This is a genomic window from Streptococcus sp. SN3 (genome assembly GCF_030439905.1).
In genome coordinates, this window is the sequence record NZ_JAQFJF010000010.1 from 57,672 (window position 1) to 104,429 (window position 46,758).

Annotated in this window: 46 protein-coding genes and 1 other RNA gene; 38 read left to right on the top strand and 9 right to left on the bottom strand. The window is 44.3% G+C overall.

The genetic code is table 11. The features are described 5' to 3' along the window. The first annotated feature begins 29 nt into the window (after positions 1-29). The 4 genes from PCY71_RS13695 (at position 30) to PCY71_RS13710 (ending at position 4,223) form a co-directional block, all read left to right on the top strand. A complete protein-coding gene (locus PCY71_RS13695) occupies positions 30-791 on the top strand; it encodes an elongation factor Tu (protein WP_227963926.1) in 762 nt (253 codons plus the stop codon). A 194-nt stretch (positions 792-985) separates the two neighbouring features. Beyond that, positions 986-1,903, top strand: a complete 918-nt coding sequence (gene glyQ, locus PCY71_RS13700) for a glycine--tRNA ligase subunit alpha (protein ID WP_227963927.1) — start codon at positions 986-988, stop codon at positions 1,901-1,903. Positions 1,904-1,905: 2 nt separating this feature from the next. After that, complete coding sequence (gene glyS / locus PCY71_RS13705) at positions 1,906-3,945, top strand: glycine--tRNA ligase subunit beta (RefSeq protein WP_301412773.1); 2,040 nt, start codon at positions 1,906-1,908, stop codon at positions 3,943-3,945. Positions 3,946-3,965: 20 nt separating this feature from the next. Further along, positions 3,966-4,223 (top strand): DUF896 family protein, encoded by a 258-nt coding sequence (locus tag PCY71_RS13710; protein WP_002914290.1) that lies wholly within the window; start codon positions 3,966-3,968, stop codon positions 4,221-4,223. Between the two features lie 57 nt (positions 4,224-4,280). Here the strand turns inward: PCY71_RS13710 and PCY71_RS13715 are convergent, their stop codons facing one another. The 4 genes from PCY71_RS13715 to PCY71_RS13730 are packed head-to-tail and all read right to left on the bottom strand — an operon-like array spanning position 4,281 to position 5,821. Then, the gene (locus PCY71_RS13715; protein WP_002914288.1) at positions 4,281-4,457 is read right to left on the bottom strand and encodes a hypothetical protein; all 177 of its coding nucleotides are present in this window, start codon (positions 4,455-4,457) and stop codon (positions 4,281-4,283) included. Beyond that, positions 4,454-4,996 (bottom strand): DUF3278 domain-containing protein, encoded by a 543-nt coding sequence (locus PCY71_RS13720; RefSeq protein ID WP_002914286.1) that lies wholly within the window; start codon positions 4,994-4,996, stop codon positions 4,454-4,456. Before PCY71_RS13720 ends, PCY71_RS13715 begins: the two co-directional genes overlap by 4 nt. A gap of 31 nt (positions 4,997-5,027) precedes the next feature. Continuing rightward, positions 5,028-5,558: a DUF3278 domain-containing protein gene (locus tag PCY71_RS13725; protein WP_048773544.1), complete on the bottom strand. Its 531-nt coding sequence runs from the start codon at positions 5,556-5,558 to the stop codon at positions 5,028-5,030. 47 nt (positions 5,559-5,605) lie between these two features. Next, entirely contained in the window at positions 5,606-5,821 is a 216-nt protein-coding gene (locus PCY71_RS13730; RefSeq protein WP_002896937.1) for a helix-turn-helix transcriptional regulator, read from the bottom strand. A 200-nt stretch (positions 5,822-6,021) separates the two neighbouring features. Here PCY71_RS13730 and rsmH point away from each other — a divergent pair, with 200 nt between their 5' ends. The 13 genes from rsmH (at position 6,022) to pepC (ending at position 19,599) form a co-directional block, all read left to right on the top strand. Continuing rightward, positions 6,022-6,972, top strand: coding sequence for a 16S rRNA (cytosine(1402)-N(4))-methyltransferase RsmH (rsmH, locus tag PCY71_RS13735; RefSeq protein ID WP_268689622.1), 951 nt, complete (start codon positions 6,022-6,024; stop codon positions 6,970-6,972). A 7-nt stretch (positions 6,973-6,979) separates the two neighbouring features. After that, positions 6,980-7,303, top strand: coding sequence for a cell division protein FtsL (ftsL, locus tag PCY71_RS13740; RefSeq protein ID WP_002893529.1), 324 nt, complete (start codon positions 6,980-6,982; stop codon positions 7,301-7,303). Continuing rightward, positions 7,293-9,581: a penicillin-binding protein PBP2X gene (pbp2X, locus tag PCY71_RS13745; protein ID WP_301412774.1), complete on the top strand. Its 2,289-nt coding sequence runs from the start codon at positions 7,293-7,295 to the stop codon at positions 9,579-9,581. Before ftsL ends, pbp2X begins: the two co-directional genes overlap by 11 nt. Before the next feature lies 1 nt (position 9,582). Further along, complete coding sequence (gene mraY / locus PCY71_RS13750) at positions 9,583-10,566, top strand: phospho-N-acetylmuramoyl-pentapeptide-transferase (protein ID WP_002911286.1); 984 nt, start codon at positions 9,583-9,585, stop codon at positions 10,564-10,566. Between the two features lie 104 nt (positions 10,567-10,670). Beyond that, entirely contained in the window at positions 10,671-12,014 is a 1,344-nt protein-coding gene (locus PCY71_RS13755) for a DEAD/DEAH box helicase (RefSeq protein WP_023917295.1), read from the top strand. Positions 12,015-12,260: 246 nt separating this feature from the next. Next, positions 12,261-13,070: an amino acid ABC transporter permease gene (locus tag PCY71_RS13760; protein ID WP_301412782.1), complete on the top strand. Its 810-nt coding sequence runs from the start codon at positions 12,261-12,263 to the stop codon at positions 13,068-13,070. Next, positions 13,070-13,813, top strand: a complete 744-nt coding sequence (locus PCY71_RS13765) for an amino acid ABC transporter ATP-binding protein (RefSeq protein ID WP_002896944.1) — start codon at positions 13,070-13,072, stop codon at positions 13,811-13,813. The genes PCY71_RS13760 and PCY71_RS13765 overlap by 1 nt, the downstream gene beginning before the upstream one ends. Positions 13,814-13,984: 171 nt before the next feature. Then, the gene (locus PCY71_RS13770) at positions 13,985-14,209 is read left to right on the top strand and encodes a DUF4059 family protein (RefSeq protein ID WP_002893522.1); all 225 of its coding nucleotides are present in this window, start codon (positions 13,985-13,987) and stop codon (positions 14,207-14,209) included. Between the two features lie 65 nt (positions 14,210-14,274). Beyond that, complete coding sequence (trxB, locus tag PCY71_RS13775) at positions 14,275-15,189, top strand: thioredoxin-disulfide reductase (RefSeq protein ID WP_301412775.1); 915 nt, start codon at positions 14,275-14,277, stop codon at positions 15,187-15,189. Positions 15,190-15,296: 107 nt separating this feature from the next. Beyond that, the gene (locus tag PCY71_RS13780) at positions 15,297-16,757 is read left to right on the top strand and encodes a nicotinate phosphoribosyltransferase (RefSeq protein WP_301412776.1); all 1,461 of its coding nucleotides are present in this window, start codon (positions 15,297-15,299) and stop codon (positions 16,755-16,757) included. Further along, positions 16,754-17,578, top strand: coding sequence for an ammonia-dependent NAD(+) synthetase (gene nadE, locus PCY71_RS13785; RefSeq protein WP_125338097.1), 825 nt, complete (start codon positions 16,754-16,756; stop codon positions 17,576-17,578). Before PCY71_RS13780 ends, nadE begins: the two co-directional genes overlap by 4 nt. 47 nt (positions 17,579-17,625) lie before the next feature. Beyond that, positions 17,626-18,186 (top strand): GNAT family protein, encoded by a 561-nt coding sequence (locus PCY71_RS13790; RefSeq protein WP_125338096.1) that lies wholly within the window; start codon positions 17,626-17,628, stop codon positions 18,184-18,186. A 78-nt stretch (positions 18,187-18,264) separates the two neighbouring features. Further along, the gene (pepC, locus tag PCY71_RS13795) at positions 18,265-19,599 is read left to right on the top strand and encodes an aminopeptidase C (RefSeq protein WP_301412777.1); all 1,335 of its coding nucleotides are present in this window, start codon (positions 18,265-18,267) and stop codon (positions 19,597-19,599) included. Between the two features lie 77 nt (positions 19,600-19,676). Here the strand turns inward: pepC and pbp1a are convergent, their stop codons facing one another. Both pbp1a and recU read right to left on the bottom strand, forming a co-directional pair. Continuing rightward, a complete protein-coding gene (gene pbp1a, locus PCY71_RS13800) occupies positions 19,677-21,815 on the bottom strand; it encodes a penicillin-binding protein PBP1A (protein WP_301412778.1) in 2,139 nt (712 codons plus the stop codon). Continuing rightward, the gene (gene recU, locus PCY71_RS13805; protein WP_125342647.1) at positions 21,808-22,410 is read right to left on the bottom strand and encodes a Holliday junction resolvase RecU; all 603 of its coding nucleotides are present in this window, start codon (positions 22,408-22,410) and stop codon (positions 21,808-21,810) included. The genes pbp1a and recU overlap by 8 nt, the downstream gene beginning before the upstream one ends. Positions 22,411-22,477: 67 nt before the next feature. Here recU and PCY71_RS13810 point away from each other — a divergent pair, with 67 nt between their 5' ends. The 5 genes from PCY71_RS13810 to PCY71_RS13830 all read left to right on the top strand — a co-directional run bounded on the left by PCY71_RS13810 (position 22,478) and on the right by PCY71_RS13830 (position 26,739). After that, positions 22,478-23,005: a DUF1273 domain-containing protein gene (locus tag PCY71_RS13810; protein ID WP_004185623.1), complete on the top strand. Its 528-nt coding sequence runs from the start codon at positions 22,478-22,480 to the stop codon at positions 23,003-23,005. A gap of 71 nt (positions 23,006-23,076) precedes the next feature. Further along, positions 23,077-23,439, top strand: a complete 363-nt coding sequence (gene gpsB, locus PCY71_RS13815) for a cell division regulator GpsB (protein WP_050540601.1) — start codon at positions 23,077-23,079, stop codon at positions 23,437-23,439. Positions 23,440-23,461: 22 nt separating this feature from the next. Beyond that, positions 23,462-23,829, top strand: an RNA gene (gene rnpB, locus PCY71_RS13820) — RNase P RNA component class B. Between the two features lie 285 nt (positions 23,830-24,114). Beyond that, positions 24,115-25,269, top strand: a complete 1,155-nt coding sequence (locus PCY71_RS13825) for a class I SAM-dependent RNA methyltransferase (RefSeq protein WP_125342648.1) — start codon at positions 24,115-24,117, stop codon at positions 25,267-25,269. A 12-nt stretch (positions 25,270-25,281) separates the two neighbouring features. Beyond that, positions 25,282-26,739 (top strand): cell division site-positioning protein MapZ family protein, encoded by a 1,458-nt coding sequence (locus PCY71_RS13830; RefSeq protein WP_125342649.1) that lies wholly within the window; start codon positions 25,282-25,284, stop codon positions 26,737-26,739. Between the two features lie 65 nt (positions 26,740-26,804). Here PCY71_RS13830 and PCY71_RS13835 read toward each other — a convergent pair whose 3' ends face one another. Beyond that, positions 26,805-27,287: an S-ribosylhomocysteine lyase gene (locus PCY71_RS13835; RefSeq protein ID WP_125341613.1), complete on the bottom strand. Its 483-nt coding sequence runs from the start codon at positions 27,285-27,287 to the stop codon at positions 26,805-26,807. A gap of 365 nt (positions 27,288-27,652) precedes the next feature. On the opposite strand from PCY71_RS13835, the gene PCY71_RS13840 reads away from it, so the two are divergent. From PCY71_RS13840 to PCY71_RS13900, 13 genes are all read left to right on the top strand, one after another. Next, complete coding sequence (locus tag PCY71_RS13840; protein WP_002911302.1) at positions 27,653-29,266, top strand: ribonuclease Y; 1,614 nt, start codon at positions 27,653-27,655, stop codon at positions 29,264-29,266. 187 nt (positions 29,267-29,453) lie between these two features. Then, a complete protein-coding gene (gmk, locus tag PCY71_RS13845) occupies positions 29,454-30,086 on the top strand; it encodes a guanylate kinase (protein ID WP_002893505.1) in 633 nt (210 codons plus the stop codon). A gap of 25 nt (positions 30,087-30,111) precedes the next feature. Further along, entirely contained in the window at positions 30,112-30,426 is a 315-nt protein-coding gene (gene rpoZ / locus PCY71_RS13850) for a DNA-directed RNA polymerase subunit omega (protein ID WP_002893503.1), read from the top strand. Between the two features lie 60 nt (positions 30,427-30,486). Beyond that, complete coding sequence (locus PCY71_RS13855; protein ID WP_301412779.1) at positions 30,487-32,874, top strand: primosomal protein N'; 2,388 nt, start codon at positions 30,487-30,489, stop codon at positions 32,872-32,874. Positions 32,875-32,957: 83 nt separating this feature from the next. Beyond that, on the top strand, positions 32,958-33,893 hold the full coding sequence (gene fmt / locus PCY71_RS13860) for a methionyl-tRNA formyltransferase (RefSeq protein ID WP_301412780.1): 936 nt from the start codon (positions 32,958-32,960) through the stop codon (positions 33,891-33,893). Beyond that, positions 33,883-35,199, top strand: a complete 1,317-nt coding sequence (rsmB, locus tag PCY71_RS13865) for a 16S rRNA (cytosine(967)-C(5))-methyltransferase RsmB (RefSeq protein WP_002905186.1) — start codon at positions 33,883-33,885, stop codon at positions 35,197-35,199. Before fmt ends, rsmB begins: the two co-directional genes overlap by 11 nt. Positions 35,200-35,217: 18 nt before the next feature. Continuing rightward, complete coding sequence (locus tag PCY71_RS13870; protein WP_002905185.1) at positions 35,218-35,958, top strand: Stp1/IreP family PP2C-type Ser/Thr phosphatase; 741 nt, start codon at positions 35,218-35,220, stop codon at positions 35,956-35,958. Beyond that, a complete protein-coding gene (gene pknB / locus PCY71_RS13875; RefSeq protein WP_002896966.1) occupies positions 35,955-37,805 on the top strand; it encodes a Stk1 family PASTA domain-containing Ser/Thr kinase in 1,851 nt (616 codons plus the stop codon). Before PCY71_RS13870 ends, pknB begins: the two co-directional genes overlap by 4 nt. Before the next feature lie 143 nt (positions 37,806-37,948). Beyond that, entirely contained in the window at positions 37,949-38,644 is a 696-nt protein-coding gene (gene liaF / locus PCY71_RS13880) for a cell wall-active antibiotics response protein LiaF (RefSeq protein WP_002893496.1), read from the top strand. Continuing rightward, positions 38,641-39,660, top strand: a complete 1,020-nt coding sequence (locus PCY71_RS13885; protein ID WP_048773584.1) for a sensor histidine kinase — start codon at positions 38,641-38,643, stop codon at positions 39,658-39,660. The genes liaF and PCY71_RS13885 overlap by 4 nt, the downstream gene beginning before the upstream one ends. Further along, a complete protein-coding gene (locus PCY71_RS13890; RefSeq protein ID WP_002893493.1) occupies positions 39,638-40,270 on the top strand; it encodes a response regulator transcription factor in 633 nt (210 codons plus the stop codon). The genes PCY71_RS13885 and PCY71_RS13890 overlap by 23 nt, the downstream gene beginning before the upstream one ends. A 39-nt stretch (positions 40,271-40,309) precedes the next feature. Beyond that, positions 40,310-41,710, top strand: coding sequence for a bifunctional Cof-type HAD-IIB family hydrolase/peptidylprolyl isomerase (locus PCY71_RS13895; RefSeq protein ID WP_048773586.1), 1,401 nt, complete (start codon positions 40,310-40,312; stop codon positions 41,708-41,710). Beyond that, positions 41,710-42,072, top strand: coding sequence for a S1 RNA-binding domain-containing protein (locus PCY71_RS13900; protein WP_048773588.1), 363 nt, complete (start codon positions 41,710-41,712; stop codon positions 42,070-42,072). Before PCY71_RS13895 ends, PCY71_RS13900 begins: the two co-directional genes overlap by 1 nt. Positions 42,073-42,176: 104 nt before the next feature. On the opposite strand, the gene cysK is transcribed toward PCY71_RS13900, so the two are convergent. Continuing rightward, on the bottom strand, positions 42,177-43,106 hold the full coding sequence (cysK, locus tag PCY71_RS13905; RefSeq protein WP_002893488.1) for a cysteine synthase A: 930 nt from the start codon (positions 43,104-43,106) through the stop codon (positions 42,177-42,179). A gap of 100 nt (positions 43,107-43,206) precedes the next feature. Then, positions 43,207-43,839 carry a YigZ family protein gene (locus tag PCY71_RS13910; RefSeq protein ID WP_048773590.1) on the bottom strand — a complete coding sequence of 211 codons (633 nt, stop codon included), beginning with the start codon at positions 43,837-43,839 and terminating at the stop codon, positions 43,207-43,209. A 65-nt stretch (positions 43,840-43,904) separates the two neighbouring features. Here PCY71_RS13910 and PCY71_RS13915 point away from each other — a divergent pair, with 65 nt between their 5' ends. The 3 genes from PCY71_RS13915 to raiA all read left to right on the top strand — a co-directional run bounded on the left by PCY71_RS13915 (position 43,905) and on the right by raiA (position 46,489). Then, positions 43,905-45,203 carry a DEAD/DEAH box helicase gene (locus tag PCY71_RS13915; RefSeq protein ID WP_048773591.1) on the top strand — a complete coding sequence of 433 codons (1,299 nt, stop codon included), beginning with the start codon at positions 43,905-43,907 and terminating at the stop codon, positions 45,201-45,203. Then, a complete protein-coding gene (locus PCY71_RS13920; RefSeq protein WP_048773594.1) occupies positions 45,200-45,865 on the top strand; it encodes a ComF family protein in 666 nt (221 codons plus the stop codon). Before PCY71_RS13915 ends, PCY71_RS13920 begins: the two co-directional genes overlap by 4 nt. An 81-nt stretch (positions 45,866-45,946) precedes the next feature. Beyond that, the gene (gene raiA, locus PCY71_RS13925) at positions 45,947-46,489 is read left to right on the top strand and encodes a ribosome-associated translation inhibitor RaiA (RefSeq protein WP_002903257.1); all 543 of its coding nucleotides are present in this window, start codon (positions 45,947-45,949) and stop codon (positions 46,487-46,489) included. The last annotated feature ends 269 nt before the right edge of the window (positions 46,490-46,758 follow it).

The following is a 46,758-nucleotide window of genomic DNA, read 5'->3' on the forward strand; positions in this document are numbered from 1 at the left end:
GAGTCTATTGTTCGAAAGAAAGGAGATTCGTGGAGAACCTTTATCTTGTAAAAGACGAGAACCAATTAGCAGCTTTTCGAGATTTCGTCGCAAAGAATTCCGCAAAGTTGCAGGCTTATCTAACATTTTTAAAAGACGAGTTTGCGGTTTATGACTTGCCGCAAGCCATCATTTGGTCCGATTTTGATTCTGCTACGCAGATCATTCGGGAAATTCCTGTACCAGCCTATACAAATGATAGGCGGATGGTTATGACTCCCGAATTGACGGTTTGGAAAGATTTATATCTTCTTCAGTTGGAGAATTACGAGACCTCTCACCAAACTCAAGCAATAGCCAACCACTATCAGTCTTTGTCTGAAAAATCCCTCTTGCAGATTGTGGGCCATGAGTTGGCTCATTGGTCGGAGCATTTTTTAGATGACTTTGATGGATACGGTGCCTATATCTGGTTTGAAGAAGGGATGGTTGAGTATATTAGTCGCAAGTATTTCTTTACAGATGAGGAATTTCGAGTGGAAAAAGCTTGTAATCAGTCTCTTGTTGAGCTCTTTCAGAAAAAGCACGGTTGGCACTCATTGAATGATTTCGGTACTTCGACTTATCAAGGGAATTATGCTAGTATTTTTTACGAATACTGGCGCAGTTTTTTGACCGTCGACAAGCTAGTAGAAAATCTAGGCAGTGTGCAAGCGGTCTTTGATTCTTATCATCGGTGGGCAAACACAGATAAAACACTTCCCTTGTTGGATTGGTTCATACAGCAGAAAATAATAGACAAAGAGATATAAACAAAAGGAGTTAAAAATGTCTAAGAAGTTAACATTTCACCTCGCCAAAGTCAATTGCGAACCTAAGGGTTCGATTGACTAACGACAAACGCTACGGGCGGTTTGTCTAGGCGATATACTAGCTTTTCAAAAGGGAAATAATCGTTCCCTTTTGAACGCTTCGCAAGAATCTCAAGAAACTAAAGGAGTAACTAATGTCTAAGAAACTTACCTTTCAAGAAATTATTTTGACTTTACAGCAGTTCTGGAATGACCAGGGTTGTATGCTCATGCAGGCTTATGATAATGAGAAGGGGGCGGGAACGATGAGTCCCTATACTTTCCTGCGGGCAATTGGGCCAGAGCCGTGGAATGCGGCCTATGTAGAGCCGTCTCGCCGACCGGCAGATGGTCGTTATGGGGAAAATCCTAACCGCCTTTATCAGCACCATCAATTTCAGGTGGTTATGAAGCCATCACCAAGTAATATCCAAGAACTTTACTTGCAGTCTTTGGAGCTCTTGGGGATCAATCCGCTGGAGCACGACATCCGCTTTGTTGAGGATAATTGGGAAAATCCGTCAACTGGCTCGGCTGGTCTAGGCTGGGAAGTCTGGCTGGATGGTATGGAAATCACTCAATTCACTTACTTCCAGCAGGTCGGAGGTCTACCAACTAAGCCGGTGACTGCTGAGGTGACTTATGGCCTGGAGCGTTTGGCTTCTTATATCCAAGAAGTGGACTCTGTCTATGATATTGAGTGGGCTGATGGCGTTAAGTACGGCGAAATTTTCACGCATCCTGAGTATGAACATTCCAAGTACAGCTTTGAGGTCAGCGACCAAGACTTGCTCCTGGGGAATTTTGAAAAGTTTGAAGCAGAAGCCAAGCGCTGTCTGGACGAGCATCTGGTGCACCCGGCCTATGACTATGTTCTCAAATGCTCGCATACCTTTAACCTCTTGGATGCGCGTGGAGCCGTATCTGTGACAGAACGGGCTGGTTATATCGCCCGTATTCGTAACCTGGCTCGTGTTGTGGCTAAGACCTTTGTGGCTGAGCGCAAGCGTCTGGGCTACCCACTTTTGGATGCTGAGACTCGCGAGAAACTCTTGGCAGAGGAGGGAGAATAATCATGGTAAAAAATTTATTAGTTGAATTAGGCTTGGAGGAAATGCCAGCCTATGTCGTAACTCCGAGCATGAAGCAGCTGCGCGACAAGATGGGAGCCTTTCTGACAGACCATCGTCTGACCTTTGAGAAAATTGAAATGTTCTCCACGCCTCGTCGTCTGGCGGTGCGCGTGGTTGGCTTGGCGGACAAGCAGTCTGATCTGACAGAAGATTTCAAAGGTCCTTCTAAGAAAATTGCTCTGGACGCAGATGGCAACTTTACCAAGGCTGCCGAAGGCTTTGTCCGTGGCAAGGGCTTGACGGTTGAGGACATTACTTTCCGTGAAATCAAGGGTGAGGAATACGTCTATGTGACCAAGGAAGAAATCGGCCGCCCAGTAGAGGAAATCATCCCAGCAGTAACGGAAGTTCTGCAAGCTTTGACCTTCCCTGTCAGCATGCACTGGGCCAACAACACCTTTGAATACATCCGCCCAGTTCACACCTTGACTGTGCTCCTAGATGAGCAGGCCTTTGATTTGGATTTCTTGGATATCAAGAGCGGCCGTACTAGCCGAGGACACCGTTTCTTGGGGCAAGAAACGGAGATTGCTTCAGCGGATTCCTATGAAGATGACTTGCGGGCTCAGTTTGTCATTACCAGTCCTCTTGAACGGGGTGATATGATTGTCGAGCAGATTCGAGCACTGGAAGAGGAGCACGGAGTTTCTATCGAAATTGACGAAGACTTGCTCAATGAAGTGTTGAATCTGGTAGAATATCCAACTGCTTTCTTAGGTAATTTTGATTCTAAATACTTAGAGGTTCCAGAAGAAGTCTTAGTAACTTCCATGAAAGAGCACCAGCGTTACTTTGTTGTGCGTGATAGTGAAGGTAAGCTTTTGCCACACTTTATCTCTGTCCGTAACGGAAATGCAGAGCATCTAGAAAATGTCATCAAGGGAAATGAGAAAGTCTTGGTGGCTCGTCTGGAAGATGGGGAATTCTTCTGGAGAGAAGACCAGAAGCTGGCTATTGCCGACTTGGTTGAAAAGCTGAGCAATGTGACCTTTCACGAAAAGATTGGCTCTCTGGCAGAGCACATGGAGCGGACTGGCAAGATTGCTGCTCTCTTGGCGCAAGAAGCAGGATTGGATGCTGATGAGACGGCTGACTTGACCCGTGCAGCGGCTATTTATAAGTTTGACCTGCTGACTGGCATGGTTGGTGAGTTTGATGAGCTGCAAGGTATCATGGGTGAGAAGTATGCTCTTCTGGCTGGTGAGAATGCTGCGGTGGCAGCTGCTATTCGGGAGCACTATATGCCGACTTCAGCCGATGGTGAATTGCCTGATACTAAGGTCGGTGCGGTCTTGGCTCTGGCTGATAAGCTGGATACCATTCTGTCCTTCTTCTCAGTTGGACTGATTCCAAGCGGTTCCAATGACCCTTATGCACTGCGCCGTGCGACTCAGGGTGTTGTGCGTATCTTGGACAAGTTTGGCTGGAACATTGACTTGGCTCAGCTTCTTGGTCGACTTTACGGACTCAAGTTTGATAGCTTAAGCTATGACAATCAAGAGGCCGTGTTAGACTTCTTCCGTGCCCGTGTTGAGAAGATGATGGATCGAAGCATTCCAAAAGACATCGTGACAGCTGTTCTTCAAAGCACTCATTTCGTTGTACGCAATTTGGTAGAAACAGCTGCGCTCCTAGCAGAAAAAGCTCAGGAAGACAACTTTAAGTCAGCAGTCGAAAGCCTGTCGCGGGTCTTTAATCTAGCTGAGAAAGCTCAAGGGCAGACAGCTGTCAATCCAGCACTCTTTGAAAATCAAGAGGAAAAAGATTTGGCAGCTGCTATTGAAGCAGTGGAGCTGACGGCAGACTTAGCTGCCAATCTGGATCAACTCTTTGCTCTCAGTCCAGTTATTGATGCTTTCTTTGACCATACCATGGTTATGGCAGAAGATGAAGCTGTGCGTAACAATCGCCTGGCTCTCCTGGCGTCTTTGACGGCTAAAGTAGGGCAGTTGGCGAAATTTAATCAGATTAATACCAAATAAAAGGTAAGGGAGGTGGAATCATGGATCCTAAAAAAATTGCCCGTATTAATGAACTGGCTAAAAAGAAAAAAACGGAAGGTTTAACTGCTGAGGAAAAAGTGGAACAAGCCAAGCTTCGTGAAGAGTATATCGAAGGCTACCGTCGCTCTGTTCGTCACCACATCGAAGGTATCAAGATTGTTGACGAGGCTGGCAATGATATCACTCCTGAAAAATTGCGTCAAGTTCAGCGCGAGAAAGGTCTTCATGGTCGTAGTCTAGATGACCCAGAGTCTTAAGTAAATATAAAAAAATCCCTCGCTAGGAAGCTAGAAAGTTCCTGTCGAGGGGTTCTTTTATTCTTGTTTACGTTTTTTCAAAATACGGAGAGCTACATAGATGCAGCTAGCGATGATTGCTACATCCAGCCAGAAAATCCAAGGCTCTGTGATACGGAAAAAGAAATAAGCAGCGATGGCAATAATGAGGGATAGAATCCCTAAATCCATTTTTTCTTTGAGATTAAGTCTCATAGGTCTTCTTCCTCCTTTTTTTGTGCTTGACGAATCTTTCCTTTGGCAATGAAATGCATAATCAGTCCAAATCCAAGGCCTGCAGCTAATCCTGTTATAATGAGTTTAGGTTGAAGTAAAATTTGTAGGATATCTTTCTTTTCCATGACAGCTATCATGATGCCAAAGAGAGGGTAAAAGAGCAGCCAATAAGAGAAGCCTGCTTTGAGACCAGCATGTTTCATAGCTTTTTCTTCTTTTTCATCCTGAAGTCCTAGCTCTAGGTCATCAATTCCTTTGCGTCGTGCTTGGATGACTATATAGACACAGAAGCCGAGGATAAGGATTTCCAGCAGGATAGGATAGGCAAGAGCGATAATTTTGGGCCAGCGAAAGGCTAGGGGAAAGGCGATGGCATTGCCAAAAATCAGAATAAAGAAAAGCCAAATGAAGCCTATATTTCCTAGATGCTCAGCCTGTTGGCGCTTTTGCTCGTCCAAAGGTCCGGTAATGCCGTAAAATCGTTTAATCATCTTGTCTGAGAATGTTTCTTTTTTCATGTTTGTGTCCTTTCTAGCTTAAGTCAAGGGGTTATTCGCTCTGTTCAGTATGGTGTTTGCGTGATTTGAAGTAAAAACCGATAAAAACACCTAAAATGCTAGCGACCAAGGCTGTTTTCAGGATTCGATCAGCTTGTAAAAAGAGAGTGAAAAAGTCTTGCTTGAGAGTGACTGCTTCTATAAGGCTAAAGATAGGATGGAAAGTCAATCCAACGAAGAGTGCAATCTTAAGACCAGGATATTGAAGCTTGCGCCTTTCTTTTTCACTCATGAGTTCCAAATCCAAATCTGCCAGGTGCTTTTTCTCAGACCTGAAGTAAATGACACCAGCTATTATAAAGGTAAGAAGTTCTATAATAATGGGGTAAATTCGAGCATCTAAGCCTGGATAGATATCGGCTAGCATGAAAGCTAGGAAATTACCAACTTGCAAAATCAAGAAAAGCCAGATAAAGCCTATATTTCCCAGATGCTCAGCCTGTTGACGTTTTTGCTCGTCCAAAGGTCCAGTAATGCCGTAAAATCGTTTGATCATCTTGTCTGAGAATGTTTCTTTTTTCATTTTTTAGTCCTTTCTTTAGGTATGAAATTTGCTACAGGGAAAAACTCTTAGTCCTCTGAATCTTCATCTGTCAGCTGGGGTTCCCAAAAGAGGGCGTTGAGGTCAGTATCCAGCGCTCTAGCCAGATTGATACAGAGCTCGAGGGTGGGGTTGTATTTGTTGTTTTCAATCATATTGATAGTTTGCCGCGATACCCCGATAGACTTGGCCAACTCTAGCTGGGACATCTTTTTTTCTTTTCGAAATTCTTTGACACGATTCATTACACCCTTCCTTTCTAATTCTATAACTAATAACTTTCAGTAAGTTTGTCAGTTATATTTGACTTTTATTTTATGCTAGTATAATACTTTTCAAAAAAAGTGTCAAGTATATCTGACAAAAAATTTAAAAAAGGATTTCATCCGCTTACTTTTTCTTTTAAATTTTTTTTTGCTTTTGAATGTGATATAATAAGTAAGATATGACAAACGAATTTCATCACATTACTGTTCTTCTTCATGAAACGGTTGACCAGCTGGCGGTTAAGCCTGACGGCATCTATGTCGATGCGACCCTTGGCGGTGCTGGTCACAGCGAATATCTTTTGAGCCAGCTCGGAGACGAAGGGCATCTCTATGCCTTTGATCAGGACCAGACGGCTATTGACAATGCTAAAAAGCGCTTGGCTCCTTATATAGAGCGGGGGATGGTGACCTTTATCAAGGATAATTTCCGCCACCTCAAGAGCCGTTTGCAAGAAGCCGGTGTAGAAGAAATTGATGGGATTTGTTATGATTTAGGCGTTTCCAGCCCTCAGCTGGATCAGCGTGAGCGTGGTTTTTCCTATAAACAGGATGCGCCTTTGGATATGCGCATGAACCGCGATGCAGCCTTGACAGCTTTTGAGGTTGTCAATCATTATAGCTATCAGGATTTAGTACGAATCTTTTTTAAATACGGCGAAGATAAGTTTTCTAAGCAGATTGCTCGCAAGATTGAGCAGGCTAGAAGTGTCAAGCCTATTGAAACAACGACAGAACTGGCTGAAATTATCAAGTCAGCCAAGCCAGCTAAGGAGCTGAAGAAGAAAGGCCACCCGGCCAAGCAGATTTTTCAAGCTATCCGGATTGAGGTCAATGATGAACTGGGCGCAGCGGATGAGTCTATTCAGCAGGCCATTGATCTGCTGGCGGTGGACGGCCGGATTGCGGTCATTACTTTTCATTCGCTGGAAGACCGTCTGACCAAGCAGCTTTTCAAAGAGGCGTCAACAGTGGATGTTCCCAAGGGCTTACCCTTTATCCCTGATGAACTGCAGCCTAAGCTGGAGCTGGTCAGTCGCAAACCAATTTTACCAAGCCAAGAAGAATTAGAAAGCAATAACCGGGCTCATTCCGCCAAGCTGCGCGTGGCCCGTAAGATACATAAGTGAGGAAGAAATGTCAGAAAAAAGACCAAACCCGCTTCAAGATCAGATGAGAAAATTTTCCCGAGTTGAGAAGGCCTTTTACGGCTCTATCGTTTTGACTGCCATTATTTTAGCGGTCAGCATCGTCTTTATGCAGACCAAGCTATTGCAGGTGGATCGGGATTTGACGGAAGTCAATACACAGATTGAAGCGGAGCAGACAGAGTTGGCCGACATCAAGCAGGAAGTCAATGAACTAACCCGCTATGAAAGGTTGTCTCAGTTAGCCAGCTCTCAGGATATGAAACTCCAGAAGGGAAATCGTAAAACAGTGAGTTCAACGGATGAAGAATAGAATTTTTGAAAAAATTAAAAAATACGCCCTGAAAAATAGGCAAACCCCTGAATACAATCGGCGGCAAGTGGGAAAGAGCATGAGTATCTTAGCTATCTTTCTCTTTTTCGTTTTCTTGATTAATTTTGCCATTATTATTGGAACAGACCAGAAGTTCGGTGTTAATTTATCAAAGGGTGCAGAAGTGGTCCATCAAAAGACAGTTACAGTCGCTGCCCGGCGGGGAACAATCTATGACCGAAATGGAGTTCCCATTGCAGAGGATGCCACGACTTATAATGTCTATGCCATTATTGACAAGAGCTACAAGTCAGCTACCGGCAAGATTCTCTATGTAGAAGAATCCCAGTACGATAAGGTGGCAGAAATTTTCAATCAGTACCTAGAATTGGATAAGGACTACGTCAAAACCCAGCTGTCTCAGAAAAATCTTAAGCAAGTTTCCTTCGGGGCCCAAGGCAATGGCATTACCTACAGTAATATGAATGCCATGCGGGAAGCCTTTGAAGCTGCTGGTATTGAAGGAATTGACTTTACTACTAGTCCTAACCGCAGTTATAGTAACGGTGTCTTTGCCTCCCAGTTTATCGGTCTTGCCCAGCTGCAGGAGGATAAGGAAGGCAATAAGACGCTGAAAGGAACCTCTGGCATGGAGCAGGCTCTGGATAGGATTCTTGCTGGTCAGAATGGGATTGTGACCTATGAAAAAGACCGAAATGGTAATGTTGTACCTGGATCAGAAAAGGTCTCTGTACAAGCAGAGGACGGCAAGGACGTCTATACAACGCTGTCGGCTGATTTGCAAACCTACCTAGAAACGCGGATGAACGCCTTTCAGGAAAAAGTAAAAGGTAAGTTTGTCAATGCAACCTTGGTCAGTGCCAAGACCGGCGAAATCCTAGCCACTTCTCAAAGGCCGACCTATAATGCAGATACCAAGGAAGGCTTGAATGAGAAAAATCTGGGCAACTGGAACACCATGCTCTATCAAGGCCAATACGAGCCTGGATCTACTATGAAGGTTATGACTTTGGCTTCAGCTATTGATAATGGCAGCTTTAATCCTAATGATACCTTTGACAGTAGAGAATACAAGGTTATGGATGCGACCATTCGGGACTGGAACGTCAACATGGGGATTTCGGAAGGGGAAACTCTGACCTTTGCCCAAGGATTTACCTATTCCAGTAACGTCGGTATGACCATTCTGGAGCAGAAGATGGGCAATGACAAGTGGCTGGACTACTTGAGTAAGTTTAAGTTTGGTCTGCCGACCCGCTTTGGTATGGGGAATGAAACCTATGGCTCCCTACCAGGTGATAACTATGTTACGATTGCCATGAGTTCTTTCGGTCAAGGGATTGGTGTGACTCAGGTGCAGATGCTGCGTGCCTTCTCATCCGTAGCCAATGACGGTGTCATGGTGGAGCCTAAGTTTATCAATGCTATCCATGATCCTAAAACCAATACAGCTCGTAAGACTGCGACAGAAATTATCGGAAATCCTGTCTCAGAAAAAGCAGCTCAAACCACTCGGGATTATATGGTTCAGGTCGGAACAGACCCCTACCACGGAACCCTGAATGTCGGTGGAGAACCCGTCATTCAAGTGGCTGGTCAGAATGTCGCTGTTAAGTCAGGGACCGCTCAGATCGCTTCTGAAAATGGTTATCTAGAGGGCGAGAATGACAATATCTATTCAGTTGTTGTCATGACGCCGGCAGAAAATCCTGAATTTATCATGTATGTGACCGTTCAGCAGCCTGAGGAAAAATTCCAGCCTATATTCTGGCAGGAAGTGGTCAATCCGGTCTTGGAAGAAGCTGTCGCTCTCAAAGACAGCCTTAATCTGACAACGGAGGCGACTCCAGCTCTTGAAACGGTCACTGAAGAAACCAGTTATAAAATGCCATCGGTAGAAAAACTGACCAAGCAACTAGGTCTGAAACATCAAGTCAGTCCTGGCGGTCTGGCAGATGAATTAAGCCGCAACCTAGTCCAGCCAATTGTTCTGGGAACAGGTGCCAAGATTAAAAAAGTATCTGTCAAAGAAGGTAAAAATCTCAAGGCCAATCAGCAGGTTTTGATCTTGTCAGATGATTTAGAAAGTCTGCCTGATATGTATGGCTGGACCAAGGCCAATGTCGAACGTTTTGCGAAGTGGCAGGACATTGAAGTCACTTTCAAAGGTGAGGGTTCCAAGGTCGTCAAGCAGAGCGAGAAGACCAATACTTCGCTGAAAAATCTCAAGAAAATAACAATTACAATGGGAGACTAATATGCTTATTGCTCTTATTGCAGGAATCGTAACTTTTATCCTAACTATCATCGGCATTCCTGCCTTTATTCGTTTTTACCATAAGGCTCGTATCACAGGCCAACAGATGCACGAAGATGTCAAGCAGCATCAGGCCAAGGCCGGAACACCAACCATGGGTGGCACAGTCTTTCTCTTGACATCCGTTCTGGCCAGCTTTGTTATCGGTCTGTTTTCGCATCAGCTGTCCAACGGCCTCATCATGATTCTTTTTATCTTGGTTCTGTATGGTGTTGTCGGCTTTTTGGACGACTTTCTCAAGGTGTTTCGTAAGATCAACGAGGGTCTAAATCCCAAGCAGAAATTATTTCTGCAACTAGTCGGTGGAGTTGTCTTTTACTTCTTCTATAATCAGCACGGTGCAGGTGACCAGCTGAATATCTTCACCGTTCCTGTCCAGATAGGCTTCCTCTATGTCTTTTTCGTACTTTTTTGGCTGATTGGCTTCTCCAATGCTGTCAATCTGACGGATGGAATTGATGGTTTGGCCAGCATTTCTGTAGTCATTAGCTTGGTGGCCTATGCTGTAATTGCTGTTGAGCAGAAGCGTTTTGATATTTTGATTGTCATCATCAGTATGATTGGGGGCTTGCTAGGCTTCTTTGTTTTCAATCACAAGCCTGCTAAAATCTTCATGGGGGATGTGGGAAGCTTGGCTTTGGGCGGTATGCTGGCTGCTATCTCCATTTCCCTTCACCAAGAGTGGACCCTGCTCTTGATTGGTATCGTCTATGTGTTTGAGACGACCTCTGTCATGATGCAGGTGACTTACTTCAAGCTGACAGGCGGCAAGCGGATTTTCCGGATGACTCCAGTTCATCACCACTTTGAGCTGGGTGGCCTAACTGGCCACGGCAAGGAGTGGAGCGAGTGGAAGGTCGATTTCTTCTTCTGGGGAATCGGTATCGTGGGCAGTCTTTTGACCTTAGCTATCCTATATTTATAGCAAGAAGCGAGTCTCTGGCTCGCTTTTCTGCTTCTTAGATTTGAGGGTAAGCAGGATGGTTATTTTTTTGGTATAATAGTTAGGATAATAGAATAGAGGACAAGATGAAATTTACAGAATTTAAGTTTAAAGATTATATTCAGGAAGCGCTTAGGGATTTGAACTTCCTTGAAGCGACTCCAGTTCAAGAAAAGCTGATTCCTGTGGTATTGTCAGGTCGGGATTTGGTCGGTGAGTCCAAGACAGGCTCTGGGAAGACCCACACATTTTTGCTGCCGATCTTTCAAATGCTGGATGAGGAGGCAGACAGTGTGCAGGCTGTCATTACAGCCCCAAGTCGGGAGCTGGCAGCGCAGATTTATCAGGCTGCTCGTCAGTTGGCTAGCTTTTCTGAAAAAGAGATTCGGGTGGCCAATTATGTCGGTGGGACTGACAAGGCTCGCCAGATTGGGAAGTTAGAGTCTAGTCAGCCTCATATCGTCATCGGAACCCCTGGGCGGATTTATGACCTGGTAGAGTCAGGTGATTTGGCCATTCACAAGGCCAAGACCTTTGTCGTTGACGAGGCAGATATGACACTGGACATGGGCTTTTTGGCGACGGTTGATAAGATTGCAGGCCGGTTGCCTAAAGATCTGCAGTTTCTCGTTTTCTCAGCAACAATTCCTCAGAAGCTTCAGCCTTTTTTGAAAAAATATCTGTCTAATCCAGTCATTGAGCAGATTAAGACCAAGACGGTCATTGCGGACACCATTGAAAACTGGCTTCTGTCAACCAAGGGACGAGACAAGAATGCCCAGATTTATCAAATCAGTCAGCTCCTGCAGCCTTATCTGGCCATGATTTTTGTTAATACCAAGACGAGGGCAGATGAGCTGCACAGCTATCTGACAGCCCAAGGGCTCAAAGTTGCTAAAATTCATGGAGATATTGCTCCACGGGAGCGCAAGCGCATCATGAATCAGGTTAAGAATCTGGATTTTGAGTATATTGTCGCTACTGACTTGGCTGCGCGGGGGATTGATATCGAAGGTGTCAGCCATGTTATCAACGATGCCATTCCTCAGGACTTGTCTTTCTTTGTCCATCGGGTAGGCCGGACCGGCCGTAATGGTCTTCCCGGTACAGCCATTACCCTCTACCAGCCGAGTGACGACTCAGATATTCGTGAACTGGAAAAGATGGGGATCAAATTCACTCCCAAGATGATAAAGGATGACGAGTTCCAGGATACCTACGACCGAGACCGTCGAGCCAATCGGGAAAAGAGTCGGGAGAAGCTGGACACGGAAATGCTGGGGCTGGTCAAGAAGAAAAAGAAAAAAATCAAGCCAGGCTACAAGAAAAAAATTCAGTGGGCTGTTAACGAAAAGCGCCGCAAGACCAAGCGAGCAGAGAATCGTGCACGTGGCCGGGCAGAGCGTAAGGCTAAGCGCCAAACCTTTTAGTGATATACTTTTCTTATCGCTGTGATAAGAAAAATATATTAGTCTTTATGAGATAGATATGATAGACTAGTGAAACTAGTCTATTTTTATATTGGGCTTAGTGTGGCTTATTTGATATTTAGGAACACGAGATTTGCATTAGCTACTCATGTTTTGACTGCTAAAAGACAGTAAAAGCGAAGCAAATTCTTTGTTTTGTTCCAGAATTGTGTTAAAATATTTCATTATCAAGAAAAGGAAGTAATAATAGTGGTTACAACTTATCTTCTGACAACTGGTTGGTATGAGGAGTTCCTCAAGTTCATTCCAGATGGTAAATTATTTAGTTTAAGGGCCGTTTTTGAGGCCATTCCGGGCATTTTGCAAAATCTGCCAATCACTCTTCTTTTGACGGTGGGCGGTGCAGTCTTTGGTATTCTGCTTGCCATGGTTTTTGCTGTCGTCAAGATCAATCGGGTTAAAGTCCTGTATCCGATTCAGGCTTTCTTTGTCAGCTTTCTAAGAGGAACACCGCTGCTGGTCCAGCTCATGCTGACCTATTTTGGGATTCCTTTATTGCTCAAGGCTATCAATCAAAAGTATGGCACAAGTTTTAATATCAATGATATTCCAGCATCTGTCTTTGCGATTGTTGCCTTTGCTTTCAACGAAGCGGCTTATGCCAGTGAGACTATTCGGGCAGCAATCTTGTCCGTGGATCCAGGAGAAATCGAGGCTGCTCGCAGCTTAGGGATGACCAACAAGCAGGTTTATATGCGTGTCATTATCCCCAATGCAGCAGTAGTCGCGACACCTAGTCTGATTAATTCCCTGATTGGCTTGACTAAGGGAACTTCTCTGGCCTTTAGCGCTGGTGTAGTGGAAATTTTTGCCAAGGCACAGGCTATCGCGGGGGCGGACTACCGTTACTTTGAGCGTTTTATTTCGGTTTCCCTGATTTATTGGGCAGTCAATATTCTCATTGAGCAGCTTGGCCGATGGATCGAAAAGATGATGGATATCAAGCAGCCGGATAAATTTGAATCGCTTCAGCAAGCAGAAGGAGAAGGAATCTGATGATTAATATTTCACATTTAAGTAAGACTTTTTCAGGTCAAAAGGTTCTGGATGATCTCAGTTTGGACATTCAAAAAGGCGAAGTAGTGGCTTTGATTGGCTCTTCAGGTGCTGGGAAGTCAACCTTCCTCCGCAGCCTCAACTATCTGGAACAGCCAGATAGCGGAAAGATTGCTATCGACGGTTTCAAAGTGGATTTTTCAAGCATTTCTAAAGATGAGATTTTGCTGCTGCGCCGCAAGCTAGCTATGGTTTTTCAGCAGTTTAACCTCTTTTCCCGTCGGACAGCTCTGGAAAATGTCAAGGAAGGTCTGCTGGTAGTTAAGAAACTGTCAGACCAAGAAGCGACTAAGATAGCCAAGGAAGAGTTAGCAAAAGTTGGCTTGTCAGACCGAGAAAATCACTATCCTAGACATCTGTCAGGCGGTCAGAAGCAGCGGGTAGCCTTAGCAAGGGCTTTGGCTATGAATCCAGATGTTCTTTTGCTAGACGAGCCGACCTCAGCCTTGGATCCCGAGTTGGTCGGAGAAGTAGAGAAATCGATCGCTGATGCGGCTAAGTCTGGCCAGACCATGATTCTGGTCAGTCATGATATGTCCTTTGTCGCTCAGGTGGCCGATAGAGTACTCTTTTTGGACAAGGGGAAAATCATAGAGTCTGGGACACCGGATGAGATTATCCATCATCCAAAGGAAGAAAGAACCAAGGAATTTTTTGCTAGTTACAAACGGACCTATATTTGATATAATAGAGACAGTGAAGGCTCAGTTGGCTAGACCAGCTGAGTTTGTTTTCAGTCTTAGCATACTGTGGAGCAGACTTTCTTATCTAGTTGGTGTTTTATGTAGATGGCAAGATTTGGAATTGTTCCCATTCTTTGTACTATGAGGCTGATTGACCTTTGAGGAGTTGACATGTTAGATCAAATATTTGCACTTTATATCGAGAGCCTGCTTTATACTGCAGTCGGTGTAGGGATTATTGCGGGTTTATGGATTGGACTGCGGATGATTCGCCGCAAGGACAAGACTGCCAAGGAGCGCCAGAGCCATCTGTACGATGTCCTTTTGATTGTCATTATGACGATTCCAGTCCTGTCTTTTGCTACGCTGGGCTTGCTCATTGTCCTAAAAGCTTAAATGCTTGTAAAACTGTAGAAAAGTTGTTAGAATAATTCTAGTTACAACAAGGAGAAAGAAGAGTTATGTACGATACAATTATTATTGGAGCTGGACCTGCCGGCATGACAGCTGCCCTCTATGCAGCCCGCAGCAACCTAAAAGTTGCCCTGCTGGAGCGTGGTATTCCTGGCGGTCAGATGAACAATACTGCTGACATTGAAAACTATCCAGGCTATGCCAATATCAGCGGTCCTGAGCTAGCAGAGAAAATGTTTGAGCCTCTTGAGAATCTAGGTGTTGAACATCTATTTGGCCTAGTAGAAAAAATTGAAGACCGAGGTGATTTCAAGGAAATCATTACAGAAGATGAGCGTTTTGAAGCTAAAACAGTCATCATTGCTTCTGGTGCTAATCATCGTCATCTGGGGGTTCCTGGCGAGGAAGACTACAACAGCCGCGGGGTTTCCTACTGTGCGGTCTGTGATGGCGCCTTCTTCCGTGATGAAGACCTATTGGTTGTCGGTGGTGGTGACTCAGCTGTTGAAGAGGCGATTTTCCTGACGCGCTTTGCAAAAAGTGTGACCATTGTTCACCGTCGCGATGAGCTGCGTGCACAAAAAGTTCTGCAGGATCGCGCCTTTGCCAACGAAAAGATTCGCTTTGTCTGGGATTCTGTGGTGGAAAGCATCCATGGTGATGAGCGTAAGGTGACTGGCGTAACCTTTAAGAATGTCAAGACGGGTGAGCTTAGTCAGGCAGAGTTTGGTGGCATCTTCATTTATGTCGGTCTGGATCCGGTTAGTGAATTTGCTGCGGACTTGGGTATCACTGATGAGGCTGGCTGGATTCTGACGGATCATCAGATGAAAACGTCAGTAGCCGGTATTTACGCTGTTGGTGATGTTCGCCAGAAAGACCTGCGCCAGATTACGACGGCTGTTGGTGATGGTGCCATTGCCAGTCAGGAAGCCTACAAATATCTTACAGAGCAAGCATAAAAATATAAGCTAAGCGAGTGTGTCTATTCAGGTGAGTTGACAGGATTTGCTTAGCTTTTTTGGAATTATGATATAATAAAAGGTATCTAGCGTAAAGGAGCAAGAAGATGTACCCAGATGATAGTTTAACGCTGCACACTGATTTGTACCAAATCAACATGATGCAGGTTTATTTCAAGCAAAATATTCACAACAAGCATGCGGTTTTTGAAGTTTTTTTCCGTAAGAATCCTTTTAATAACGGCTATGCAGTCTTTGCGGGCTTGGAAAGAATTATTTCCTATCTCAATAATCTAACGTTCAGCCAGAGCGATTTAGATTATTTGCAATCCTTGGGCTATCACGGAGAGTTTCTGGATTATTTGCGAAATCTCAAGATGAGCCTGACTGTAAGGTCTGTTCAGGAAGGTGATTTGGTTTTTGCCAATGAGCCAATCGTGCAGGTGGAAGGTCCACTGGCTCAGTGTCAGCTGGTTGAGACTGCCCTGCTCAATATCGTTAATTTTCAAACCCTGATTGCTACCAAGGCAGCTCGTATCCGCTCTGTTATCGAAGATGAACCTCTGATGGAGTTCGGTACGCGCCGGGCCCAGGAAATGGATGCTGCTATTTGGGGGACTAGGGCTGCGGTGATTGGCGGAGCGAACGGAACCAGCAATGTCCGGGCTGGCAAGCTCTTTGATATTCCAGTCTTGGGAACGCATGCTCATGCTCTCGTTCAAGTCTATGGAAATGATTATGAAGCCTTTAAAGCTTACGCTGAGACTCATCATAACTGTGTTTTCCTAGTAGATACCTATGATACATTGCGTCTAGGTGTTCCGGCAGCCATTCGGGTGGCGCGTGAGCTAGGGGACAAGATTAAGTTTTTGGGTGTCCGCATTGATTCTGGAGACCTTGCCTATATTTCTAAGAAAGTTCGGCAGCAATTAGATGAAGCTGGCTTCCCTGATGCTAAGATTTATGCGTCCAATGATCTGGACGAAAATACCATTCTCAACTTGAAAATGCAAAAAGCCAAGATAGATGTCTGGGGTGTGGGAACCAAGCTCATTACAGCCTACGACCAGCCAGCTTTAGGAGCAGTTTATAAGATTGTTGCTATTGAAGATGAGAATGGAGAATTGCGCAATACCATCAAACTGTCCAATAATGCCGAAAAAGTTTCGACTCCAGGTAAGAAGCAGGTTTGGCGTATTACCAGCCGCGAAAAAGGGAAGTCCGAGGGAGACTACATTACCTATGATGGCATTGATGTCAATAGCTTGGAAGAGCTGGAAATGTTCCATCCTACCTATACCTACATCAATAAAAGGGTCAAAAATTTTGATGCCGTACCGCTTTTGGTGGATATTTTCCAAGAAGGAAATTTGGTCTATTCTCAGCCGAGCCTGACCGAGATTCAAGCCTATGCCCGTAAGGAATTTGATAAACTTTGGGACGAGTACAAACGAGTTCTCAATCCACAGGATTATCCAGTTGACCTGGCTCGAGATATCTGGCAGGATAAGATGGATTTGATTGACCAGATGCGCAAGAAAGCCTACCAGACAGGAGCAGAAAAATGAGTCTACAAGAAGAAATCATCGCTCAACTGGGCGTTAAACCAATCATTGATCCGGAGGAAGAAATCCGCAAGTCGGTGGATTTTCTCAAGGCCTATCTGAAAAAGCACCCTTTTTTGAAAAGTTATGTTTTGGGAATTTCTGGTGGTCAGGACTCAACCTTGGCTGGCCGCTTAGCTCAGCTGGCTGTAGAGGAAATGCGGGCCGAGACTGGTGATAATAGCTACCGCTTTATTGCTGTTCGTCTGCCTTACGGTGTTCAGGTAGATGAAGATGATGCGCAAAAAGCTCTGGCTTTTATCCAGCCCGACGTCAGTTTGACAGTCAATATCAAGGAATCTGCTGATGCCATGACAAAGGCTGTCGAGGCAACGGGTGCCAAAGTCTCTGATTTTAACAAGGGCAATATCAAGGCGCGCAGCCGTATGATTGCCCAGTATGCTTTGGCCGGTTCATACAGCGGAGCTGTCATTGGGACGGATCATGCGGCAGAAAATGTCACGGCCTTTTTCACCAAGTTTGGGGATGGCGGAGCAGATATCTTACCACTTTACCGTCTCAATAAGCGGCAAGGCAAGCAGCTTTTGGCCGCCTTAGGAGCAGATCCGACTCTCTATGAAAAGGTGCCGACGGCTGATTTGGAAGAAGAAAAGCCTGGGATTGCGGATGAAGTCGCTCTGGGCGTGACCTATAATGAAATTGACGACTACCTCGAAGGCAAGTCCGTTTCAGCCCAAGCCCAAGAAACTATCGAGTCTTGGTGGCATAAAGGCCAGCACAAACGCCATTTGCCGATTACGATTTTTGACGAGTTTTGGAAGTGAAAATCTCTATCGAAACTTTTTAGTCTGAGCTAAGAAACGAGGAAGCTATGAAAAAGATAGGTACAGAGTCCATTGAAACCAAACGTCTTTTACTAAGACCTTTTCTGGAATCGGATGCTCAAGCTATGTATGACAACTGGGCTTCTCGTCCGGATAATTTGCTGCATGTGACCTGGTATGCTCATGAGAGTCCTGAAGTCACCCAACAGTCTATTGCTCGCTGGGTTGAGAATTATCAAAACATGGATTTTTACAAGTGGGCCATCTGCCTGAAAGAAAATCCTGATTCTGTAATCGGGGACATCAGTATGGTGGACATGGATGAGACAGTCAATGCTTGCGAGGTCGGTTATATTTTAAGTAAAGACTATTGGGGGCAGGGGCTGATGACAGAAGCTTTGAAAGCTATTTTAATCTACCTCTTGCAAGACGCAAATTTCAATCGTGTCACAGCAAGATTTGTAACAGCCAATCCAGCTTCTGGGCGTGTCATGGCCAAAGCTGGCATGAGCTACGAAGGCACTTTCCGTCAGGCTGTATTTCATAAAGGACAAGTCAAAGATTTTTCCGTCTATGGCATCCTAAAATCCGATTTAGAAAAAGGCTAGGACTCTCTTGTCCAGCCTTTTTACTTGCGCTCCTTTTTTAAAGTTCTATAATAGATGTATAATGACAAGGAGGATTCTATGAAGTCGTTAGAACAAGATTTTACAGATAAGTTGTATGCTGCTTATGAGGCCAATCCCAAGTTTGCAGCAATTGAAAATGCCATCAGCCACAATGGTCTTTTGGCTTCCTTAGAGAAGCGAAGCGCTGCCGTGGAAAATACACCTGTCTTTTCACTAGACCTCACTAAGGACAAGGTCAGTGACCAGAAAGCTTCAGGACGCTGTTGGATGTTTGCAGCTCTTAATACCTTCCGCCACAAGATGATTGCGAACTTTCAACTGGAGGATTTTGAGCTATCTCAAGCCCATACCTTCTTTTGGGATAAATATGAAAAATCCAACTGGTTCTTAGAGCAGGTGTTGGCGACGGCTGACCAAGAATTGACTAGCCGTAAGGTCAAGTTTCTCTTAGATACGCCTCAGCAGGATGGTGGTCAATGGGATATGGTCGTGGCGCTTTTTGAGAAATACGGAGTTATGCCTAAGTCTGTCTATCCAGAATCAATCTCTTCCAGTGACAGTCGCGAGCTCAATCAGATTCTCAATAAACTTTTGCGTCAAGATGCGCAGATTTTACGAGAATTAAGAGTGGAAGGAGCAGAATCGTCAGAACTTCAGGCCAAGAAAGAAGAACTCCTACAGGAAGTCTTTAACTTTCTAGCTATGAGTTTAGGCTTGCCGCCTCGCCAGTTTAACTTCTCTTATCGAGATAAAGACAATCATTTCCATAGTGAGAGCGGCTTGACACCTCTGACTTTCTATCAAAAATATGTCGACCTCAAGCTAGATGACTATGTCTCTATCATCAATGCGCCGACTGCAGACAAGCCTTATGGTCGGTCCTATACAGTTGAGATGTTGGGCAATGTCGTTGGCAGCAAGCCAGTCCGTTATTTGAATGTTGAAATGGACCGACTAAAAGAGCTGGCTATCGCTCAAATGCAGGCTGGGGAGACCGTTTGGTTTGGCTCGGATGTAGGTCAGTCTAGCAATCGTAAGGCTGGTGTTATGGCTGAAGGGATGCACGATTTCACTGCCAGCATGGATATTCTATTGACTCAAGATAAGGCTGGCCGTTTGGACTATAGCGAAAGCCTCATGACCCACGCTATGGTCTTGACAGGGGTGGACTTGGATGAAAATGGCAGGGCTAAGAAATGGAAGGTCGAAAACTCTTGGGGTGAAAAGGTTGGTAACAAAGGCTATTTCGTAGCCTCTGACGCTTGGATGGATGAGTATACTTATCAAATCGTCGTCCGTAAAGAGTTTCTGACAGCCGCAGAATTAGCAGCATATGAAGCAGAGCCTATTGTCTTGGCTCCTTGGGATCCGATGGGGGCTTTGGCAAAGTAAGCTTTGATGAGAGAATAAGAAAAGAGTAAGAATTTTTCATTCTTACTCTTTTAGTTTGTGTTCTAATCTTCGTCACTCTAGTCATCTCCACCGTTACCGGAAGAGGAGTCATTGTGGCTAGAAGAGTTATTGTTTGAATCACCAGAATGCTCACTGGAAGCTGATGTGTCAGAGCTAGATTCTGTATTGTAACTGCTATAGCTAGAATAGTTATAGTACTGCTGGTTATTGTAGTAACGGTTATAGCCAGTACCACTGTTGAGGTAGACATAAGAGCCACTGCGGTAGAGACCATCTGGCATTTCCCAATCTTCTGAAGCAGAGCCATCTTGAGCTAGGTAAAGCATCATTTCGCGGTAGACATCTGTTGCTACCTTAATCCCATCATCAAGGATTGGTGTCAGGCGGTTAGAGTAGCCAGTCCAAACAGCCATGGAATACTTAGGCGTGTAACCAACGAAGAGCTCGTCTGGTGTGACAATGCTAGAGTAGTAGTAAGGCTTGGTCAGCTTGGCTAATTCATCATCAGCATAGTTGGAGGTTCCGGTCTTACCGGCCTGATAAACCCCAGAGATAGCAGCGTTTGTACCTGAACCAGACTGCAAGACTGTTTTCATCATATCGGTCATCATGTAGGCTGTCGTTTCCTTCATAGCCTTGGAACCATTGTTGGAGAAGGTCTTCTCCGTTCCGTCACTGAAGACGACGCGATTGACATACTGAGGTTTGTAGTAAGTACCGCCATTGGCAAAAGCAGCATAGGCAGCAGCCATTTTTTCACTGCTGGCTCCGTACTCGTTGCCGGATTTGCTGGTATTACTTGAAATGGCATTAACATAAAACATTTCAGGATAGTTAATCCCAATACGATTTAGGAACTTGAGAGACTCATCCAGACCAACGGCTTCCAGCGTTTTCACGGCAGGAACGTTCCGGGATTCCTGAATAGCGTATTGAATCGTCATCCCGCCGTAGTATTTCTTATCCCAGTTATAGACTGGTGTGCTGGAATACGGGAAGTTATATGGAGCATCCGTGATAGGAGCAGCAGTTGAAGTATAGACTTCATTTTCAAGAGCTGGAGCATAATCGGTGATTGGCTTCATTGATGAACCGAAGTCGCGGTTGGTTTCAACAGCTTGGTTGGTACCAAAGGATACGTTGGTAGATTGGTTACGAGAACCGAGCTGGGCAATGACTTTACCAGTTTGCACATCCATAACAGTGGAGGCAACCTGCATTTCGTCATCTGGATAAGCTACATAGTCTCCTGTGTTGTAAATATCCCAGAGTTTCTTTTGGGCATCAGTGTTGACATTTGTATAGACTTCCATACCAGTTGTCAGGACATTGTAGCCAGTCTCTTCTTCTACTTGTTCAATTACTTCCTTAAGATAATTATCCATGTAAGCAGGATAACTAGTAGAAGCTTTCAAACTTTGAAGTCCGTCGGTTACAGGGGTATTCTTGGCTTGCTCATACTGTTCATCTGTGATGTACTTGAGATCATGCATCTCACGAAGTACCAGATTACGGCGGTTGGTTGCAGCCTCTGGATGGGTGTAAGGGTCGTATTGGTTAGGTGCTTGAGGCATACCTGCCAGCAGAGCCGTTTGGTGTAAGCTTAAATCTTTTAGGTCCTTGCCATAGTAGCTTCGGGCTGCTGTCTGCATACCGTAGTTACTGTTAGACATGTAGACTTTATTGACATAATAGGTCAAGATTTGCTGCTTGGTCGCTTTACGCTCAAGCTGAGCGGCCAGCCATGCTTCTTGGATTTTACGTGAAAGAGTCGCATCCGAAGAAGAGGTTGAGAAATAGGACAGCTTAATCAATTGCTGGGTTAGAGTTGATCCCCCTTGGCGACCCCCGCGGATGTTGCTAACAAGGGCACCTGCAATCCGAATAAAGTCCACCCCGCGGTGATTGAAGAAGCGATGGTCTTCAATGGCAACAATGGCATTAACCAAATCCGTAGGAATTTCACTTGTTTCAGCATTGACCCGCTTTTCAGCGCCTAGGTCCGCAATCAAATTGTTATTGCTGTCAAAAATCTTACTGGATGTGGTCGCGATCAGGTCTTTTTCAGAAAGCTTAGGAGCCTTGACCGCATAGTAGGTAAATACCAAACAGCCAATCACGAATCCAATCATAAGCAGGGTTATAAGTGCACTTGCAAGATATTTCAAAGCCTGCATAAGAGTTTGTTTATTCATTTATAATACCACCTAGTAGTTTTTGTTCGATAATTTCAAGATAAGGGATGCTGGGAAGCTGCTGCATTTCAATCGGATAACCATGCTCTTGGATGTAAGTTAGAGGCATGGACTTCCCTCCCTTGTCGATCTTGTAAAACTCAATTAAATAAGAAGCGGGAAGTAGGTAAGTCTCCCTTAAGCTGGAAAAATGCAGTAAGACAAAACAGATGCCCTTTTGCTCAAGGACTGCCTCCATATGCTCAATCTGATGCGAATGAAAATTTTTCATGGGCATCGATTTTTTCTGTCGGGTTTCCTTGGCTTCAAAGTCAATATAATGGCCCTTGTAGACACCAGAATAGTCTGTTGTGGAAGCTTGCCGAAAGTAAGCCTCTACAATCTTGGCTCGGCTACGGTGCGGATAATCAACCTTGACAATCTGAATGGGGGTAGGCTTTTTATGGATGACAGCGAGTCCTCTGCTTAGATAGTAGTTGTTGGATTCGTTGATCATCTTTTCAAAAGACATCCCACGATTGGCAAAGTTAACAATGCCGGGAACAGGCCTGTTGATACTGCTTTTTGCCTTTAGCTTATGCGGATAGTTGACCATAAAACTCCTTATTGGTACAATAGCATCACTCTATTATACCACAAAAAACTTTTTTAAGGGAGAATAAATGACCAGTCTATTAATAACAGGCTACAAAGCCTTTGAAATCGGCATTTCGACGGAAAAAGATATGAGAATAAAAATTATAAAAGAAGCCGCTAAGAGGGACTTAATCCGTTTTTTGGAAGACGGAGTGGATTGGCTGGTTTTTATGGGAAATCTGGGCTTTGAATCTTGGGTTTTGGAGCTGGCCAACGACCTGAAAAAGGACTATGAATTTCAGACGGCAACCATCTTTCTCTTTGAGAATCAAGGTGAAAATTGGAACGAAGCTAATCAAGCAAAATTAGCTGCTTTTAAGCAAGCCGATTTCGTCAAGTATGCTTATCCGACCTATCAAAATCCTAGTCAGTTTCGTGATTACAATCAATTCGTCATTCAAAATACAGATGGAGCCTACTTGTTTTACGATGAAGAACAGGAGACAAAACTGAAATATCTTTACCAAGAAATGAAAAAACAAGAACAATATTTTATCAAAAAATTAACATTTGATGACCTGAATGAAGTGGCCGAAAATTTTTCGGGAAATTAGATGATAAATCTTGATTTTTATTAGGCATTTTGTTTATAATTGAATATGACAAACTAGATTGGAGAGAGAAGATGGCAAGTATTATTTTTACAGCAAAAGATATTTTTGATCAGGATTTTAAACGCGAAGTACGCGGTTATAGTAAGTCCGAAGTGGATGAGTTTTTGGATGATATTATCAAGGATTATGAGACTTATGCAGCCTTGGTAAAGGAGCTGCGTGAGGAAAATCGCCGTCTCAAGGAAGAGTTGGCTGCGAAGCCGGTTGAAAAAGCACCGGTTCAGCCGACTCAGCCTGTCCAATCAACACAAGCGACTCAGTCGACTGTGGAAAGCTTCCCTCAGATGACTTCTGCGACTAACTTTGATATCTTGAAACGCTTGAACCGCCTCGAAAAGGAAGTATTCGGGAAACAAATTCTGGATCGTGAATAATGGTTCTTTTTAGAACAGTGCAATTTTTGGATAATCGCGTGGAAATTTTAGATTTTCATGAGGAAAGTCCATGCTAGCACTGGCTGTGATGCCGGTAGTGTTTGTGCTAGGCGAAGAAATAAGCCTAGGGACGGATTTTTCCGTTACGGCGACTGAAAGGGCTAAGTCTTTGGATATGTCTGATTAGGTCTGAAAGTGCCACAGTGACGTAGTTCTTCTGGAAACAGAAGAAGTGGAACGCGGTAAACCCCTCAAGCTAGCAACCCAAACTTTGGTCGGGGCATGGAGTGCGTGGAATCGAACATAGCACTCTGACTGGAAACAGTAGACAGATGATTATCGAAGGAAATGGTACCTAGTCATTTCCGGAACAAAACATGGCTTACAGAAAATTGCATATAGGCTGAGGCTGGGACGTCAAGTCCTGTCCTCTTTAAATTTTATAATAGAATAGCAAGAGAGTGGCTGAGCGCTCTATTCTCTGCCAAGTTCAACTAACTGTTGCTTCATTTGTCTGATGGATATTTCAAGGAATGAGCTAGCTGATAAATGGCAGCGAAACCTTCTCAGCCCAAAATTTAAAAAGGGAGAGTGAGGAAAATCGATGTGACGAAATCACGATTTTTGTCTCACTCCCTTTGTTTGTATAGATTAGAATCCATTTAAAAAGCCAAGATGAAAGAAAAATTTAATTTAATTGCGACCGCAGCGGCAGGGCTAGAAGCTGTCGTCGGCCGTCAAATCAGAGAGTTGGGACTTGATTGTCAGGTCGAAAATGGCCGGGTTCGCTTCGAGGGTGATGTCAGTACTATTATTCAAACCAATCTCTGGCTGCGCGCGGCCGATCGGATTAAGATTGTAGTTGGCAGTTTTCCAGCTAAGACTTTTGAAGAGCTCTTTCAGGGAGTTTTTGCTCTGGATTGGGAGAATTATCTACCGCTGGGAGCTAAATTTCCTATTGCCAAGGCCAAATGTGTCAAGTCAAAACTTCACAATGAGCCTAGCGTTCAGGCTATTTCTAAAAAGGCAGTTGTCAAGAAGCTGCAGAAGCATTATGCACGTCCGGAAGGGGTGCCCCTGCAGGAAAATGGAGCTGAGTTTAGGATAGAGGTTTCTATTCTAAAAGATGTAGCGACGGTCATGATTGATACGACAGGATCCAGCCTCTTCAAACGTGGTTATCGGGCCGATAAAGGTGGTGCACCGATCAAGGAGAATATGGCAGCAGCTATTTTACTTCTATCAAATTGGTATCCAGATAAGCCTTTGATAGACCCGACTTGCGGCTCTGGTACTTTTTGTATCGAGGCAGCCATGATTGGGATGAAGATAGCGCCGGGACTCCATCGTCCCTTTGCCTTTGAAGACTGGAATTGGGTGGATAAAGACCTGGTAGCTCAGGCTCGCTCGACTGCACTCAGTCAGATTGATCAGACCATCCAGCTGGATATTTCTGGATCGGATATCGATGGCCGTATGGTAGAACTAGCTCGAAAAAACGCTGAGCAAGCAGGAGTTGCAGAGCAGATTCACTTCAAGCAGATGCGTCTGCAGGATTTGCATACAGATAAGATTAATGGTGTGATTATCTCTAATCCGCCGTATGGGGAGCGCCTCCTAGATGATGAGACTGTGACTCGTCTTTATCAGGAAATGGGAGAAACCTTTGCTCCGCTCAAAACCTGGAGCAAGTTTATCCTGACTAGCGATGAAGCGTTTGAAAGCAAATACGGCAGTCAGGCCGATAAAAAACGCAAACTTTATAATGGTACTTTAAAAGTTGATTTATATCAGTATTTTGGCCAGCGGGTCAAACGTCAGTTAGATTAGAAAGGATTTGCCGTGACGAAAGAAGAAAACTACTCACCGGAAGAAGAAAAGAAAGAGTCGGTCCTTGATTTTGAAGAGGCCAAGGAAATGACAGTCGGACAAGCCACTCGTAAAAAAGAGGAGCTGGAAGCCGGTGTGAATGAAAGTGACAATGTGCTAGATAAGTATATCAAGCAGCACCGTCAGGAAATCGAAGCTGGAAAATTTGAAACCCAGAAAATCAGAAAGCTGCAGGAGCAGGAAGCAGCTCAAACTGAGCAAGCCTCTTCTGATTTGACCGACTTCATCAAAGAAAGACGGCAAGAGGTTGAAAGTGAACAGGAGATTCCAACAGCTCAGTCGACAGGCACTGAGAGAGCAAGTGAGCCAGAAGCAGCTCCAAACCCCTTAGGTTCTCGCAGTCAACGCTCAGAGCAAGCTGATGCGGTTCCTGCCGCTCCCGTTCAAAAGACATCTTACGGTCCTATTCCAGAACCGCTTGATGAGAAGGAATTACAGGTTTCTAAGACGCCTTTCTACAAGAAAAAAGCTTTCCTTTATCCAGTCTTAGGACTTTTAGGGATTGCTGTAGCGGGCACAGGGCTTTACTTTGCTCTGGGGCATAATTGGGGTCATAAGACCGTTACAAGCTCCAGCTCTTCAACATCGCAGTCCAGTAAAAAGAGCTCGTCTTCCTCTAGCTCTGATAATATTGCCAAGGATTTGAAGTCCTTTAATGATGAGTATGCTGCATTCTTCACAGATAGCAATCAGACAGCTGTTAAAAACAGTAAATTTGGTGACTTGGAAAAATTAAAAACCTTACTTGAAAAGCTAAAAGGCAGCAAAGACTATGATGCCGCTAAGAGCAAGTATGATTCCTTGGTCAAGCAGATTTCGGCTATCCAAAGTGTCAATTCGCAGTTTGATGGCGGAGCGATTACTGACGGTGTCTTGAACAAGGATGCCAAGGCGAATACAAATGCGACCTTCTCAGATGTATCAAGTGGCAATGCTAAGTTAGATGAAGTTCTAAAGGCAGCGATTGCCCAAGGACGTAGTCAACAAGTACCAACACCAGCTCCCGCTACTGATCAAGGAGGTACAGGTGCAGGTACAAGTGGCGGTTCAAGCTCGTCTGCTTCTGGTTCAGGAGCTTCCAGCTCTTACTCTGGCTATGGTCTCCCAAGCAACGGAGTAAATCTGCAGAGAGACCTCAGTCGTGTTCCTTATAATCAAGCAGCTATTGATGACATCAACAATCCGGCTTGGACGTTTAATCCTGGCGTTCTGGAGAAGATTTTGCAAACTTCTCGTGAGCGCGGCTACATTTCTGGAGACAGCTATATTCTGGAACGCGTTAATATTATCAAAGGAAACGGCTACTACAACCTCTTCAAACCAGACGGTACCTACCTCTTCAGTATCAACTGTAAGACTGGATACTTCGTCGGAAATGGACCGGGTCATGCTGACTCACTTGATTTCTAGTTTGTTGATGGATTTCATTATACATGCACAAAAAAAGTTCTCGATTTCGAGAACTTTTTACTGTTTTAAATCACATGGCGTTCAAAGGCATCGTCAGAGATTCCTTGGCTGAGAATGAGCTTAGCCCATTCTTTGGCTGAAAAGAGGCTGTGATCCTTGTAGTTTCCGCAGGATTCAATGGTTGTTCCAGGGACATCTTCCCAGCTAGTTGACTCAGCGATTTCTTCCAGACAGGATTTGATGACCTGAGCAATCTGGCTGGAGCTGTGTTGGCCCCACATAATCATATGAAAACCAGTGCGGCAGCCAAAAGGTGAGCAGTCAATCATACCATCAATGCGCTTGCGAATCAACATGGCCAGCAAATGCTCAATGGTATGCAGGCCAGCAGTTGGGATTGAATCTTCATTAGGCTGAACCAGACGGATATCAAAATTGGAAATGATGTCGCCTCTAGGGCCAGTTTCTTCTCCGATAAGGCGGACATAAGGCGCTTTGACAATGGTGTGATCCAGCTCAAAGCTTTCGACGATAACTTCTTTAGACATGGTTTCTCCTTTACAATATAGCAAGTGCGAGAAGGTTTTTCTATTGATATCAAGCCATAAGTTTGTCTTGTTAGCGAAGAAAAAGCCTGTCTCATAGACACATTTTCTTCTCTGATTATAGCATAAAAAATTTTTATTTGGGAATAAAGTTTGCATCTTAAAGGAATGAAAAATTTGAACAATCTTGCTTATCTCTTGAAAAAAGTTTTGGTGCTCAGGCTTCTACAAACTTTGAAGATTTAGTCGGTAAAAATTGGACAAAAGCTTTCTTGTTTTTCAAAAAATAGGTTTGTGAATTTTTTAGATTTGTGATAGAATAGTATGGAATTTTGAATTCAACAATTAAATAGATTTGGAGTAAAAACATGGACCTATTTCCTATAATTATGTCTGTTTTTGCTGCCATCATTGGTTTAGTGATTGGATATGTAAGTGTCTCAGCTAAGATGAAATCATCTAAAGAAGCTGCAGAGCTTACTCTTTTAAATGCTGAACAAGAAGCAACCAATTTACGCGGACAGGCTGAACGCGAAGCTGATTTGATTGTCAAAGAAGCCAAGCGGGAAACAAGTTCGCTTAAAAAAGAAGCACTTTTGGAGGCAAAAGAAGAAGCCAGAAAATATCGTGAACAAGTTGATGCAGAATTTAAGTCTGAACGTCAAGAGTTAAAACAGATCGAAAGCCGCTTGACAGAGCGTGCTTCTACCCTTGACCGCAAAGACGATAATTTAAGCAACAAAGAAAAGGCTTTGGAGCAAAAAGAACAAAGTCTCTCAGATAAATCTAAACACATTGATGCGCGTGAAGAACAAGTAGCGGAACTTGAAAAGCAGAAGGCAGCAGAGCTGGAGCGAGTTGCTTCGCTATCACAGACAGAAGCGCGTGATATTATTTTGACGCAGACCGAAGACAAGCTTTCTAAAGAGATTGCGACTAGGATTCGGGATGCGGAGCAAGATATCAAAGAGCGGTCTGATAAGGTTGCGAAGAATATCTTGGTCCAAGCCATGCAGCGTATTGCCGGTGATTATGTCGCTGAGCAAACCAACTCAACGGTGCATCTGCCAGATGACAGTATGAAGGGCCGGATTATTGGCCGGGAAGGTCGCAATATTCGGACTTTTGAAAGCCTAACTGGTATTGATGTCATCATTGATGATACGCCTGAAGTAGTCACTCTCTCAGGATTTGATCCGATTCGTCGTGAGATCGCTCGAATGACCATGGAAGCACTCTTGAAAGATGGTCGTATTCATCCAGCTCGCATCGAGGAGTTGGTTGAGAAGAACCGTCTGGAAATTGACAATCGCATCCGTGAGTACGGGGAAGCCGCAGCTTATGAAATCGGAGCTCCTAACCTGCATCCTGATCTGATGAAAATCATGGGTCGCTTGCAGTTCCGTACTTCTTATGGTCAGAACGTCCTGCGGCACTCTATTGAAGTTGCCAAGCTTTCCGGTATCATCGCTGCTGAGTTGGGTGAAAATGCCAATTTAGCTCGCCGTGCTGGATTCCTCCATGATATTGGCAAGTCTATCGATCGTGAGGTTGAAGGCAGCCACGTGGAAATCGGGACAGAACTGGCTCGTAAGTACAAGGAGCATCCAATCGTTGTTAATACGATTGCCAGCCACCACGGGGATGTGGAAGCAGAAAGTGTCATTGCTGTTATCGTAGCTGCAGCAGACGCTCTAAGTGCTGCTCGACCAGGTGCTCGTAGTGAATCCCTGGAAAGCTATATCAAGCGTCTCCAAGATTTGGAAGAAATCGCTAATAGCTTCAAGGGTGTCAAGAACAGCTTTGCTTTACAAGCTGGCCGGGAGATCCGAATTATGGTGCAGCCGGACAAAATTAAGGATGACAAGATTACGATTTTGGCTCACGATGTGCGTGAAAAGATTGAAAACAACTTGGAATATCCAGGCAATATTAAAGTTACGGTTATCCGTGAGATGCGGGCCGTTGACTACGCAAAATAAAGAAGAAATGCAGTCTGGTAACAGATTGCTTTTTTCTTGAATGTTCTGCTGGTCTACTTTGTTTTCCGTATGATTGCTTGCTTATTTTTTCTATTTTCTCAAAACTCTAGACACATACATTTCTTCCTATCCTCTTGAAATATCAGCCTAATTTTGTTACACTAGATAGAAAGACTGTGAAGGAGACATGATGACGGAACGAGGCTTACTAATCGTCTTTTCTGGCCCCTCTGGTGTAGGAAAAGGGACTGTTAGACGAGAAATTTTTGAAAGCACTGATAACCAATTCCAGTACTCGGTATCCATGACGACTCGTCCGCAGCGTCCAGGCGAAGTGGATGGAGTTGACTATTTCTTCCGAACTCGCGAGGAGTTTGAAGAGCTGATTCGTCAGGGACAGATGCTGGAGTATGCAGAGTATGTAGGGAACTACTACGGGACGCCTCTGACTTATGTCAATGAAACGCTGGATAAAGGGATTGATGTCTTCCTAGAGATTGAGGTTCAGGGAGCTTTGCAAGTCAAGAAAAAAGTTCCAGATGCCGTCTTTATTTTTTTGACTCCTCCAGACTTAGAAGAACTCAAAGACCGCTTGGTTGGTCGTGGGACAGACAGTGCGGAGATTATCGCTCAGCGCATTGAAAAGGCCAAAGAAGAAATTGCCCTTATGCGCGAGTATGATTATGCCATTGTTAATGATCAGGTGCCGCTGGCTGCTGACCGTGTCAAGCGCGTGATTGAAGCAGAGCATTTCCGAGTAGACCGTGTTATCGGCCGTTATCAGGACATGCTTCCAAAAAATGAAACGATTATTCGATAGAAAGTTAGAAATTAGGTAGAAAATTATGATGTTAAAACCGTCTATTGACACTTTGCTGGACAAGGTTCCGTCAAAATATTCCTTGGTTATTTTAGAAGCTAAGCGCGCTCATGAGCTTGAAGCTGGAGCTCCTGCTACGCAGGAATTCAAGTCTGTCAAATCCACTCTTCGTGCTTTAGAAGAAATTGAATCCGGCAATGTCGTTATCCATCCAGATCCAGAAGGCAAGCGCGAGGCAGTTCGCCGTCGGGCAGAAGAAGAGCGCCTGCGTAAAGAAGAAGAAGAACGCAAGATTAAAGAGCAAATCGCTAAAGAAAAAGAAGAAGGTGAGAAGATTTAAGGTTGGGGGTGCTCAATCTTATTTTTTCTGTAATGACGTTTAGGAAAGTGGGGTGAGAATGTGAAGCTAGCAAAGATTATTGTGGATGTTCCTCTAATGCAGACGGACAAGCCCTATAGTTATGCTATTCCAGAAGAGTTTGCAGGGATGCTGGCAGCTGGCATGCGAGTCCATGTCCCTTTTGGGCAGGGAAATCGCCTGATTCAGGGGATTGTGGTCGGCTTTGATGAGACGGGAGGCCAAGAAGAGCTGAAGGAAATTGCGGAAGTCCTTGATTTCAGGCCAGTACTAAACCAGGAACAGCTCTGGCTGGCGGATGAGCTGCGCAAGTCAGTCTTTTCTTATAAGATTACCCTTTTAAAGGCCATGCTGCCTAGTCTTCTCAACTCCAGCTATGATAAACTACTCTATCCGACGGAGCTGCTGAATGATGAGGAGCGCTCAGCTATATTTGGTCAGGAGAACAGTCTTCGCTTTTCTGATTTGGACAAGAAAAGTCAGGCTAAGTTGATGCGACTGACCCAGACTGGCCGCATTCGGCTGGAGTATCAGGCGACGGACAAGAAGCATATTAAGACTGAGAAATGGTATCAGGTCAATCATACCGCTCTGCAAAATCATGACCTTCCCCGACAAGCCAAGAAAAAACAAGCATTAAAAGAAGTCTTGCTGGAACAGAGAGATAGCCAGCTCTTGGCTGATTTGCGAGAAAACTTTTCGCGCGATATTATCAATTACTTTATCAAAGAAAATCTAATTAGCATTGAAGATAGAGAAATCAGCCGTTCTGCTGCTTATTTCCAAAAGGAGCGGCAGCAGCAAAGTCTGACCTTAAACGATGAACAGGCCGTAGCGGTTGCAGCAATCACTCAGAAAATTGGTCAGAGTCATTCTCAGCCAGTTCTTTTAGAAGGGGTTACAGGCAGTGGGAAGACCGAAGTTTACCTACAGGTCATCGCAGAGGCACTGGCCCAAGGCAAGACCGCTATCATGCTGGTTCCGGAGATTTCTCTGACTCCGCAGGTTACTGACCGCTTTATTTCTAGATTTGGCGACCAAGTTGCTATTTTGCATTCAGGCCTGTCTGACGGTGAGAAATATGATGAGTGGCGTAAGGTGGAGCGAGGAGCTGCTCAGGTTGTTGTAGGCGCGCGTTCAGCTATTTTTGCTCCGCTGACAAATATTGGAGCCATCATCATTGATGAAGAGCATGAATCCTCCTATAAGCAGGATTCCAATCCTCGCTATCATGCCAGAGAGGTGGCTCTCCTGCGAGCTCAGTACAATCAAGCTGTTTTAGTGCTGGGGTCGGCGACTCCGAGCCTGGAGAGCCGTGCTCGAGCAAGCCGTGGTGTCTATGATTTTCAGCTGCTCAGTAAGCGCGCAAATCCGCTGGCGCAGATTCCTCAAGTGGAAGTGGTGGATTTTCGGGATTATATCGGCCAGCATGAAGCCAGTAATTTCACCCCAGTCCTGCTAGAGGCTATTCAAGATCGTCTGGATAAGGGAGAGCAGACGGTTCTCATGCTTAATAGGCGGGGGTATTCCAGCTTTGTTATGTGTCGGGAATGTGGGACCGTTGATAGCTGTCCCAACTGTGATATTTCTCTGACCCTGCATATGGACACTAAGACCATGAACTGCCACTACTGTGGTTTTACTAAGAATATTCCTCAGAGTTGTCCTAACTGTGCCAGCCGCAGCATTCGCTATTATGGGACTGGGACACAGAAAGCTTATGATGAGTTGGTTCAACTTTTTCCGCAGGCTCGCATTTTGCGGATGGATGTAGATACGACCCGTAAGAAGGGCAGTCATGAAGCCATTTTAGAAAGCTTTGGTCAGGGACAGGCAGATATTCTCTTAGGCACTCAGATGATTGCTAAGGGGCTGGATTTTCCAAACGTGACGCTGGTTGGTGTACTCAATGCGGATACTGCTCTCAATCTGCCGGACTTTCGCTCTTCAGAACGAACCTTCCAGCTGCTGACTCAGGTGGCAGGCCGTGCTGGTCGGGCTGAAAAGGCTGGTCAGGTCTTTATCCAGTCCTATAATCCTCATCATTATGCCATTGAGTTTGCCAAGCAGCAGGATTACGAGGGCTTTTATGCTTATGAAATGGGAATCCGCCGGCAGCTAGGTTATCCGCCATATTACTTTACGGTCGGCCTGACTCTGTCACACAAGGATGAAGAGACAGCAGTGCGAAAAGCTTATGAAGTTATGGATATTCTGCGGAGCGGTCTGTCAGAAAAAGTGCAAATCCTGGGTCCAACGCCGAAGCCGATTGCCCGCACCCACAATCTCTATCATTATCAGATTCTACTCAAATATCGCTTTGAGGACAAGCTGCAGGCGACGCTAAATCAAGTCTTGGACTGGACGCAGAATCGGGACAATAAAGATTTACGCCTGACAATTGATAATGAGCCACAAAATTTTATGTGAAGCATTTTAGCCGAGATTAAGGTTGTTGTAGACGACTTCTGATATAATAAGGGAAGGAACAAAGAAGGAATCAATAGTTGAAAATGATGAAAATAATATTTATGGGAACACCGGACTTCTCAGCGACTGTCCTAAAAGGGCTGCTGGACAGCGGTCAATATGAAGTGTTAGCAGTGGTAACGCAGCCGGATCGTGCCGTCGGTCGAAAAAGAGAGATTCGCATGACTCCAGTAAAAGAGTTAGCCTTGGAATACAAGCTTCCGGTTTATCAACCGGAAAAGCTAGCTCAAAGCTCAGATTTAGAGGAGTTGATGAACTTAGAAGCAGATGGTATTGTCACAGCTGCTTTTGGGCAGTTTTTGCCTAGCCGCTTGCTGGACAGTGTTGACTTTGCGGTGAATGTTCATGCCTCTTTGCTGCCTAAATACCGAGGTGGTGCACCCATTCACTATGCTCTGATCAATGGCGATGAGCAAGCGGGTGTTACGATTATGGAAATGGTCAAGGAGATGGATGCTGGAGATATGATAGCCAGTAAGGCGACGCCGATTGAAAAGACTGACAATGTCGGAACTCTCTTTGAAAAATTGGCGCTTATCGGTCGAGATCTGTTATTGGATGTTCTGCCAGCTTATAGGGCTGGGCAGATTATCCCTCAGCCGCAGGATCCTAGTCAGGTCACTTTCTCTCCGAATATCAGCCCAGAAGAAGAGAGGATAGACTGGAGCAAAACAAACCGCCAAATTTTCAATCAAATTCGTGGCATGTATCCTTGGCCAGTAGCTCATACCTTGCTGCAGGGGCAACGCTTTAAGATTTACGAAGCAGATATGATGGCTGGTAGCGGTCAGCCGGGACAGATATTGTCTATTAGTAAAAAAGAACTGGTGGTTGCAGCTGGTAAGGGAGCCCTCTCGCTGAAGACGGTTCAGCCTGCTGGTAAGCCCAAGATGGCTATCGTTGATTTTTTGAATGGACTGGGCCGCAGCCTGTCCCTAGGAGATACTTTTGGAAAGTAAGCAAAAAACGGCCCGTTGGCAGGCCTTGGAAATTTTGGAAGAAGTTTTTGAAGAAGGAGCCTATTCCAATATCGCCTTAAACCGGGCTTTGAGTCAAAGTCCGCTGAGTCAAGCAGATAAAGGTCTGGTAACAGAGCTGGTTTACGGCACAGTTGCTCGGAAAATCACTCTGGAATGGTATCTTTCCCATCTGATTGAGGATAGGGATAAATTAGATAACTGGCTCTACATTCTGCTTATGCTCAGTCTGTACCAGATGCTCTATCTGGACAAAATCCCTCAGCATGCAGCTGTTCATGAGGCTATTGAGATTGCGAAAATACGTAAACGAGGCAGCGAAAAATTTGCCAATGCCTTGTTACGTAGGATTGAGCGTGAGGGTGTGGCTGATTTTGAAACAATCAAGCGCAAAAACAAGCGCTATTCGATCCAGTATTCTTTGCCGGTCTGGCTGGTCAAAGACCTGATAGAAGAGTTTGGCGAAGAAAGAGCTCTAGCTATCTTTGCCAGTCTCTTTGTTCGCAGCAAGGCCAGCATTCGCGTGACGGATATGTCGCGCAAGGCAGAGCTTCGCCAGCTTTTAGGGGCTGAGGACTCGCTCTTATCTCCGTCAGCCTTGGTTAAAAGACAGGGGCATTTTGCTGGGCATCAGCTCTTTGAAAGCGGAGCGATTACGATTCAGGATGAGTCTAGCCAGCTTGTGGCTCCAACTCTGGACATCGAAGGAGAGGAGGAGATTTTGGATGCTTGCAGTGCACCGGGCGGCAAGACTGTCCACATGGCTTCCTATCTGACGAACGGTCACATTACAGCCTTAGATCTCTACGATCATAAGTTAGAGCTCGTAGAAGAAAATGCAGAAAGACTGGGCTTGGCTGATAAAATCACTACGAAAAAGCTAGACGCGACCAAGGTGTTTGAGACATTTGGCCCAGATGCTTTCGATAAAATCCTGGTGGACGCTCCTTGCTCAGGTATTGGCTTAATTCGCCGCAAACCAGATATAAAATATAATAAAGAAAATGCGGATTTTGAGAATTTACAAAAAATTCAGCTGGATATACTAGACAGCGTTTGTCAAAGTCTACGTAAAGGTGGTATAATAGCTTATAGTACTTGCACGATTATGGCCAAAGAGAATTTTGAGGTTGTCGAGAAATTTCTGGCCAGTCATCCGAATTTTGAGCAAGTCTTATTAGACCATGAAAGAAAAGATATCGTCAAAGACGGCTGTATCTTGATTACGCCGGAATTATATGAAAGCGACGGATTTTTTATCAGTCAATTTAGGAAGATATCGGAATAAGAGGAGGAAACTGACAGTATGGAAATTTCATTATTAACAGATGTTGGTCAAAAGCGTACAAATAACCAAGATTATGCCAATCTTTTTGTGAATCGGGCGGGCAAAACTCTGATTATCTTGGCAGATGGTATGGGCGGCCACAGAGCTGGAAATATTGCCAGTGAAATGGCTGTGACAGACTTAGGAGCTGCCTGGGTTGATACACAGATTGATTCGGTGAATCAAGTACGTGAATGGTTTGCAGAGCACTTGGAAAAGGAAAATCAGCGCATTCATCAATTTGGTCAAGATGAAGAATACAAGGGCATGGGCACGACTTTGGAAGCCTTGGCTATCATTGATAATCAAGCCATCTATGCCCATATCGGCGATTCTCGTATTGGCTTGATTCGCGGTGATGAATACCGTCAGCTGACTAATGATCACTCACTTGTTAATGCTTTGTTGAAAGCTGGACAGATTACTCCAGAAGAAGCAGAGCGTCATCCGCAGAAGAATATCATTACCCAGTCTATTGGCCAAAAAGACGAAGTACAGCCTGACTATGGCATGATTACCTTGGAGGATGGTGACTACCTCCTGCTCAACAGTGACGGTCTGACCAATATGATTTCAGACAGTGAAATTTGTGACATTGTCACCAGCGATATCAGCCTGTCTGAAAAAACACAAACCTTAATTCGCTTTGCCAATAATGCTGGAGGGCTGGATAACATCACAGTTGCTCTGGTTCGCTTTGACAAGGAGGATAAGGCATGATTCAAATCGGCAAAATCTTTGCCGGGCGATATAAAATCATCAAGCAGATTGGCCGAGGAGGCATGGCAGATGTCTATCTGGCCAAGGACTTGATTTTGGATGGTGAGGAAGTTGCGGTAAAGGTTCTTAGGACCAATTACCAGACAGATCCTATCGCTGTCGCGCGTTTCCAGCGGGAAGCTAAGGCGATGGCTGACTTGGACCATCCGCACATCGTTCGGATTACTGATATTGGGGAAGAAGATGGCCAGCAGTATCTGGCTATGGAATACGTGGCAGGTCTTGACCTCAAGCGCTATATCAAAGAGAATTCTCCGATTTCAAATGAAGAAGCAGTCAGAATCATGGGACAAATCTTGCTGGCGATGCGCTTGGCGCATACACGCGGCATTGTCCATCGTGACCTGAAACCACAAAATGTCCTCTTAACCCCAGATGGCAATGCCAAGGTAACAGACTTTGGCATTGCGGTTGCCTTTGCAGAGACTAGTCTGACTCAGACTAACTCTATGCTGGGCTCGGTTCATTATCTATCTCCTGAGCAGGCACGTGGCTCTAAAGCAACTGTTCAGAGTGATATTTATGCGATGGGGATTATTTTTTATGAGATGTTGACAGGTCATATCCCTTATGATGGGGATAGTGCCGTTACGATTGCCCTTCAGCATTTCCAAAAGCCGCTGCCATCCATCATTTCTGAAAATCCTAATGTTCCTCAGGCCTTGGAAAATGTCGTCATTAAGGCAACAGCCAAAAAACTGACGGATCGTTATCAGTCAGTTGCAGAGATGTATGTTGACTTGTCCAGCAGCTTATCTTATGAGCGTCGCAATGAAAAGAAATTAGTCTTTGATGATGTTGCGAAAGCAGACACCAAGACCTTGCCAAAAATCTCACCTGTACCGCAGCCAGCAGTTCCACCTGTTAAGCCAACTCCGCCTAAAGCGGAAGCGACTGAAGTTAAGGAAGAGATAGCCGATGCGGTTAAGAAAGTTCCAAAGAAACGTCGTTTGAGAACGCGTTACAAAGTACTTTTCTTTGCAGTCCTATTGGTTTTGGCGGCTTTTGTTGTCCTTCTTTATAATAGCCCATCCAATACCAGCGTGCCAGATGTTTCTGGTCAGACTGTAGCAGAGGCTCGTTCCGCTATCGAAGCTAAGAAGCTGGTTGTCGGAGACGAAAAGGAAGAATACAGCGACAATGTCGAATCTGGCAAAGTCATTAAAACTGATCCACAGGCCAATAGTCAGCGCCGCGAAGGCAGCAAGATTGACCTGATTATCTCCAAGGGGCCCAAGACCTTTGTGATGGAAGATTATACTGAGAGACTGAAAGATGCGGCCGTCAAAGATTTGAAAGAAAACTTTAAGGTTCCTGAGAAATTGATTGAGATTGTTGAGGAGGAATCGGACGAGTACGAGCCAGGTCAGGTGATTCGTCAGTCACCGGCAGCTGGTTCGACCTATGATTTGACTTCTAATCATAAGATCAAGCTGACAGTAGCCAAAGAAGTAACTAGTGTATCCATGCCTGACTTTGGCAGCATGCAGTACACCTACGCCAATGCACGTTCTTACTTGATCCAAATGGGAATTTCTTCTTCCCGAATTGAGCGAGTTGTTGACCGTTCGGTCACTTCTACTCAGGCAGACTTGGTAACTTCCCAGTCACCAGCAGCAGGTCAGACTATTGACCTCAAATCTAATGAAAAAATCACTCTTTACGTGACAGAAGCAACGACACCATCATCATCTAGTTCGTCATCATCATCTAGCAACTCGAAGAGCAGTTCATCGTCCGATGATGAAAGTCATTCTAGTAGCTCTAGTTCTTCAGAACATCAATGATGAAAGACCATTCCTTTTAAGCTTTCTGGCTTGAAAGGATGGTTTTTTCTTTTTTGCTGGACAAATTTCCCCATTTCATGCCTTGGACGGAGGTTTTTTGGTTTAATTTTGTTAAAATAGGAAGGTAGAGAAAGGAAACGGCTATGTGGAAGGTTCAATTATTTGTCTTTGTTGAAACAGTCTTATTATCCATGGCATTGGTGACCATGTTGGCAGCTGATTTTTCACGAGTTGTCATTATATTGGTCCTTTTTTTGCTGCTGCTCTATTATTACTTCGGCAAGCAAAAAGGGAATTTTCTGCTAGTCGCTTCCATGATTATGCTGTTTTTCATTATTATGCTCAATCCCTACGTCATTGCTGCCCTTTTATTTGCGCTGGTTTATGGGATGATTGTGGCCTACCCTTATATCTATAAGGAAAATCAAGAAACCCATCTCGTTTACGAAGAAGATGTGGAAATTCAGAGTGAGAAGAATCGCTGGCTGGGGGACCTGCAGCATTTTTCTAAGGACAGCTGTCAATTTCACGACATCAATCTCTTGCGCATTGTTGGGAAAGACACTATTCATTTGGAAGACGTGATTTTGGTCAACCATGATAATGTCATTGTCATTCGAAAGGGTTTTGGTGATACCAAGATTATTGTGCCGCTGGATGTGGAAATTCAACTGCAAATCAATACTCTTTACGGGGAGCTAAACTTTCTGCATCATCCATCTCGCAAGCTGCGCAATGAAACCATTTCGCTGACGACACCAGACTATAAACGGGCCAATAAGACAGTGAAGATAGTCCTCGTCAGCTTCTTAGGAAATGTGGAGGTTGTCAGAAAGTGAAGAAATCAAATTATTTTCTCATTCTCCTCTATACTTTCTTTGTCTTATTTATCATCTTTCATTATATTTTCAATATTTTTGATTTTACTTGGCAGGAGCTCTTTAATGATTTGGAGCTGTTGCAGTCTTTTGTTTTCTTTGTTGTGATTATCGGTTTATCACTGACCATTCTGATTGTGATAGCAGCTCGCTTGATACAATATCTGTCGGTAGCCCATGTGCAAAAAAATCTTCGGCGTTTGCTGGATGGACGGAGGCTGGAGCCGACAGACCAACCCGAGCTGGATCGCTCTCTGCATCAGCTCGAGAGGAGGCTGCACCGTCTGACAGAGAATCTCCAGAAGTCTGAAAACCAAACCTTGCAGACAGAAGAAAAAATTATCGAAAAAGAACGGCGGCGGATTGCGCGTGATTTGCACGATACTGTCAGTCAGGAATTATTTGCAGCCAATATGATTCTTTCAGGAGTGGCTGGAAATGTAGAACGGCTTGATGGAGAAAAACTGCAAAAACAGCTCAAGGGGATTGCCGATATTCTGGACACAGCCCAGAAGGATTTACGGATTCTCCTGCTTCACCTGCGGCCTACAGAGTTGGAAAATAAGACTCTGGTCGAAGGGATGGATGTGATTATCAAGGAGCTGACTGATAAAAGCGACATTGATGTTCATTTCAATCATCAGGTTGGGCATCTACCTAAACAGATGGAGGAGCATGTCTTCAGAATCATGCAGGAAATTATCAACAACACACTGCGGCATGCCCAGGCCAGTCGGTTGGATATTTACCTCTATCAGGCACCTAATGAGCTTAAAATCAAGGTATCTGATAATGGCATTGGTTTTGATCCGCTGGCCCAGGATGAACTCAGCTACGGCTTGAAAAATATGGAAGACCGTGTACGGGATATGGCGGGCACTTTTAAGCTTTTGACAGCCCCCAGAAAAGGTCTTTCTATTGAAATCACAATACCTTTACTAGAAGGAGAAGATCATGAAGATATTGTTAGTGGATGACCATCAGATGGTCAGATTGGGATTGAAAAGTTACCTGGAACTGCAAGAGGATATAGCAGAGGTATCCGAAGCAGTCAATGGCAAAGAAGGTGTGGAGAAGGCTTTGGCAAGTCGTCCGGATGTGATTATCATGGATATTGTCATGCCTGAGATGAATGGGATTGAAGCGACACTGGCCATTTTGAAAGAGTGGCCGGAAGCAAAGATTCTGATTTTGACTTCTTATCTGGATAATGAAAAAATTTATCCTGTTCTGGATGCAGGGGCTCACGGGTATATGCTTAAGACTTCCAGCGCTGAAGAAATTCTCCGTGCTGTCAAAAAAGTGGCCAAGGGAGAATTTGCCATTGAAACAGAAGTCAGCAAGAAGGTGGAATATCATCGTAACCATATTGAGCTCCATGAGGATTTGACAGCTCGCGAGCGTGATATTTTAGGGCTTTTAGCCAAGGGATATGAGAATCAACGGATTGCGGATGAGCTCTTCATTTCCCTCAAAACGGTCAAGACTCATGTCTCCAATATCCTGTCCAAATTGGAGGTGAGCGACCGCACGCAGGCAGTTGTTTATGCTTTTCAGCACCATCTTGTCCCACAAGAAGACTTTTAATGGTATAATAGAAAAGATTAAGATTGGACTAGGGGCGATATGAACGCAAAATTAAAGTATAAGGCAAAAAAGATAAAAATTGTCTTTTTCGATATAGATGATACCCTGCGAGTCAAGGATACTGGTTTTATCCCAGACTCTATCCAGACAGTTTTCAAGCAGTTGAAAGACAAAGGGATTTTGACGGGTATTGCGTCTGGACGAGGAATGTTTGGTGTCGTGCCGGAACTGAGAGCTTTGCAGCCAGACTTTTTCGTTACCCTGAACGGAGCCTATGTCGAAGACAGCAAAGAAAAGGTGATTTCTCAGACGGTTATCCCGTCTGATAGAGTGATGTCCTATATTGCTTGGGCTCAGGAAGTAGGGATTGACTATGGTTTGGTCGGCAGCCATGGAGCAGCCTTGTCCAATCGAAATTCTCTGATTTCAGAGGCTATTGATGTGGTTTATCCAGATTTGCCTGTAAATCCAGACTTTCATTTAGACAAGGATATTTATCAGCTTTGGACCTTTGAAGATAGAGGAGATAGCCTGCAGCTGCCAGAGGCATTAGCGGAGCATCTGCGCTTGGTTCGCTGGCATCCTCATTCGTCAGACGTGGTACCAACAGAAGGTTCTAAGGCATCCGGAGTTTCTAAGGTTGTCGAGCATCTGGGCTTCAAACCTGAAAATGTCATGGTTTTTGGCGACGGACTCAATGATCTGGAATTGTTTGACTATGCCGGAATTGGCATTGCCATGGGCGTTTCCCATGAAGAACTGCGAAAAAGAGCAGATTATATTACAAAAACAGTAGAAGAAGACGGTATTTTTGCCGCTTTAGAGGAGTTAGGTATGGTAGAAAAAGAATTACATTTTCCACAAGTAGAACTTGCAGCAGCAGAAGGTCCAAAAGCGACTATCAAGACTAATCATGGGGACATGAAAGTTCAGCTGTTTCCAGAACAGGCACCAAAAACAGTAGCCAACTTTATTGCCCTTGCTAAAGATGGTTATTATGACGGTGTGATTTTCCACCGCATTATTCAGGACTTTATGATTCAGGGTGGCGATCCTACTGGTACCGGTATGGGCGGTCAGTCTATCTATGGTGAGAAATTTGAAGATGAGTTTTCACCTGAGCTTTACAATATTCGTGGGGCTCTTTCCATGGCAAATGCTGGGCCAAATACTAACTGCAGTCAATTTTTCATTGTTCAAAATAAAAATCTACCTTATTCAGCTAAGGAATTGAGCCGCGGCGGCTGGCCTGAAGCTATCGCTGAAGTCTATGCCAGTCAGGGAGGAACTCCGCATTTGGATCGGCGCCACACTGTCTTTGGTCAGCTGGCTGATGAAGCGTCCTATCAAGTTTTGGACAAGATTGCAGCTGTTGAGACGGGTGCGATGGACAAGCCCGTGGAAGATGTTGTGATTGAGACGATTGAGGTAGAAGACTGATGAAAATCGGTGATAAATTAAAAGGCAAAATCACTGGGATTCAGCCTTATGGAGCATTTGTTGAACTGGAAAACGGAACGATTGGCCTGATTCATATCTCAGAAATTCGTCCAGGTTATATTGAAAATATCCATGATAGTGTAAAGGTTGGCCAGCAAGTATTGGTACAGGTTGTGGACTATGATGAATTTTCTGGGAAGTCCAGTCTGTCCATGCGGACCCTAGAAGAAGAAAAGCACCGCCTCCCTAGACGCCACCGCTTTTCAAATGACCGCTGTAAAATTGGTTTTGAGCCTTTAGGCAGACAGCTACCTATCTGGATCAAAGAGGCAAAAAAATTCTTAAAAGAAGAAAAAGTTTAAAAAATATCCTGTTCTCTTATGGAACAGGATATTTTGCTTAGATAGAATTGCTATTCAATTCATAGCCGAGTACTAAGTTGAAATGGACATATTTTTCAAAAATACTAAGCATCAAATTCGTAGAGAGCGGTAGACAGATAGCGTTCGCCGTTATCAGGTGCCAGAGCAAGGACTTTCTTGCCAGCTCCTAGTTTTTTCGCTACTTCAATAGCTGCGAAAATAGCAGCGGCAGATGAAATCCCCACTAGGAAGCCTTCCTGACCGCCAATATAGCGTCCGAATTCCAGTGCTTGATCAGAAGTTACGCGGACAATACCGTTGTAGGCTTCTGTATCCAAGGTCTCTGGAATGAATCCAGCTGAAAGTCCTTGGATTTTGTGAGGGCCTGGCTTCTCACCAGAAAGGATAGCAGATTCGTCTGCTTCAACTGCGTAGATTTGGATGTCCGGATTAACTTTTTTGAGAGCGTGAGATACACCGGAAATAGTTCCGCCAGTTCCGACACCGCCAACAAAAGCGTCCAGTCCAGTTTCACCGAAAGCAGCGATAATTTCTGCTCCTGTTGTTCGTTCGTGAACCTCTGGATTAGCCGGATTGTTAAACTGCAGTGGCAGCCAGCCATTACGTTCTTGCGCAATTTCTTGTGCTTTTGCAATAGCCCCTTTCATCCCCTCGCTACCCGGAGTCAAGACTAACTCTGCCCCATAAGCTTGGATAATCTTGCGCCGCTCCACACTCATGGTCTCTGGCATAACAATGACAACCTTGTAGCCTTTGGCTGCTCCAACCCATGAAAGGCCAATACCGGTATTTCCACTGGTTGCTTCAACGATGGTATCGCCAGGTTTGATGAGGCCATCGCGTTCAGCCGCCTCAATCATGCTGAGAGCAATCCGGTCTTTGACGGAAGAACCAGGATTGAAAGCCTCTAACTTCACATAAACCTCAGCCGCTCCTTCTGGAACCAAGTTGTTCAATTTAACGATGGGAGTTTGCCCAATTAGTTCTGTAATGTTTTGATAAATACGTGACATAGGATACATACCTCAATATAATTTAATAGAATTAGTATAAAATGAAACAAGCGCTTTGTAAAATATAAAAAAGCTATGAGAGCCATAGCTTTTCTTTATGTCAAAACATCAAGGGGACTTCTACTTGGCGCAGTCCTTGATCCATCATCTCCAATTTGCCCTTAAAAAACTCAGTCAGTTTGTCTTTAAGCAGTTCTCTTTCACCTTTGTCAACGAAAAGAAGAGTGGAGACAGTATCTGTAAATTCAGTATCGTATTCAGCAAGATTTTCCGCCTTGAGAAAATTCGCAAAATCCTGATACTGGCTGTAAGACAGTTTTAGGCGCAGGCCAGCCTGTTCTTTTATCTCAACCAGTCCAATCTCCTTAATAGCCAGAGCAACACTGCCGGCATAAGCTCGAATCAGACCGCCGGCTCCGAGTTTAATACCGCCAAAATAGCGAGTAACCACAACGCAAAGATTGGTCAAATTGTGCTTTTCTAGGACTCCCAGCATAGGAACTCCGGCTGTTCCGCTGGGCTCTCCATCATCACTGGTCCGCTTAATATCGCTCTTTTCCCCAATGATAAAAGCAGAGCAGTTATGAGTGGCCTTGTAATGTTCTTTTTTTATAGCAGTGATAAAAGCGCGAGCCTCTTCCTCGGAGTAGACTCTTTTTACATGGCAGATAAAGCGGGATTTTTTAATTTCCTCTTGAGCCATGCCATCTTCTTTAATTGTCTTAAATTCCATAACTATATTTTACAAGAAAATATGAATTTTGCCAAAAAATTACGAATAAATACGAATAAATAAGTATGTTAGAGTTACAAGATTGTTTAGGACGGATATTTACAGAAAGTCAGTTAGAGCCTAGCTTGCGAGCACAAGCAAAAGAAATTCCCAGTATCCGAGAAGAAAAAGGTAAGCTCCGCTGTGGACGTTGCAACAGCTTGGTTGAACGAGAAAATCAACTGCCGATTGGCGCTTATTATTGCAGAGAATGCTTAATCTTGGGTCGGGTACGGAGTGACCAAAAACTCTACTATTTTCCTCAAGAGGATTTTCCTAAAAATGAGGTGCTTAAATGGCAGGGGCAACTGACAGAGTTTCAGGGGAAGGTTTCCAAAGGCTTACTTGATGCTCTAGAGAAAAGACAGAATACGTTAGTGCATGCTGTTACTGGCGCCGGAAAAACAGAAATGATTTATCAAGTGCTTGCAAGGGTTATTGATAGAGGAGGAGCTGTTTGCTTGGCCAGTCCGCGGATTGATGTTTGTTTAGAGCTTTATCGGCGCCTTAAAGAAGATTTTTCTTGTGAAATAGCCCTTCTGCATGGGGAGTCAGAAGCTTATTTCCGCAGTCCCTTGGTGATTGCCACCACCCACCAGCTCTTAAAATTTTATCGGGCTTTTGATTTGCTGATTGTGGACGAGGTAGACGCCTTTCCTTATGTAGATAATCCCATGTTGTATCACGCAGTAGAGCGTTCAGTTAAAGAGGATGCTACAACTATTTTTCTGACAGCCACTTCCACAGATGAACTGGATAAAAGAGTTCAAAAAGGTGAGCTGAAACGCCTGAGTCTTCCCAGAAGATTTCATGGTAATCCCTTGACCATCCCTCAGAAAGTTTGGTTATCCGATTTTCAAAAACATCTTCAGAAGAAGAAAATAGCACCTAAACTTTTGAACTATATAGAAAAACAGAGAAAGACTCAATTTCCTCTCTTGATATTTGCTGCAGAAATTCAAAGAGGAGAGGATGTTGCTCAGGCTTTGCAGATAGCTCTGCCTGATGAAAAGCTGGCTTTTGTCGCCTCCACAACAGAAAATCGTCTAGAGATTGTCGAGCAGTTTCGTCACAAGGAGATCGCTATTTTGGTGACAACGACTATCTTAGAGCGTGGGGTAACCTTTCCTGGTGTAGATGTTTTTGTCTTGGAAGCCAATCATCGCCTGTTCAGTCGTAGTGCTCTGGTTCAGATTTCAGGCCGAGTTGGTCGTAGTATGGATAGACCGACTGGACAGTTGCTATTTTTTCATGATGGGACTACCCTTGCTATGGAAAAGGCAATTCGGGAAATGAGAGATATGAATAAGGAGGCGGGATTATGACAGAGTGTCTTTTATGTAAGGAGCAAATTAAGGAGAAAGGCAGTTTTTTACGGCTTTTTCTATTAAAAGAAGAAGGACCAAGCTGCTGCTCAACTTGCTATCAAAAATTTGAAGGCATACCTGAAGAACATTGTCCTCGCTGTTTTCGCGACGGGCAATCAGATTTATGCACAGATTGTCAAAAATGGGAGAAAGAGGGGAATCCAGTCCAGCATCAGTCACTATTTACCTATAATGAAGCAATGAAGAATTATTTCAATCAATACAAGTTTCAGGGAGACTATGTATTGCGCTTTGTATTTGCAAAAGCAGCTAAAAAAGCAGTCAAAATGTTTAGAGAGCATATCATTGTTCCGATTCCAGTCAGTATCGAAAAATTTCAAGCGAGAGGTTTTAATCAAGTGCAGGGGATTTTAGATGCTGCAAACTTGTCATATAGAAATATCTTAGAGAAAAAAGACACCCTAGCACAGTCAAGTAAAACTCGTGAGGAGCGTCTGCAGACGCAGCAGGCTTTTAAAATTAAGAATGGAGTTGATTTGCCAGATAAAATTTTGCTGGTTGATGATATCTATACGACTGGAAAAACCTTGCAATTAGCCAAGCAAATCTTGCTGGAAGCAGGAGTGAAAGAAATTTTGACATTTTCAATCGCAAGATAAGAAAAAATTTGCAAAAAAGGAATGAAAGCGTTATAATGATATTATAAATAAAACATTTATGTTTAGAAAGAAGGTACTTATATGCTTAAATATAGTATCCGTGGTGAAAACCTAGAAGTAACAGATGCTCTCCGTGACTACGTAGTTTCTAAACTTGAGAAGATTGAGAAGTATTTCCAAGCAGAGCAAGAACTTGATGCGCGTGTGAACCTCAAGGTTTACCGTGAAAAAACTGCGAAAGTGGAAGTAACAATTCCGCTAGGCTCCATCACTCTTCGTGCAGAAGATATCTCTCAGGACATGTATGGATCAATTGATTTGGTCACAGATAAGATTGAGCGCCAAATCCGCAAAAATAAAACCAAGATTGAAAGAAAGAATCGCAATAAAGTTGCTACAAGCCAGCTTTTCACAGATTCCTTTGCTGAAGAAGCAGAAGAAGTTCCGTCAAAAGTTGTCCGTTCAAAACACATCGATTTGAAACCAATGGACTTGGAAGAAGCGATTCTGCAGATGGATTTATTGGGCCATGATTTCTTTATCTATTCCGATGCAGAGGACAGTAGCACAAATGTTATATACCGTCGAGAGGATGGAGATATTGGTCTGTTAGAAGTCAAATAAATAAGAAAAGAGGGTTGAGAGCATGTTTCTCAACCTTTTTAGTTTTAGAAAGCTATACTCTCAGGTGACATAAACAAGCCCCTACTTACAAAGATTTAACTTTATACTTAGTTAAAAAAATAAAACTTTTAAAAAAAATTGGAAAAAGGTATTGACAGGTTGGTGGTATAGGTGATATACTAATATAGTTGTCGCGAAAGACAAAGCCCTTTGAAAACTGAACAAGACGAACCAAGTGCAGGGTGACATAGAGATATGTAACCTGTCAA

Bases quoted from the DNA above. Each gene is read 5' to 3' on its own strand.
- glyQ (WP_227963927.1), top strand. From the start codon at position 986: ATGTCTAAGAAACTTACCTTTCAAGAAATTATTTTGACTTTACAGCAG.
- glyS (WP_301412773.1), top strand. From the start codon at position 1,906: ATGGTAAAAAATTTATTAGTTGAATTAGGCTTGGAGGAAATGCCAGCC.
- PCY71_RS13710 (WP_002914290.1), top strand. From the start codon at position 3,966: ATGGATCCTAAAAAAATTGCCCGTATTAATGAACTGGCTAAAAAGAAA.
- PCY71_RS13715 (WP_002914288.1), bottom strand. From the start codon at position 4,457: ATGAGACTTAATCTCAAAGAAAAAATGGATTTAGGGATTCTATCCCTC.
- PCY71_RS13720 (WP_002914286.1), bottom strand. From the start codon at position 4,996: ATGAAAAAAGAAACATTCTCAGACAAGATGATTAAACGATTTTACGGC.
- PCY71_RS13725 (WP_048773544.1), bottom strand. From the start codon at position 5,558: ATGAAAAAAGAAACATTCTCAGACAAGATGATCAAACGATTTTACGGC.
- PCY71_RS13730 (WP_002896937.1), bottom strand. From the start codon at position 5,821: ATGAATCGTGTCAAAGAATTTCGAAAAGAAAAAAAGATGTCCCAGCTA.
- rsmH (WP_268689622.1), top strand. From the start codon at position 6,022: ATGACAAACGAATTTCATCACATTACTGTTCTTCTTCATGAAACGGTT.
- ftsL (WP_002893529.1), top strand. From the start codon at position 6,980: ATGTCAGAAAAAAGACCAAACCCGCTTCAAGATCAGATGAGAAAATTT.
- pbp2X (WP_301412774.1), top strand. From the start codon at position 7,293: ATGAAGAATAGAATTTTTGAAAAAATTAAAAAATACGCCCTGAAAAAT.
- mraY (WP_002911286.1), top strand. From the start codon at position 9,583: ATGCTTATTGCTCTTATTGCAGGAATCGTAACTTTTATCCTAACTATC.
- PCY71_RS13755 (WP_023917295.1), top strand. From the start codon at position 10,671: ATGAAATTTACAGAATTTAAGTTTAAAGATTATATTCAGGAAGCGCTT.
- PCY71_RS13765 (WP_002896944.1), top strand. From the start codon at position 13,070: ATGATTAATATTTCACATTTAAGTAAGACTTTTTCAGGTCAAAAGGTT.
- PCY71_RS13770 (WP_002893522.1), top strand. From the start codon at position 13,985: ATGTTAGATCAAATATTTGCACTTTATATCGAGAGCCTGCTTTATACT.
- trxB (WP_301412775.1), top strand. From the start codon at position 14,275: ATGTACGATACAATTATTATTGGAGCTGGACCTGCCGGCATGACAGCT.
- PCY71_RS13780 (WP_301412776.1), top strand. From the start codon at position 15,297: ATGTACCCAGATGATAGTTTAACGCTGCACACTGATTTGTACCAAATC.
- nadE (WP_125338097.1), top strand. From the start codon at position 16,754: ATGAGTCTACAAGAAGAAATCATCGCTCAACTGGGCGTTAAACCAATC.
- PCY71_RS13790 (WP_125338096.1), top strand. From the start codon at position 17,626: ATGAAAAAGATAGGTACAGAGTCCATTGAAACCAAACGTCTTTTACTA.
- pepC (WP_301412777.1), top strand. From the start codon at position 18,265: ATGAAGTCGTTAGAACAAGATTTTACAGATAAGTTGTATGCTGCTTAT.
- pbp1a (WP_301412778.1), bottom strand. From the start codon at position 21,815: ATGAATAAACAAACTCTTATGCAGGCTTTGAAATATCTTGCAAGTGCA.
- recU (WP_125342647.1), bottom strand. From the start codon at position 22,410: ATGGTCAACTATCCGCATAAGCTAAAGGCAAAAAGCAGTATCAACAGG.
- PCY71_RS13810 (WP_004185623.1), top strand. From the start codon at position 22,478: ATGACCAGTCTATTAATAACAGGCTACAAAGCCTTTGAAATCGGCATT.
- gpsB (WP_050540601.1), top strand. From the start codon at position 23,077: ATGGCAAGTATTATTTTTACAGCAAAAGATATTTTTGATCAGGATTTT.
- PCY71_RS13825 (WP_125342648.1), top strand. From the start codon at position 24,115: ATGAAAGAAAAATTTAATTTAATTGCGACCGCAGCGGCAGGGCTAGAA.
- PCY71_RS13835 (WP_125341613.1), bottom strand. From the start codon at position 27,287: ATGTCTAAAGAAGTTATCGTCGAAAGCTTTGAGCTGGATCACACCATT.
- PCY71_RS13840 (WP_002911302.1), top strand. From the start codon at position 27,653: ATGGACCTATTTCCTATAATTATGTCTGTTTTTGCTGCCATCATTGGT.
- gmk (WP_002893505.1), top strand. From the start codon at position 29,454: ATGATGACGGAACGAGGCTTACTAATCGTCTTTTCTGGCCCCTCTGGT.
- rpoZ (WP_002893503.1), top strand. From the start codon at position 30,112: ATGATGTTAAAACCGTCTATTGACACTTTGCTGGACAAGGTTCCGTCA.
- fmt (WP_301412780.1), top strand. From the start codon at position 32,958: ATGATGAAAATAATATTTATGGGAACACCGGACTTCTCAGCGACTGTC.
- PCY71_RS13870 (WP_002905185.1), top strand. From the start codon at position 35,218: ATGGAAATTTCATTATTAACAGATGTTGGTCAAAAGCGTACAAATAAC.
- pknB (WP_002896966.1), top strand. From the start codon at position 35,955: ATGATTCAAATCGGCAAAATCTTTGCCGGGCGATATAAAATCATCAAG.
- liaF (WP_002893496.1), top strand. From the start codon at position 37,949: ATGTGGAAGGTTCAATTATTTGTCTTTGTTGAAACAGTCTTATTATCC.
- PCY71_RS13890 (WP_002893493.1), top strand. From the start codon at position 39,638: ATGAAGATATTGTTAGTGGATGACCATCAGATGGTCAGATTGGGATTG.
- PCY71_RS13895 (WP_048773586.1), top strand. From the start codon at position 40,310: ATGAACGCAAAATTAAAGTATAAGGCAAAAAAGATAAAAATTGTCTTT.
- PCY71_RS13900 (WP_048773588.1), top strand. From the start codon at position 41,710: ATGAAAATCGGTGATAAATTAAAAGGCAAAATCACTGGGATTCAGCCT.
- cysK (WP_002893488.1), bottom strand. From the start codon at position 43,106: ATGTCACGTATTTATCAAAACATTACAGAACTAATTGGGCAAACTCCC.
- PCY71_RS13910 (WP_048773590.1), bottom strand. From the start codon at position 43,839: ATGGAATTTAAGACAATTAAAGAAGATGGCATGGCTCAAGAGGAAATT.
- PCY71_RS13915 (WP_048773591.1), top strand. From the start codon at position 43,905: ATGTTAGAGTTACAAGATTGTTTAGGACGGATATTTACAGAAAGTCAG.
- PCY71_RS13920 (WP_048773594.1), top strand. From the start codon at position 45,200: ATGACAGAGTGTCTTTTATGTAAGGAGCAAATTAAGGAGAAAGGCAGT.
- raiA (WP_002903257.1), top strand. From the start codon at position 45,947: ATGCTTAAATATAGTATCCGTGGTGAAAACCTAGAAGTAACAGATGCT.